The 51,276-nt window shown below is 57.0% G+C and carries 49 protein-coding genes (1 of these 49 only partly in view); 26 read left to right on the forward strand and 23 right to left on the reverse strand.

What is annotated here, in order from left to right:
* Positions 1–145, forward strand: partial view of a YdgH/BhsA/McbA-like domain containing protein gene (locus INF68_RS19085; RefSeq protein ID WP_023309499.1) — the 3' portion only. It extends 125 nt beyond the left edge of the window; 145 of the gene's 270 nt are visible here — the last part of the coding sequence; the start codon falls outside the window, past its left edge; it ends in the stop codon at positions 143–145.
* Positions 146–178: 33 nt separating this feature from the next.
* Here INF68_RS19085 and feoC read toward each other — a convergent pair whose 3' ends face one another.
* From feoC to greB, 5 genes are all read right to left on the reverse strand, one after another.
* On the reverse strand, positions 179–415 hold the full coding sequence (feoC, locus tag INF68_RS19090; RefSeq protein ID WP_024907906.1) for a [Fe-S]-dependent transcriptional repressor FeoC: 237 nt from the start codon (positions 413–415) through the stop codon (positions 179–181).
* Positions 416–425: 10 nt separating this feature from the next.
* Positions 426–2,744 (reverse strand): Fe(2+) transporter permease subunit FeoB, encoded by a 2,319-nt coding sequence (gene feoB, locus INF68_RS19095; RefSeq protein WP_109846157.1) that lies wholly within the window; start codon positions 2,742–2,744, stop codon positions 426–428.
* Between the two features lie 30 nt (positions 2,745–2,774).
* Positions 2,775–3,002: a ferrous iron transporter A gene (feoA, locus tag INF68_RS19100; protein WP_008503050.1), complete on the reverse strand. Its 228-nt coding sequence runs from the start codon at positions 3,000–3,002 to the stop codon at positions 2,775–2,777.
* 349 nt (positions 3,003–3,351) lie between these two features.
* Positions 3,352–5,682 (reverse strand): Tex family protein, encoded by a 2,331-nt coding sequence (locus INF68_RS19105; RefSeq protein WP_126786788.1) that lies wholly within the window; start codon positions 5,680–5,682, stop codon positions 3,352–3,354.
* Positions 5,683–5,770: 88 nt separating this feature from the next.
* A complete protein-coding gene (greB, locus tag INF68_RS19110; protein ID WP_023309495.1) occupies positions 5,771–6,244 on the reverse strand; it encodes a transcription elongation factor GreB in 474 nt (157 codons plus the stop codon).
* 232 nt (positions 6,245–6,476) lie between these two features.
* On the opposite strand from greB, the gene ompR reads away from it, so the two are divergent.
* Entirely contained in the window at positions 6,477–7,196 is a 720-nt protein-coding gene (gene ompR, locus INF68_RS19115; protein ID WP_001157751.1) for a two-component system response regulator OmpR, read from the forward strand.
* Positions 7,193–8,539, forward strand: a complete 1,347-nt coding sequence (envZ, locus tag INF68_RS19120) for a two-component system sensor histidine kinase EnvZ (protein ID WP_023309494.1) — start codon at positions 7,193–7,195, stop codon at positions 8,537–8,539. Before ompR ends, envZ begins: the two co-directional genes overlap by 4 nt.
* Positions 8,540–8,703: 164 nt before the next feature.
* Here envZ and pckA read toward each other — a convergent pair whose 3' ends face one another.
* The 5 genes from pckA to INF68_RS19145 all read right to left on the reverse strand — a co-directional run bounded on the left by pckA (position 8,704) and on the right by INF68_RS19145 (position 14,867).
* Positions 8,704–10,323 carry a phosphoenolpyruvate carboxykinase (ATP) gene (gene pckA, locus INF68_RS19125; protein ID WP_023309493.1) on the reverse strand — a complete coding sequence of 540 codons (1,620 nt, stop codon included), beginning with the start codon at positions 10,321–10,323 and terminating at the stop codon, positions 8,704–8,706.
* A 357-nt stretch (positions 10,324–10,680) separates the two neighbouring features.
* Entirely contained in the window at positions 10,681–11,565 is an 885-nt protein-coding gene (gene hslO, locus INF68_RS19130; protein ID WP_161495995.1) for an Hsp33 family molecular chaperone HslO, read from the reverse strand.
* 17 nt (positions 11,566–11,582) lie between these two features.
* The gene (gene hslR / locus INF68_RS19135) at positions 11,583–11,984 is read right to left on the reverse strand and encodes a ribosome-associated heat shock protein Hsp15 (protein ID WP_126786789.1); all 402 of its coding nucleotides are present in this window, start codon (positions 11,982–11,984) and stop codon (positions 11,583–11,585) included.
* A complete protein-coding gene (gene yrfG / locus INF68_RS19140; RefSeq protein ID WP_126786790.1) occupies positions 11,981–12,664 on the reverse strand; it encodes a GMP/IMP nucleotidase in 684 nt (227 codons plus the stop codon). Before yrfG ends, hslR begins: the two co-directional genes overlap by 4 nt.
* Positions 12,665–12,731: 67 nt before the next feature.
* Positions 12,732–14,867 carry an intracellular growth attenuator family protein gene (locus INF68_RS19145; protein WP_109846153.1) on the reverse strand — a complete coding sequence of 712 codons (2,136 nt, stop codon included), beginning with the start codon at positions 14,865–14,867 and terminating at the stop codon, positions 12,732–12,734.
* A gap of 324 nt (positions 14,868–15,191) precedes the next feature.
* On the opposite strand from INF68_RS19145, the gene nudE reads away from it, so the two are divergent.
* Positions 15,192–15,752 carry an ADP compounds hydrolase NudE gene (gene nudE / locus INF68_RS19150; protein WP_008503041.1) on the forward strand — a complete coding sequence of 187 codons (561 nt, stop codon included), beginning with the start codon at positions 15,192–15,194 and terminating at the stop codon, positions 15,750–15,752.
* An 88-nt stretch (positions 15,753–15,840) separates the two neighbouring features.
* On the opposite strand, the gene mrcA is transcribed toward nudE, so the two are convergent.
* A complete protein-coding gene (gene mrcA / locus INF68_RS19155; protein WP_109846152.1) occupies positions 15,841–18,393 on the reverse strand; it encodes a peptidoglycan glycosyltransferase/peptidoglycan DD-transpeptidase MrcA in 2,553 nt (850 codons plus the stop codon).
* A 120-nt stretch (positions 18,394–18,513) separates the two neighbouring features.
* On the opposite strand from mrcA, the gene INF68_RS19160 reads away from it, so the two are divergent.
* The 12 genes from INF68_RS19160 (at position 18,514) to trpS (ending at position 28,467) form a co-directional block, all read left to right on the forward strand.
* Positions 18,514–19,290: a DNA utilization protein HofM gene (locus INF68_RS19160; protein WP_126786792.1), complete on the forward strand. Its 777-nt coding sequence runs from the start codon at positions 18,514–18,516 to the stop codon at positions 19,288–19,290.
* Positions 19,287–19,781 (forward strand): PilN domain-containing protein, encoded by a 495-nt coding sequence (locus tag INF68_RS19165; protein WP_126786793.1) that lies wholly within the window; start codon positions 19,287–19,289, stop codon positions 19,779–19,781. The genes INF68_RS19160 and INF68_RS19165 overlap by 4 nt, the downstream gene beginning before the upstream one ends.
* A gap of 3 nt (positions 19,782–19,784) precedes the next feature.
* Positions 19,785–20,240: a HofO gene (locus INF68_RS19170; RefSeq protein WP_126786794.1), complete on the forward strand. Its 456-nt coding sequence runs from the start codon at positions 19,785–19,787 to the stop codon at positions 20,238–20,240.
* Complete coding sequence (locus INF68_RS19175) at positions 20,230–20,634, forward strand: HofP DNA utilization family protein (protein WP_109846148.1); 405 nt, start codon at positions 20,230–20,232, stop codon at positions 20,632–20,634. Before INF68_RS19170 ends, INF68_RS19175 begins: the two co-directional genes overlap by 11 nt.
* Positions 20,561–21,784, forward strand: coding sequence for a DNA uptake porin HofQ (hofQ, locus tag INF68_RS19180; RefSeq protein ID WP_227412914.1), 1,224 nt, complete (start codon positions 20,561–20,563; stop codon positions 21,782–21,784). The genes INF68_RS19175 and hofQ overlap by 74 nt, the downstream gene beginning before the upstream one ends.
* Before the next feature lie 286 nt (positions 21,785–22,070).
* A complete protein-coding gene (gene aroK / locus INF68_RS19185; RefSeq protein ID WP_003861630.1) occupies positions 22,071–22,592 on the forward strand; it encodes a shikimate kinase AroK in 522 nt (173 codons plus the stop codon).
* A 57-nt stretch (positions 22,593–22,649) separates the two neighbouring features.
* Positions 22,650–23,738, forward strand: a complete 1,089-nt coding sequence (gene aroB, locus INF68_RS19190) for a 3-dehydroquinate synthase (RefSeq protein ID WP_023309482.1) — start codon at positions 22,650–22,652, stop codon at positions 23,736–23,738.
* Positions 23,739–23,830: 92 nt separating this feature from the next.
* Positions 23,831–25,117 (forward strand): cell division protein DamX, encoded by a 1,287-nt coding sequence (gene damX / locus INF68_RS19195; RefSeq protein WP_126786795.1) that lies wholly within the window; start codon positions 23,831–23,833, stop codon positions 25,115–25,117.
* Between the two features lie 67 nt (positions 25,118–25,184).
* Positions 25,185–25,997 (forward strand): adenine-specific DNA-methyltransferase, encoded by an 813-nt coding sequence (gene dam / locus INF68_RS19200; RefSeq protein WP_126786796.1) that lies wholly within the window; start codon positions 25,185–25,187, stop codon positions 25,995–25,997.
* 41 nt (positions 25,998–26,038) lie between these two features.
* Entirely contained in the window at positions 26,039–26,716 is a 678-nt protein-coding gene (gene rpe, locus INF68_RS19205) for a ribulose-phosphate 3-epimerase (RefSeq protein WP_024907923.1), read from the forward strand.
* Positions 26,709–27,470 (forward strand): phosphoglycolate phosphatase, encoded by a 762-nt coding sequence (gph, locus tag INF68_RS19210; protein WP_109846144.1) that lies wholly within the window; start codon positions 26,709–26,711, stop codon positions 27,468–27,470. The genes rpe and gph overlap by 8 nt, the downstream gene beginning before the upstream one ends.
* On the forward strand, positions 27,463–28,467 hold the full coding sequence (gene trpS, locus INF68_RS19215) for a tryptophan--tRNA ligase (protein WP_023309477.1): 1,005 nt from the start codon (positions 27,463–27,465) through the stop codon (positions 28,465–28,467). Before gph ends, trpS begins: the two co-directional genes overlap by 8 nt.
* A 144-nt stretch (positions 28,468–28,611) precedes the next feature.
* Here trpS and INF68_RS19220 read toward each other — a convergent pair whose 3' ends face one another.
* The 4 genes from INF68_RS19220 to nirB form a co-directional block, all read right to left on the reverse strand.
* The gene (locus INF68_RS19220) at positions 28,612–28,782 is read right to left on the reverse strand and encodes a YhfL family protein (protein WP_047646835.1); all 171 of its coding nucleotides are present in this window, start codon (positions 28,780–28,782) and stop codon (positions 28,612–28,614) included.
* Between the two features lie 143 nt (positions 28,783–28,925).
* Positions 28,926–30,299, reverse strand: a complete 1,374-nt coding sequence (cysG, locus tag INF68_RS19225) for a siroheme synthase CysG (protein WP_126786797.1) — start codon at positions 30,297–30,299, stop codon at positions 28,926–28,928.
* Between the two features lie 135 nt (positions 30,300–30,434).
* Positions 30,435–30,761 (reverse strand): nitrite reductase small subunit NirD, encoded by a 327-nt coding sequence (nirD, locus tag INF68_RS19230; protein WP_023309475.1) that lies wholly within the window; start codon positions 30,759–30,761, stop codon positions 30,435–30,437.
* Positions 30,758–33,301 (reverse strand): nitrite reductase large subunit NirB, encoded by a 2,544-nt coding sequence (gene nirB / locus INF68_RS19235; protein ID WP_126786798.1) that lies wholly within the window; start codon positions 33,299–33,301, stop codon positions 30,758–30,760. The genes nirD and nirB overlap by 4 nt, the downstream gene beginning before the upstream one ends.
* A 239-nt stretch (positions 33,302–33,540) precedes the next feature.
* Here nirB and INF68_RS19240 point away from each other — a divergent pair, with 239 nt between their 5' ends.
* Positions 33,541–34,857: a cytosine deaminase gene (locus tag INF68_RS19240; protein WP_109846139.1), complete on the forward strand. Its 1,317-nt coding sequence runs from the start codon at positions 33,541–33,543 to the stop codon at positions 34,855–34,857.
* A gap of 3 nt (positions 34,858–34,860) precedes the next feature.
* Here the strand turns inward: INF68_RS19240 and tsgA are convergent, their stop codons facing one another.
* Complete coding sequence (gene tsgA / locus INF68_RS19245; protein WP_039263090.1) at positions 34,861–36,045, reverse strand: MFS transporter TsgA; 1,185 nt, start codon at positions 36,043–36,045, stop codon at positions 34,861–34,863.
* Positions 36,046–36,323: 278 nt separating this feature from the next.
* On the opposite strand from tsgA, the gene ppiA reads away from it, so the two are divergent.
* The 4 genes from ppiA (at position 36,324) to INF68_RS19265 (ending at position 39,489) form a co-directional block, all read left to right on the forward strand.
* Positions 36,324–36,896 carry a peptidylprolyl isomerase A gene (gene ppiA / locus INF68_RS19250; protein ID WP_014885514.1) on the forward strand — a complete coding sequence of 191 codons (573 nt, stop codon included), beginning with the start codon at positions 36,324–36,326 and terminating at the stop codon, positions 36,894–36,896.
* Positions 36,897–37,002: 106 nt separating this feature from the next.
* Positions 37,003–37,587 (forward strand): putative adenosine monophosphate-protein transferase Fic, encoded by a 585-nt coding sequence (locus INF68_RS19255; protein ID WP_126786799.1) that lies wholly within the window; start codon positions 37,003–37,005, stop codon positions 37,585–37,587.
* Between the two features lie 30 nt (positions 37,588–37,617).
* Positions 37,618–38,181, forward strand: a complete 564-nt coding sequence (pabA, locus tag INF68_RS19260; RefSeq protein ID WP_126786800.1) for an aminodeoxychorismate synthase component 2 — start codon at positions 37,618–37,620, stop codon at positions 38,179–38,181.
* Positions 38,182–38,268: 87 nt separating this feature from the next.
* Positions 38,269–39,489, forward strand: coding sequence for an aspartate aminotransferase family protein (locus INF68_RS19265; protein ID WP_185874194.1), 1,221 nt, complete (start codon positions 38,269–38,271; stop codon positions 39,487–39,489).
* Here INF68_RS19265 and INF68_RS19270 read toward each other — a convergent pair.
* Both INF68_RS19270 and crp read right to left on the reverse strand, forming a co-directional pair.
* A complete protein-coding gene (locus tag INF68_RS19270; RefSeq protein WP_109846134.1) occupies positions 39,486–41,573 on the reverse strand; it encodes a YccS/YhfK family putative transporter in 2,088 nt (695 codons plus the stop codon). The genes INF68_RS19265 and INF68_RS19270 overlap by 4 nt on opposite strands.
* Positions 41,574–41,630: 57 nt before the next feature.
* Positions 41,631–42,263 (reverse strand): cAMP-activated global transcriptional regulator CRP, encoded by a 633-nt coding sequence (gene crp / locus INF68_RS19275; protein ID WP_000242758.1) that lies wholly within the window; start codon positions 42,261–42,263, stop codon positions 41,631–41,633.
* A gap of 311 nt (positions 42,264–42,574) precedes the next feature.
* Here crp and INF68_RS19280 point away from each other — a divergent pair, with 311 nt between their 5' ends.
* Entirely contained in the window at positions 42,575–42,979 is a 405-nt protein-coding gene (locus INF68_RS19280; RefSeq protein ID WP_008503018.1) for an OsmC family protein, read from the forward strand.
* A gap of 66 nt (positions 42,980–43,045) precedes the next feature.
* Here the strand turns inward: INF68_RS19280 and INF68_RS19285 are convergent, their stop codons facing one another.
* The 4 genes from INF68_RS19285 to INF68_RS19300 form a co-directional block, all read right to left on the reverse strand.
* Positions 43,046–43,915, reverse strand: a complete 870-nt coding sequence (locus INF68_RS19285; protein WP_023309465.1) for a phosphoribulokinase — start codon at positions 43,913–43,915, stop codon at positions 43,046–43,048.
* A gap of 30 nt (positions 43,916–43,945) precedes the next feature.
* On the reverse strand, positions 43,946–44,164 hold the full coding sequence (locus INF68_RS19290; RefSeq protein WP_008503016.1) for a YheU family protein: 219 nt from the start codon (positions 44,162–44,164) through the stop codon (positions 43,946–43,948).
* The gene (locus INF68_RS19295; RefSeq protein ID WP_109846133.1) at positions 44,161–45,183 is read right to left on the reverse strand and encodes a hydrolase; all 1,023 of its coding nucleotides are present in this window, start codon (positions 45,181–45,183) and stop codon (positions 44,161–44,163) included. Before INF68_RS19295 ends, INF68_RS19290 begins: the two co-directional genes overlap by 4 nt.
* Before the next feature lie 112 nt (positions 45,184–45,295).
* Positions 45,296–47,200, reverse strand: coding sequence for an ABC transporter ATP-binding protein (locus INF68_RS19300; protein ID WP_126786802.1), 1,905 nt, complete (start codon positions 47,198–47,200; stop codon positions 45,296–45,298).
* Positions 47,201–47,335: 135 nt separating this feature from the next.
* Here INF68_RS19300 and kefG point away from each other — a divergent pair, with 135 nt between their 5' ends.
* The 4 genes from kefG to slyD all read left to right on the forward strand — a co-directional run bounded on the left by kefG (position 47,336) and on the right by slyD (position 50,594).
* A complete protein-coding gene (kefG, locus tag INF68_RS19305; RefSeq protein ID WP_021242220.1) occupies positions 47,336–47,890 on the forward strand; it encodes a glutathione-regulated potassium-efflux system ancillary protein KefG in 555 nt (184 codons plus the stop codon).
* Positions 47,890–49,695 carry a glutathione-regulated potassium-efflux system protein KefB gene (gene kefB / locus INF68_RS19310; RefSeq protein ID WP_126786803.1) on the forward strand — a complete coding sequence of 602 codons (1,806 nt, stop codon included), beginning with the start codon at positions 47,890–47,892 and terminating at the stop codon, positions 49,693–49,695. The genes kefG and kefB overlap by 1 nt, the downstream gene beginning before the upstream one ends.
* 13 nt (positions 49,696–49,708) lie before the next feature.
* A complete protein-coding gene (locus tag INF68_RS19315; RefSeq protein WP_033146793.1) occupies positions 49,709–49,909 on the forward strand; it encodes a YheV family putative zinc ribbon protein in 201 nt (66 codons plus the stop codon).
* A gap of 94 nt (positions 49,910–50,003) precedes the next feature.
* Entirely contained in the window at positions 50,004–50,594 is a 591-nt protein-coding gene (gene slyD / locus INF68_RS19320; RefSeq protein ID WP_014885491.1) for a peptidylprolyl isomerase, read from the forward strand.
* A 197-nt stretch (positions 50,595–50,791) separates the two neighbouring features.
* On the opposite strand, the gene INF68_RS19325 is transcribed toward slyD, so the two are convergent.
* Entirely contained in the window at positions 50,792–51,010 is a 219-nt protein-coding gene (locus tag INF68_RS19325) for a protein SlyX (protein ID WP_023309461.1), read from the reverse strand.
* Positions 51,011–51,276 lie beyond the last annotated feature (266 nt).

Genomic DNA, 51,276 nt, shown 5'->3' on the forward strand with positions numbered 1-51,276 from the left:
TTCTACGTCTGACACCACCGCGCCGATGGACGCGAGAAAAGAGCTGTCGAAGAAAGCGGATGAGCTGGGCGGAACGTACTACGTCGTCACCAGCGCTGAAAAGCAGACCAAAAACGTACGCGCAACGGCGGACGTCTACAAGTAATACGATAAAGCCGGGCATCGCTGCCCGGCTTTGTTAACGCAGCGCCCACCACTCCCTGAGGCAGGCCTTTCCTTCCGGACAGCTTTTACAGCTGCCGGAGAGACAGCCGTCCGCGTCTTCCTGAATCCGCACGGCTTTCCCCATGGCTTCCAGTCTTTCCAGCATGGCATCGATCATCGGCTGCGGCGTATGCAGGCTGAGGCTCAGCTGTTTCGCCTCCATTCGCCCTTGCAGTGCCAGCAGGTCACGAACCTGAATCAACGATGCCATGGTTTGCTCCTTAGTGACAGTCGCCCGCCGGGCTGCTGCAGCAGGTCGCGGCGGTTTTACGGTTTGCCAGCAGGTCGATGTCGACGCGGCTGCGCGCACGCCGCAGCAGGCCGAGCACTATCACGTTAAACAGTACAACCGCGAGAATGCAGACCAGGCTGTAGCGCGGATGCTGGCTGAAGTTAACGGTTTGATAAAAGAGCGTCGACAGCGAGTACGCAATGTTTAACCCCCACAGGATGGAGAAGCCCATCCAGCCGCGGCTGGACTCGCGGGCAATCGCCCCCATCACGGAGATGCACGGAATGTAGAGCAGAACAAAGATTAGGTAGCTGTAGGCCGCGGACGCGCTGCCAAATTTCTCGCCCATCACGCCCATTGCACCCGTCGCCATTTCGCCGTCACCTTTGCTGGCCTCAATAGGGTTCGCCAGCACGCTCAGGCTGAAGGTGTCTTTCAGGCTCTGCCAGGTCTCCTCAACGGCACCCAGCAGTTCATGACCGAGATGAAACTCTGCCGGATTAAATTCCTGCTCCTGAATGTTCTCGGCGGTGTAGAGCGTATTCAGGGTACCGACAACCACCTCTTTTGCCATCGCGCCGGTGAACAGGCCGACGGTTGCCTGCCAGTTATCCTCATGCACGCCAATCGGTTTGAAGACCGGCGTGATGACGCGGCTGACGGAGGCGAGGGCAGAGTCGTTGATATTATCCGCCGCCTGCCCGCTGAGGGTGAAGCTGTTCAGCGCGCTCAGGAAAATGCTGACGATGACAATCACCTTACCGGCGCGCAGCACAAAGCCCTTCAGGCGCTGCCATGTCTGGATCGCCAGACTTTTCAGATGCGGCACGTGATACACCGGCAGCTCCATCACAAACGGCGACGCTTCACCGCGCATGATGGTGTGCTTGAGCATTAAACCGGTGAGGATCGCCATCACGATGCCCAGCACATACAGCGAGAAGACCGCCAGCGCGCCCTGCTGGCCAAAGAAGGCTGCCGCAAAGACCGCAAAGATCGCCAGTCTGGCACCGCAGGACATAAACGGCGCCATCATAATGGTCATCAGACGTTCACGCGGCGCATCCAGGGTGCGTGCGCCCATCACCGAAGGCACGTTACAGCCGAAGCCGACAATCAGCGGGACGAAGGATTTACCCGGCAGGCCCAGCGCCTGCATCAGACGATCCATCACGAACGCGGCGCGGGCCATGTAGCCGGAATCTTCCAGGAACGAGAGAAACAGATACATCATGCCGATCTGCGGCACCAGAGGCAGAACGGTATTGATACCGCCGCCGATCCCTTGTGCGAGGAAGATGGTTAACCATTCGGGGAAGTGGAGGGTGTAACCTACCCACTGAATTCCGTGGACGAAGACCGCGACGGAACCGGCGTCGAAAATGGGCTGGAGGGCGCCGCCGATGTTAATGGCGAGCAGGAACATCACGTACATCACCAGCAGGAAGATGGGCAAACCGAGGAAGCGGTTAAGCACAACCCTATCCACCGCCGCCGTAAAGCGGCTGGGCTCTGCCGTCAGAGCGTTGCTGACAACGTCGCAAATCGAGGCGATGGCCTGGTAACGCGCATCGGCGATGTGCAGCGCCGGGTCGTCCAGCTCGTCGCTAAGACGGGCCACCGTCGCGTCCAGCTTATCGGCCGCATGCCCGGCGTAAGCGCGGCTGTAGATATCCCCTTCCAGCATCTGCAGGCCGAGCCACAGGCGCTGTTTTGCAGGCATGCTTTTGTCCATCTCCTGCGCCAGCACGTTGGCTTCGCGCAGGAGAGGCTTCGCGTAATGCACCAGCTCAATATCATGATTTCCCTGGTGACGGTCGATGGCCAGCTTCAGCGCATCAATACCGCGAGCGCGCGTCGAGACCAGCGGAACGACCGGGCATCCCAGGCGCGCGGAGAGGGCATCGACGTCGATACGCAGCTTTTGTTTCTCCGCAATGTCGAGCATGTTGAGCGCCACAATGCAGGGGATCCCCAGCTCCAGCAGCTGCAGCGTCAGATAAAGGTTACGCTCGAGATTGGAGGCGTCGACCACGTTGATCAGCAGGTCCGCGTCGCCGCCAAGAATATAGTGGCAGGCAATCTGCTCATCGAGCGAAGTTTGCGACGATATGGTGGTTAACGAATAGGTGCCGGGAAGGTCAACCAGCGTCACCTGGTTGTCCGTTGTCGTGAACTGGCCCTCTTTACGCTCAACCGTCACGCCCGCCCAGTTGCCCACGCGCTGGCGGGCTCCGGTCAGCTGGTTAAAAAGCGTAGTCTTGCCGGAATTAGGATTGCCAATTAAGCCAATAGTTAACTTTTTCATTTTTTTAGACTCACTGAAACCGCTGGCTTGTTATCGGGATAAGGCTTCGACTTCTATTAACGCGAGGTCTTTCTTACGCAGCACCAGATTCACGCGGCGGGTTTCGATGTGAACCGGATCGCCCAGCGGCGCCACGCGCACGACCTGGAATGACGAGCCGGGAAGCATGCCCAGCGACAGCAGCTTTTGCCGATAGGCTGGGCTAATTTCGCGGGTAAAACCGGTAATCTTCCATGCACTGTCTGGAGTGAATTGCATAACGCCTGATTCCACGAAAGGTTAAATTATCTACTATGGGATGATAATGAGAATAGTTTTTATCAGCAATATTAAAACTGTGACGGAATGTTGTTTACGGTATTAATTTACGGCCTGTTTGACCTGGCTCAATATTTGCTGAATTGCCTGGAAAACGAAAAGAGGAGTATTTGTTAACGGGGTGATAATTCGTGGTTTAAATATGGCTATGCAATCGGTTTCATATATTACGGTATAATTTGTCCCCTCATCCCGACCCTCTCCCCATGGGGGCGAGGGAGAAAAGACGGCACCGTGCGATCCCCTCTCCCCTTTGGGGAGAGGGTTAGGGTGAGGGGCATTGACAGCCTTAGCGTTTCTTACCCATCGCTGCCGCCAGCGCATCCATCATCGCGCTGTTGCCTGCAGGCTGAGCATCACGTCCGCGCGGTTTTGCCGCTTTCGCGGCCGGGCGCTGCTGCTCGCGGCCACCGCCATTGCCGCCGCGGCGCGCGCTGGTGTCGCCCGGCTGCTCGTCCAGACGCATGGTCAGCGCGATACGCTTGCGCTGCAGATCCACTTCCAGCACTTTGACCTTCACGATGTCACCCGCTTTAACCACGGTGTGCGGGTCTTCAACGAACTTGTCGGCGAGGGAAGAGATATGCACCAGACCGTCCTGATGCACGCCGATATCCACAAACGCGCCAAAGTTGGTGACGTTGGTCACCGCGCCTTCCAGCACCATGCCGGGCAGCAGGTCGTTCATGGTTTCCACGCCGTCAGCAAAGGTCGCCGTTTTGAACTCAGGGCGCGGATCGCGGCCCGGCTTTTCCAGCTCTTTGATGATGTCGGTGACGGTAGGAACACCAAATTTGTCGTCGGTGAAATCAACGGCTTTCAGGTTGCGCAGGGCGCTGCTGTCACCCATGAGATCTTTCAGCGCCTGCTGGGTGGCGGCCAGAATGCGTTCCACCACAGGGTACGCTTCAGGGTGAACGGTAGAGGCATCCAGCGGGTTATCGCCGTGGTTGATGCGCAGGAAGCCCGCACACTGCTCAAAGGCTTTTGGCCCCAGACGGCTCACCTTCAGCAGCTGCTGACGGTTCTGGAACTGGCCGTTCTCATCACGCCAGGCGACAATGTTCTGCGCCATCATGCGGGTTAAGCCCGCCACGCGGGTCAGCAGGGGAACGGAGGCGGTGTTCAGGTCAACGCCGACGGCGTTTACGCAGTCTTCCACCACCGCATCCAGCTTACGCGCCAGCTGAGTCTGGCTCACGTCGTGCTGATACTGGCCCACGCCGATGGATTTCGGGTCGATCTTCACCAGCTCCGCCAGCGGATCCTGCAGGCGGCGAGCGATAGAGACCGCACCGCGCAGGGAAACGTCCAGGTCCGGGAACTCCTGGGCCGCCAGCTCGGACGCGGAATAGACGGATGCCCCCGCTTCGCTGACGATCACTTTCTGTGCCGTCACTTTCGGGAACTGCTTCTGCACGTCGAGGTAGAAACGCTCGGTTTCGCGTGAGGCCGTACCGTTGCCGATGGCAACCAGCTCCACGTTGTATTTTTCGCACAGCGCCGCTACCACGACGGCCGCTTTCGCTGCCTGGCCGGTGTGCGGATAGATGGTATCGGTCGCCACCAGCTTGCCGGTGCCGTCAACCACAGCGACCTTCACACCGGTACGCAGGCCCGGATCGAGACCCATGGTCGCGCGCAGGCCGGCAGGGGCGGCCATCAGCAGGTCGTGCAGGTTACGGGCGAAGACGTTAATCGCTTCATCTTCGGCGCGTTCGCGCACGGTGCCCATCAGCTCGGTTTCGAGGTGCATCAGCACCTTGATGCGCCAGGTCCAGCTTACTACGCCTTTACGCCAGCTGTCCGCCGGGGCGTTGTTCAGACGCAGGCCGAGATGGTCGATAATGATCTGCTCGCAGTGGCTCTCTTTCGGCGGCTCGTCAAACTGCGGGTCGGCGTTCAGGGAGAGCTGGAGCACGCCTTCGTTGCGGCCGCGGAACATCGCCAGCGCGCGGTGTGAAGGGGCGGTAGAGATCGGTTCGTGGTGATCGAAGTAGTCGCGGAATTTCGCGCCTTCTTCCTCTTTACCCGCGACGACGGTAGAGACGATGTGGGCATTCTTCCACAGATAATCACGCACTTTAGCGAGCAGCGCGGCGTCTTCGGCGAAGCGCTCCATCAGAATGTAGCGTGCGCCGTCGAGGGCGGCCTTGGTGTCCGCCACGCCTTTGTCAGCGTCGATAAATTTCGCCGCTTCGGTTTCCGGATCGTGGGACGGCTCGTTCCACAGCAGGTCGGCCAGCGGCTCAAGGCCCGCTTCAATCGCAATCTGCCCGCGCGTGCGGCGCTTCGGTTTGTACGGCAGATAGAGATCTTCTAATTCGGTTTTGCTCAGGGTGCCGTTAATGGCGCTTTCCAGATCGCTGGTCAGTTTGCCCTGTTCGCCGATGGATTTGAGGATCGCCTGACGACGTTCTTCCAGTTCGCGCAGATAGCCCAGACGGGTCTCCAGGTTACGCAGCTGCGTGTCATCCAGACCGCCGGTGACTTCCTTACGATAGCGTGCAATAAACGGCACGGTGTTCCCTTCATCAAGCAGGCGAACGGCAGCTTCTACCTGTTCGGCTCTGGCCTGAATATCACCCGCAATAATGCGGCAGAGCGAATCATTCATCATGGCTTTATCATCTGTTGAGTCGAAAAAATCAGGGGATAGTTATACGGGCTGACACGGCAAAATGCCAGCCGGGGAGGGCGCTCTCGGACTATTTTACGTAGACGATCTCATTGACGTACCAGCTGGCTTCACCACCAGGGGTCTGAACGACGGCCAGATCGCCCACTTCCTTTTTCAGCAGCGCGCGGGCCATCGGGGAGTCGATGGAGATGTAATCCTTACGACCAAAAATTTCATCGTAGCCGACAATGCGAAAGCGCAGGGTGTCGCCATCGTCGTTTTCAATCTCCACCCACGCGCCGAAGAACACTTTGCCCTCCTGCTGCGGGGAGTAATCGACAATTTTGAGATTCTCGAGGCACTTCGTCAGATAGCGAACCCGGCGGTCAATTTCGCGCAGCCGCTTTTTGTTGTACTGGTAGTCAGCGTTTTCGCTGCGATCGCCCAGGCTTGCCGCCCAGGTCACCTTTTTGGTTACTTCAGGACGCTCTTCGCGCCAGAGGTAATCCATCTCTTTTTTGAGCTTTTCGTACCCTTCGCGGGTGATCAGGGGCGTTTTCATGGTAAAGCCTTTGCTGCCTGCCGGTTAACTGTCTTGCGCACAATACGTACCACACAGTGTAACAGACAGGATTAATAATGATTTATGTGATGAAATGAGCAGATAAGCTGCTGTTAAATATGCTTTGTAACAATTTCGACTAGAATTTATACCAGAATTAACTGGTCGAATACGTGCACTTTTTTAGAATACGCTGTTACAAAGACTATCCGAACCTTTGGGAGTACACACAATGCAAGAGAACTACAAAATTCTGGTCGTGGATGACGACATGCGCCTGCGCGCGCTGCTGGAACGTTATCTGACCGAGCAGGGCTTCCAGGTTCGTAGCGTCGCGAACGCTGAGCAGATGGACCGTCTGCTGACCCGTGAATCTTTCCACCTGATGGTTCTCGACCTGATGCTGCCTGGCGAAGACGGGCTTTCTATCTGCCGCCGTCTGCGCAGCCAGAGCAACCCGATGCCGATCATCATGGTGACGGCGAAGGGTGAAGAAGTTGACCGTATCGTGGGCCTCGAAATCGGCGCGGACGACTATATTCCAAAACCGTTTAACCCGCGTGAACTGCTGGCGCGTATTCGCGCTGTTCTCCGCCGTCAGGCGAACGAACTGCCTGGTGCACCGTCGCAGGAAGAAGCCGTCATCGCCTTCGGCAAGTTCAAGCTGAACCTCGGCACGCGCGAGATGTTCCGTGAAGACGAGCCGATGCCGCTCACCAGCGGCGAGTTTGCGGTACTAAAAGCGCTGGTCAGCCACCCGCGTGAACCGCTTTCCCGTGACAAGCTGATGAACCTGGCGCGCGGTCGCGAATACTCCGCAATGGAACGCTCTATTGACGTGCAGATCTCCCGCCTGCGCCGCATGGTGGAAGAAGATCCTGCTCATCCTCGTTATATTCAGACCGTATGGGGTCTGGGCTACGTGTTCGTCCCGGACGGCTCTAAAGCATGAGGCGAATGCGCTTCTCGCCGCGTAGCTCGTTTGCCCGCACCCTGTTACTGATCGTCACCCTGCTGTTCGTCAGCCTGGTGACGACCTATCTGGTGGTGCTGAACTTTGCGATCCTGCCGAGCCTCCAGCAGTTTAATAAGGTCCTGGCCTACGAAGTCCGTATGCTGATGACCGATAAACTGCAGCTGGAGGACGGCACGCAGCTCGTCGTTCCCCCGGCGTTTCGCCGTGAAATCTACCGTGAGCTGGGCATTTCGCTCTACTCCAACGAAGCGGCGGAAGACGCTGGCCTGCGCTGGGCGCAGCACTACGAATTTCTCAGCCAGCAGATGGCGCAGCAGCTGGGCGGCCCAACGGAAGTGCGCGTTGAGGTCAACAAAAGCTCGCCCGTCGTCTGGCTGAAAACCTGGCTGTCACCCAATATCTGGGTGCGCGTTCCGCTGACCGAAATCCATCAGGGCGACTTCTCGCCGCTGTTCCGCTACACCCTGGCGATTATGCTGCTGGCGATAGGCGGCGCGTGGCTATTTATCCGTATACAGAACCGACCGCTGGTCGACCTGGAGCACGCGGCGCTGCAGGTCGGTAAAGGGATTATTCCACCTCCTCTGCGCGAGTATGGCGCCTCGGAGGTCCGTTCGGTGACGCGCGCGTTTAACCATATGGCGGCAGGCGTGAAGCAGCTGGCGGACGATCGTACGCTGCTGATGGCGGGCGTAAGCCATGACCTGCGCACGCCGCTGACGCGTATTCGTCTGGCGACGGAGATGATGGGGGAAGAGGACGGTTATCTCGCAGAGTCCATCAACAAAGACATCGAAGAGTGTAACGCCATCATCGAGCAGTTCATCGACTACCTGCGCACCGGGCAGGAGATGCCGATGGAGATGGCGGATCTGAACGCGGTGCTGGGCGAGGTGGTGGCTGCGGAAAGCGGCTACGAGCGGGAGATTGATACCGACCTGCAGGCGGGTGAGATTCAGGTACGCATGCACCCGCTCTCCATTAAGCGCGCGGTGGCGAACATGGTGGTCAACGCGGCGCGCTACGGCAATGGCTGGATTAAAGTCAGCAGCGGGTCTGAACTCAACCGCGCCTGGTTCCAGGTGGAAGACGACGGTCCGGGCATCAAGCCCGAGCAGCGTAAGCATCTGTTTCAGCCGTTTGTGCGCGGCGACAGCGCGCGCAGCACCAGCGGCACGGGCTTAGGTCTGGCGATTGTTCAGCGTATCATCGATAACCACAACGGACTGCTGGAGATTGGCACCAGCGAGCGGGGTGGGCTGAGCATTCGCGCCTGGCTGCCGGTACCGGTGACGCGGGGGCAGGTGAAAGAGAGTTAAAAAAAGGGTGGCAATTGCCACCCTTTTTTATAGGTCGGGTAAAGTGAAGCCGCCACCCGACAAAATGCGGTCTCTGCGGTCTGATGCCCTCACCCCGCCCCTCTCCCACGGGGAGAGGGAGAAAACATTAAAAAAGGCAACTTTCGTTGCCTTTTTGCTTTTACCTACAGCTTCGGACCCGCGCTCACCAGCGCAGCACCCGCCGGGGTATCGGTATACTTCTCGAAGTTCTCGATAAACAGCTTCGCCAGCGATTCCGCTTTCTCGCGCCACTGCTCCGGAGAACCGTACGTGTTGCGTGGGTCGAGGATATGCGTATCCACACCCGGCAGCGACGTTGGGATCGCCAGGTCAAACATCGGCAGCGTAAAGGTTTCGGCGTCGTCCAGAGAACCATCCAGAATGGCGTCGATAATCGCGCGGGTATCTTTGATAGAGATACGTTTGCCGGTACCGTTCCAGCCGGTGTTCACCAGGTAGGCCTGCGCGCCGGATGCCTGCATGCGTTTCACCAGCACTTCAGCGTACTGCGTCGGGTGCAACGACAGGAAAGCCGCGCCGAAGCAGGCGGAGAAGGTTGGGGTTGGCTCCGTCACGCCGCGCTCGGTACCCGCCAGCTTGGCGGTGAAGCCGGAGAGGAAGTGGTACTGCGTCTGGCTGGCCGTCAGGCGAGACACCGGAGGCAGCACGCCGAACGCATCCGCGGTCAGGAAAATGACCTTCGTGGCATGACCCGCTTTTGACACCGGCTTCACGATATTGTCGATGTGGTAGATCGGGTAAGAGACGCGGGTGTTTTCCGTTTTCGACGCATCGTCGAAGTCGATGGAGCCGTCGGCACGCACGGTGACGTTTTCCAGCAGCGCATCGCGACGGATCGCGTGGAAGATATCCGGCTCGGCCTCTTCAGACAGGCGAATGGTCTTCGCGTAGCAGCCGCCTTCAAAGTTGAATACGCCGTCGTCATCCCAGCCGTGTTCGTCATCGCCAATCAGGCGACGTTTTGGATCGGTGGACAGGGTGGTTTTCCCGGTGCCGGACAGGCCGAAGAATACCGCCACGTCGCCTTTTTCACCGACGTTAGCCGAGCAGTGCATGGAGGCGATACCGCGCAGCGGCAGCAGGTAGTTCATGACCGAGAACATCCCTTTCTTCATTTCGCCGCCGTACCAGGTACCGCCGATCAGCTGGATACGCTCGGTCAGGTTGAAGGCCACAAAGTTTTCGGAGTTCAGACCCTGCTCTTTCCACTGTGGGTTAGTGCATTTCGCACCGTTCATCACGATGAAATCCGGGGTGAAATCCTGCAGCTCTTCGTCGGTTGGACGAATAAACATGTTTTTCACGAAATGCGCCTGCCAGGCCACTTCAGTGATAAAACGCACGGAGAGACGGGTATCGGCGTTAGCGCCGCAGAAAGCGTCGACAATAAACAGACGCTTGCCGGAAAGTTGATGGGTGACGAGCCCTTTCAGGTGCTGCCAGGTTTCCGGGGAGAGCGGTTTGTTGTCGTTCTTCCCTTTGCCCTTGTCAGCCCACCACAGCGTATCGCGGGTGGTTTCGTCTCGGACGATATACTTATCTTTCGGCGAACGACCGGTAAAGATACCGGTATCGACGGCGATAGCACCAAGATTCGTCAACACACCACGCTCGTATCCTTCCAGTGCTGGATTGAGCTCTTCCTGATACAGCGTATCGTAGTCGGGGTTGTAGACGATTTCCTGGACGTCGTGAATACCATAAGCCTTGAGATCTTGCGGGGTTAAACCAGTAACACGCATATCACTGCTCCTTAGCCAATATGTACTGCCTGAAATTGTAGGGTTTTTCTGAGGTTGTTAACCGCGACGGGGCTCATAGATTTACGCATCTGGACAAAACCCTTACTAACGGAAAACGCTGCGACTCCAGTCACAGCGCAGGCGGATTATCGCAGGAATCGCTTTTTGGTTGGGGAAAATGTTCCGAAAAGGTTAAAGAGTGGTGATTTTATCGGAAAGAATGTGAATGTAATCGCATACACGTAAGAAAATTACGTAAGAGTTACATAAGGAAAACGATTCAGCTTAAGCGGGGGTTTTTGCCCCTCACACCAGCCTCTCCCAAAGGGGAGAGGGTTAGGGTGAGGGGAAAGGGGTTTAGTGAACCTGCGGATCCGCCGGGGAGGCGTTATTGCGGATCTCAGCGATATCCATCGAATTGAACACGTAGTGCGTACCGCAGTAGTCACAGTGCATATCAATTTCGCCGTCTTCCGCCATGATGCTGTCGATCTCTTCATCCGGCAGGGTTTTCAGCGCGCCAGCACAGCGCTCGCGTGAGCAGGTGCACTTAAATTCCACGGACTGCGGATCGTAAACCGTCACTTCTTCTTCGTGGTACAGACGCCACAGCACGTCGGTCGCCGACAGGTTGAACAGCTCTTCCGCTTTGATGGTTTCGGTCAGCGTCGCCAGGTGCTCAAAGTCATTGGTCTGTGCGTCCTGCGCAGGCAGAACCTGCAGCAGCATACCGCCGGCAGCAGGCTGACCGTCCACTTCACCGGTGCGGATGAAGAGACGCGTCGGCAGCTGTTCAGAACGCATGAAGTAATCTTCCAGGCAGGCTGCCAGGGTATCGCCTTCCAGACCCACCACGCCCTGATAGCGCTCGCCTTCCTCAGGGGAGATGGTGATCACCAGGTAGCCATTACCCACCAGCGTTTTGAGGTCTGCATTTTCAGGCACGTCGCCCTGAACGCGCGCCACGCCGCGCATCTGCTGCTGGTTATTGCCGTTGATCACCGCCAGCGTCATCGGGCCGTCACCCTGCAGCTGCACGGTGATATCACCGGCAAACTTCAGCGTCGCCGTCAGCAGGCTGGTGGCAACCAGCAGTTCGCCCAACAGGGTCTTCACCGGCAGCGGGTAGTTGTGGTTTTCCAGAATCTGTTTCCAGGTTTCGGATACGGTGACCAGCTCGCCGCGCACGGCGAATTGTTCAAACAGATAGCGGTGTAATTGGTCGTGTTGGGCCATTTTCATCTCTCGTGCGGGTGAGGTTAATCAGTCTCACCGTGTTTAAATTTCATCAGATCGCGGCGCTCTTTTTTATCCGGTCGCCGGTCCGGGTGGGGCATCGTCAGCGCGTTCATTTTGCGCGCCAGCGCGGTCTTCTCGCGCTTTTCAATGCTCTCCGCTGTCTCTTCATAAAGCAGTACGGCTTCCGCTGCAGGTCGACGCTGTTCGGTTATGGCTTTAATCACCACAGTACGTTCATCGTTGCCCTGACGCAGCGTTAAGGTGGCATTCAGTTCAACCAGCTTGCTCGGTTTGCTGCGCTGGCCGTTATAATGCACTTTTCCGCCGTCAACCATCTCGCGGGCAAGGGCGCGTGTTTTATAAAAACGCGCTGCCCACAGCCATTTATCCAGTCTTACCTCGTCAGAGGGTTTTTCTTTCATGGCGTCTCCTTCACGGTCAGTGAGGGGATCATCTGGCGATAATCGTTTAGTCCAGGATGGCGCAGATAGCTTTTTTCAGCCAGGCCAGAGTCAGGATTGGTCACGCCCAGACAGTAGCGAATGCCAAATCTTGCCGCGGAATCCAGAATGGGCTCGCTGTCATCAATGAACAACGTACTTTCTGGCTGCAAACCCGTCTCTTCCCTCACCGCATGCCACAACCGCTGATCCTCTTTCGGATAACCAAATGTGTGGGTGGAAAGTAATAAATCAAGGTGCGACGCCAGGCCGGTATGCTCCAGCTTCACCGCCAGATTATGTGGATGCGCGTTGGTCAGCAAAATACGGCGCTTGCCGCTTGCTTTCAGCGCATCCAGAAAGGGCACGGTGTCCTCGCGCAGAACGGCGCGCGGGCCCTGGGCGGTGGTCATGGCACAAATATCCAAACCGAGGCGCTCGCTCCAGTAGTCAAGACAGTACCAGTTTAGCGTATGTTGCACCGCGCTATATTGCGAACGAATGAATGCCTGTGCTTCCGCCGGGGAGATCCCCTGCTGCTCGCCATAGGTTTCTGGAACCAGCGTTTGCCAGAAATAGTTATCAAAGGCGAGATCGAGCAGCGTGCCGTCCATATCCAGCAGAACGGTATCTACCTCCTGCCAGGCGATATCAAGATGCATAAGGGGGAACTCCAGCCAGAAGAAACGTGCGCGACAGGGTAGCACATCTTGCCGCGCAACGACGTTATCAGATCAGGCTCTCAGACGAGGGGATCAGCTTAGGATTGAGGCAGTTTTCATAATACTGCTGGATGTCGGCAAGCCGGGTGCGCGAGCGCTGGTAGCGGCGCAGGGCCATAAAGCCGTTCCAGAAAATGGCGATCAGCATCGCGGTCATCAGCAGAGAGGTGCCGATGTAACGCCATAAGCCTGCGCTATCCGGCATCCGGTGCAGGCCGATATGGCGAGTGCCGTTGGCGTCGGTATAAATACTCGTGACAATCCCTTCGGCGCTGAACGGCGTTTGCATCAGCATCTGCGCCAGGCGCTGGAACTGGCTCCACTGCTCCTGAGCCGGGTAGTCATAAAGCGCAACCTGCGGGTAGGGCTGATCGACCAGGTCGCTGCCTTCATCGCTTGCTATTACAAAGCCGCCCGGCGCCGGGCTGTTCAGCGCCTGAGCCGCGCGGGTGGTCTCGCGCATCATGAACGGCGACGTCGAGGTGGCGACCAGGTTATCCAGCGATTCAGCGCTCACCGGACGCAGCAGGACATTAACGCCATCCAGTCGTCCCGCTTCGGCGCGTTTCACCAGCGAGTCCCAGTCTTTGCTGTTCCCCAGGTTTACCAGGGCGTTTTTAAGGCGTATGCACTCATCCTGAGAGGAGCATAAATCCTGCGTTTTCAGGACGATGTCACCAAAATCATCCAGCAGAACCATGCCTGATTTCTGAATGGCCGAGCGCAGCGCGGGGCTGACGCGCGAATCATCGTCCGGTTTCGGGTGCAGCTGGCGGTTAACCGTCTGGGTGAGAGCCGTGGCCTTGTTCACCACTTCGGATTCCGGCAGCGGCAGCGGCGGCGCGTCGTTCCAGATAATTTGCGAGCAGTCGAACGGCATGAACGGCGAGCTCTGACGCGTGTTCCAGGCACCCGGGGTGTGAATATTACACATCCCGGTCCCCTTCAGGCGCAGCGTGTCCCCCACGCGTACACCGGCTTCATCCAGTTTGTTGACGCTGGTCGCTTCAATGGTTTGCGCCCCTTTGATCCACGACAGGGTGAATTTAATGGGCATATCCAGCGGCACGAAAAGCAGCAGCATGGCTAAGACCAGCGCGGCGCCGCCGGCAATGACCGTACTGCGTAGCCAGTGCTGAAGCGGGAAATTTTTCACTTCATCATGCAGGGATAAGAAGCGCCCCTGGCGCACAACGTGGCGGTCAAGGTAGATATCAATATCGGTTTTCTGCCCTAAGTCCTGTGCGATCCACGGCTGCCAGTGGCGCGGGTAGATCAGGTCGATAATACCGAGCGAGATATTATTGAGATGCTCCTGATCGTTTTCACCGAACAGGCCCCAGCGCTTTGGCGTCCCGCGCAGGCAGTGGATCTCGCGCAACGAGGTTTTGGCCGGGGGGGCAAAGAGACCCCAAAGCCCGCCGGCCAGCAGCAGCACCGCGCCGCCAGCCAGCCAGGGAACAAACACATCCGGCGTCAGCAGGCAGATAAAAAAGAGCAGGAAGGCAGCAACGATCAGAATGGCTTCACGGATGCCGTCCGGGCGGCTCAGGGCGTACTCTTCATGCGTCTCCTGGCGAATGTTCAGCAGTTCGATCTGCTCTGTCTCTTCGCCACGAATGGACGCCTGCGTTGAACTCGCGCGTTCCAGCGCAAAACGCGGGGCTTCCTGAAGGTATTCATTCAGCGTATGGCCGTTAAGCGTGATAACCAGAGGCAATGAATCGGTGTGAATCAGCTCAACGCTGTTTTCGTCATTTATGTACTGCTCCCAGGACGGGGGCAGATGCACTTCGACGGAATCAAGGTAATAGCGCCATTTGTTGGGGTCATCAGTGGTGATGCCATAGCGCGTGATGGAGCGCGTCACGCAGAGCACGGTATCACTTTGCGCATTAAGCTTGAGCGCGACGGGCGCAGCGGTGGCTCCCGTTGGCCCAGGCGTTAACTGAGTACGGTTCAGGATTTCGAGATAGTTTTCAACCGCATCGCGCTCGTCTTGAGTGAGTTTACGCGTGCTCGCACCCGCAAATGCATTTAAAAACGGCAGACGATAACGGCGCTGTACGCGGCGCCTGTACAACCATCCTGCAACAAACGCACCGGCCAGCATAGCAGCGAGAACAATCAAAATGGTGCTCATGCTTTCCCCATCTTACATATCTTCTTACAGGTGTAGTCAGTAGCACCTTTACATTGAATGAGAGTCTGTGGCTGGCTATCGGCAAGTATGGAGTCGAACTTGAGCATTCTGAAGCGCATCCCAGTGACCGGTGATGATAGCAAAGCCTGTTATGGCGCGATATCAGCAAATTCCTGGAAACATTTCAACCTCTTGACATTTGTTTTGAATTGAGGATTGATCCCAGTTACGTTGCATAAATGTAAATAAAGAACGATTGACATTGCCGAAACCGTGCGGCATATCGCACAATAACGCCAGTTCTCACTGCTAAGACCCATCAAGATGAGCAAACCACTACAAAAACCCACCATTCTGAATGTAGAAACTGTCGCCAAATCGCGCCTGTTTAATGTCGAAAGTGTGGACCTGGAGTTCAGCAACGGTGTGCGTCGCGTTTATGAACGTATGCGCCCCTCTTCGCGCGAAGCGGTGATGATTGTTCCCATTGTCGACGATCATCTGATTTTGATCCGCGAATACGCTGTGGGAACGGAATCTTACGAGCTTGGGTTCTCGAAAGGGCTTATCGACCCGGGTGAAACCGTCTTTGAAGCTGCAAACCGCGAGCTTAAAGAAGAGGTGGGCTTTGGTGCGAATGAGCTTTCATTCCTGAAAAAGCTGAGCATGGCGCCGTCCTATTTTTCAAGCAAAATGAATATCGTGGTGGCTGAAGACCTCTATCCTGAATCGCTGGAAGGGGATGAGCCGGAGCCGCTGCCGCAGGTTCGCTGGCCGCTAGCGCATCTGATGGATCTGCTGGAAGACCCTGACTTTAATGAGGCTCGCAACGTGAGCGCGCTGTTCCTGGTACGGGAATGGTTGAAGGGGCAGGGGCGACTGTAGTGGCCTGATGCCCTCACCTCAACCCTCTCCCACGGGAGAGGGAGCAAACACAAAAACGGCAACCAGAGGTTGCCGTTTTGCTTTGTTGTCAGAACAGCTCGTGCGTCTCGCCGTTATCAATAATCTCTGTCCCCACCTCGTGCACCGCCTGCGTGGTTGGCTGCGTGCCCTCGATGAAATACTCTTCGCGACTATTACCGCCGTTGGCGAGCTGACCGGTGCTGCGGTCGATATTAACCGTCACTACGCCTGGCGGTGGCGTTAACGGCTGCTCCGGCACGCCTTCAAGAACGGACTTCATGTAGGCGTCCCAGGCCGGCTGCGCGCTCTTCGCACCGCCTTCGTAGCCGGAGATCTGATCCTTAATCGCGCCGGAAGCCGTTGTACGACCTAAGTCACGGCGGTGATCGTCGAAGCCGATCCAGACCGACGTCACCACGCCCGGGCCGTAGCCGGAGAACCACGCGTCTTTCGAGCTGTTGGTTGTCCCCGTTTTACCGCCGATATCATGGCGCTGCAAATCGCGCCCTGCGCGCCAGCCTGTGCCCTGCCAGCCCGGTTCACCGAAGATGTTGGTGTTCAGCGCGCTTTTGATCAGGAAGGACAGCGGCGTGTTGATCACGTGCGGGGCATACTCCGGCGCGCCGGTCTGTGCCACCAGAGACTGGTTAGCCTGCTCGAGCTGCGGCTGCGGCACGACGCCGTTCTGCTGCTCCTGAGATACGGCAGGGTCTTCCATGTCCTTGTTTTCAAGCACGTCGGATTTCGGCGTATTGCCATAAATGACCGGAATATCGCAGTCAGGGCAGGCAATCTTCGGCTTCGCTTCGAACAGCACGCCGCCCTGATCATTTTCAATCTTGCTGATGAAGTACGGGTCAATCAGGAAGCCGCCGTTGGCCATCACCGAGTACCCGCGTGCGACCTGAAGCGGCGTAAACGAGGCGGAGCCTAACGCCAGCGACTCGGTGCGAACGATGTTCTGCGCCGGGAAACCGAAGCGCTGCAGATACTCTGCGGCATAGTCGACGCCCATCGCGCGCATGGCGCGCACCATCACTACGTTTTTCGACTGTCCCAAGCCCTGACGGAGACGAATTGGGCCGGCATACTCCGCAGGGGAGTTCTTCGGCTGCCAGTCGGAACCGGCACCGGCATCCCAGCGGGAGATTGGCACGTCGTTAAGGATGCTGGCGAGGGTCAAGCCTTTATCCATCGCTGCCGTGTAGAGGAACGGTTTGATATTGGAACCGACCTGACGCAGCGCCTGGGTGGCGCGGTTAAATTTGCTCTGGTTGAAATCAAACCCGCCGACCAGGGCCAGGATGGCACCGTTCTGTGGGTTAATAGAGACCAGGGCCGAGTTGACGTCCGGCACCTGTGCCAGCCACCAGGCTTCGCCTACCTTGCGCACCCAGATTTGCTGCCCGGTCTGCACGGCATCGGTCACTTTACGCGGCGTTGCGCCCTGCAGCGTATCCGAGCGGTAAGGACGCGCCCAGCGGATACCGTCCATGCGCAGCGAGACGGAAGTACCGTCCGCGAGCGTCGCAACGGCTTCCTGAGGATCGGCCTGCGTCACCACGGCAGGAAGGAGCGGACCATAGGTTGGCAGCGCCTTCAGCGTACTGGTGATTTTTTTACTGTCCCACGCGCTTTCGCCCACTTTCCAGAGCACGTTTGACGGGCCGCGATAGCCGTGACGCATATCGTAGTCCATCACGTTGTTCCGCACCGCTTCCTGAGCCGCCTGCTGGACCTTACGGGTGACGGTGGTGTACACGCGATAGCCATCTTCGTAGGCCTTGTCACCATAGCGATTCACCATCTCCTGGCGAACCATTTCGGTCAGGTAAGGAGATGCGAAGGCGATTTCAGGGGCGTGGTAGTTAGCGTCAATAACATCGTTACGCGCCTGGTCGTACTCGCTCTGGCTGATGTAGCCTTCGCTCAGCATACGTGACAGGACGACGTTACGGCGCGCGGTGGCGCGATCGAGCGAGTAGAGCGGGTTAAACGTGGACGGCGCTTTCGGCAGACCGGCGATGGTTGCCATTTCGCTTAAGGTGAGCTGCTCAACGGGCTTACCGAAGTACACCTGTGCGGCAGCCCCCACGCCATAGGCGCGGTAGCCCAGGTAGATTTTGTTGAGGTACAGCTCAAGGATTTCGTCTTTGCTCAGCAGCTGCTCAATACGGATCGCGAGGAACACCTCTTTGATCTTACGTATCAGCGTCTTTTCAGGGCTGAGGAAGAAGTTACGCGCCAGCTGCTGCGTAATGGTACTCGCCCCCTGAGAGGCGTGACCAGAGAACAACGCAATGCTCGCGGCACGGAAAATCCCCACAGGATCGACACCGTGGTGCTCGTAAAAACGGCTGTCCTCCGTGGCGATAAAGGCTTTCACCATCACGGGGGGGATTTGGTTTAAGGTCAGCGGAATACGACGCTTCTCGCCATACTGCGCCATCAGCTCGCCATCGGCGCTATAGACTTGCATCGGGATCTGGAGGCGCACATCGCGAAGCGTGGCGACATCAGGTAGCTGTGGCTCAATATATTTGTATAAACCGTAAATCGAGCCTGCTCCCAGCAGAATGCAACAGACTGCAAGGATGAATAAATACTTTACGAACTTCACCGGAGATTTCCCATTTGGTTTCACTTGGGCAGTTTCTAAACAATCGCGCGGTAGTATAAAGGCAAGCCTGATTCATTGATATAGCCGTCAACCCGACGGGCGATAAGGAGATCGTGAAGCATGGCTTTCAAAATATGGCAAACGGGCGTTCATATTCAACAGGATAGGGTGCTGATCGTCGCCCTGGCCCGGGAGAAGTTGGGCTGGTGCATGCGCCGCTGGTGGGCGATTCCTCTGGACGAGGGCATCATTCGTGACGGCAAAATTTGTCAGCCAGAACAGCTGGTTGATGCGTTACGCGACTGGCGCAAAACGCTGCCGCACTACCATCGGGTATTCCTCTCTTTCCCGGCAGCACGCACTCTGCAACGGGCGCTCCCCCGCCCGACCGTTGCGCTGCGCGACAGCGAGCAGCTCTCATGGCTTGGTGCGGCGCTCGCGCGCGAACTGGAGATGTCTGCTGATACGCTCTGTTTCGATTACGCGCAGGATACCTTCAGCAATACCTTTCAGGTGACCGCCGCGCAAAACAACGAGATCGACACCCTACTGGCGCTGGCGAAAACGCTGCGTTTGCGGCTGGTGGCCATTACGCCGGATGCCAGCGCGCTGGCGAATCTTCTTCCCGCGGTGGCGCCAGCGACGTGCGTCGCCTGGCGGGACGATCGGCAGTGGCTGTGGGCGATGCGCCACCAGTGGGGACGCCGCATTACCACAGAAGCCGAAAACGTGTCTGAGCTTTCAGCGCTGCTGGGGCTTGGTTCGGATGACATCGCGCTGTTTGATACCCGACGTGATCCGTGGGAAATCCTGGAACGCTGCCATGCCCCGCTACCGGACTGCGGCGCTGATTATACCGTTGCGCTGGCGTTGGCCATGAGCGAGGTGCCCGGATGAGCATCATGAACTTTCTGCCCTGGCGACAGCAGCGGCGCGCGCGATGCCTGCGCTTCTGGGGCGTAATGTGTGTCGGCACCGTGCTGTTAATGTTCGCGATCATTTTCTGCCTGCGGATAAACCCTCTTATGAGGCTGCACGCGCTGCAAACGGAGCTGACGGGAACGCAGACCGTGCAGCACGCGCTTGCCTCCCGGCAGAAACTCGCCTCACAGGCGCAGAAGCCAGCGCAGACCCTTCAACGACGCGCATGGCAACCGGTGCTGGAGTCCCTTTCCCGCGTCACTCCTTCACAGGTCTGGCTGACAGAGCTTCGCTATCAGCCTCCTGCTCTGACGTTGACCGGGTATGCCATAACCCTGCCAGCCCTGTCAGCTCTGCGCGATGCGCTGGGCCAAATAGCGGGTTTTACGCCCGGAACGGCGGGAGAGCTTCGGCAGGACAGCCAGGGGCGGTGGATGTTCACCCTCCATCTTAAAAGCGAGGGGTAACGCATGGATACCCTGTTAGAACGCTGGTGCGAAAGCCGTCCCTGGTATCGGGTGCTTTTTTGGTGTCTGGGGAGCCTCCTGGCAGGACTGGCCGCGTGGGGCACCTTGCTCAGACCGCTAGACAGGCAGTGTGCTGAACGACAGCGACAGATGATTCAGGACGCAAGGACGAACGCGGCGTTATGGCCTGCCGTCAGAAAGGGGCCGTTTCGTCCGGAAACAACGGACACACTGGCGCTGACGGCGTTTTCCCCGCTCGATTTTCAGGGCGATAACGCGACGCTGGTTCACTGGAAGCCGCTGCAGAACGGAGGGGAACTGATGCTGGAGGTGGAGTGGCAGGCTCTCCCGGCGCTTTTTTCCCGGCTGGCGCAGCGGGATGTGCAGATCGCCGCTTTCGCGATTGCACCACAAGGTACAGCGTTGCGCCTGCGGCTGGAGCTGGAACATGCGAAATAGCGCGCGATATTTGCTGGTTTGCTCAGCGCTGCTTTTGACCGGCATGCGCGATCCGTTTCGCCCGCCGGACGATCCCTGCGCCATAGGCGAGCTGGCGCAGTGGCGCTACCGCGGCATGGTGGTAGGACAGCAGGCTATCGGCATTTTACAGGATGGGCAAAAGCGCTGGTACCGGCTGAAAACACATGAACGCTTCCCTGCGGGCTGGACGATAACAGCCGTCAATGAAACGGAACTGGTTGTTGATGTGGGTGACACATGTGAACCAGGAAAATGGACGTGGCAACGAGAAGGAACGAATAAGAATGAATTTACGGATAATGCTGTGGCTGCTGACGTTCAGCCATCCGCTGTGGGCCGCCGTGCCAAAACCGGTCACGCTGGTGGTGGATGACGTGCCTGTAGTCCAGGTGCTGCAGAGCCTGGTTGCACAGGAGAACCGAAATCTGGTGATATCGCCTGACGTCGGCGGCACGCTTTCGCTCAACCTGACGCGCGTCCCCTGGCGTCAAGCGTTACAGACGGTTGTCACCAGCGCTGGCCTTGTTTTGCGAGAGGAGGGCGGCATTTTTTATGTTCATACCGCGGCCTGGCAGCGTGAACAGCAGGAGCGCTCAGAACAGGAGCGAACGCGTCGACAGCTTGAGGCGCCGCTGGTGTCTCACAGCATCGCTTTTTCCTATGCCGATGCCGGAGAGCTGCAAAAAGACGCGGAAAAGCTCCTGAGCCCCAAGGGAAGTTTGTCTCTCGACAAACGCACCAACCGGCTGCTGATTCGGGATAACCAGACGGTGGTGGAGACGCTGCAGCGCTGGGCCGCTCAGATGGATATTCCCGTCGAACAGGTCGAGCTGGCGGCGCATATTGTGACCATTAATGAAAAAAGCCTGCGTGAGCTGGGGGTGAAGTGGAATCTCGCCGACGCCGCCGACGCGGGCAAGGTTGGTCAGCTCACCACGCTTGGCAGCGATCTTTCCGTCGCCAGTGCCACCAGTCATGTGGGTTTTAACATCGGACGGATCAATGGTCGGCTGCTGGATCTGGAGCTCTCTGCGCTGGAGCAAAAACAGCAGGTCGATATCATCGCCAGCCCGCGACTGCTGGCCTCGCATATGCAGCCGGCCAGCATCAAGCAGGGGAGTGAAATCCCGTATCAGGTCTCAAGCGGTGAAAGCGGGGCAACCTCCGTTGAGTTTAAAGAGGCGGTATTAGGAATGGAGGTCACACCGGTGGTCTTACCGGGTGGGCGCGTGCGCCTGAAATTGCACATCAGCGAAAATATGCCGGGACAGATTCTGCAGCAGGCTGACGGCGAAACGCTGGCGATCGACAAACAGGAGATAGAAACCCAGGTGGAGGTAAAAAGTGGAGAAACGCTGGCGTTGGGCGGAATTTTTTCGCAGAAGAACAAAACCGGCAGCGACAGCGTGCCGGGGCTGGGGAAAATCCCCTGGCTTGGACAGCTTTTTCGCCACGATGGTAAGGATAATGAACGGCGCGAGCTAGTGGTGTTTATTACACCACGTCTGGTCGGTATTCGCTGACGGGTAACGATCCCCGCAATGATTTTGCAGTCAGTTTGTTGCAGATGTTTGACGTGGGGCATGAATTAGCATACAAGGAGTACCGATTTGAGTTGGACTTACGTCTTATTACCTTATGCGCCCGACGCGGTGATTTAATCAGTTGCCAAACAAGCCGGAGTATTGAGATAATTTTTAGTCTGACTCTCGCTCTATTGCATATGAGGTTTCAGTTCATGTCCTGCTACGCTGGGTGTCTGCGAAGCGGGGATTACCATTAACGAATAGTCTTAGTAGTACCGATAAAATGGCAGAGAAACGCAATATCTTTCTGGTTGGGCCTATGGGTGCCGGCAAAAGCACTATTGGGCGTCAGTTAGCTCAACAACTCAATATGGAATTTTACGATTCTGATCAAGAGATTGAGAAACGAACCGGAGCTGATGTGGGCTGGGTTTTCGATGTAGAAGGCGAAGAAGGTTTCCGTGACCGAGAAGAAAAAGTGATCAACGAACTCACGGAAAAACAGGGCATCGTTCTGGCAACAGGCGGCGGTTCTGTGAAATCTCGCGAAACCCGTAACCGTCTCTCCGCCCGTGGCGTAGTGGTCTATCTTGAGACGACCATCGAGAAACAGCTGGCACGTACGCAGCGCGATAAAAAGCGCCCGCTGCTGCAGGTTGAAACGCCACCACGCGAAGTTCTGGAAGCGTTGGCCGATGAACGCAATCCGCTGTATGAAGAGATTGCCGACGTGACCATTCGTACTGACGACCAGAGCGCTAAAGTGGTTGCAAACCAGATTATTCATATGCTGGAAAGCAACTGATTCTGGCTTTATATACACTCGCCTGCGGGTAAAAGCATTAAAGGTGGATGTCGCGTCATGGAGAGGATTACAGTTACTCTCGGGGAACGTAGTTACCCTATCACCATCGCGGCTGGTTTGTTTAACGACCCAGCTTCCTTTTTACCACTGAAAGCGGGTGATCAGGCGATGCTGGTCACCAATGAGACGCTGGCTCCGCTTTATCTCGACCGCGTACGCCACCTGCTTGAGCAGGCGGGCGTAAAAGTCGACAGTGTGATTCTCCCCGATGGCGAGCAGTATAAAAGCCTGACGGTACTGGATACCGTCTTTACCGCATTGCTGCAAAAACCGCACGGTCGCGATACAACACTGCTTGCCCTGGGCGGCGGTGTTGTGGGCGATCTGACCGGCTTTGCGGCCGCAAGCTATCAACGTGGCGTCCGTTTTATTCAAATCCCGACCACGTTGCTGTCCCAGGTCGACTCCTCTGTGGGTGGCAAAACGGCAGTCAACCATCCGCTCGGCAAAAACATGATTGGCGCGTTCTACCAGCCCGCATCGGTGGTGGTGGATCTCGACTGTCTGAAAACGCTGCCGAAGCGCGAACTGGCTTCTGGTCTGGCGGAAGTGATCAAATACGGCATTATTCTTGATGGCGAGTTCTTTAGCTGGCTTGAAGAGAATATGGATGCGCTGCTGTGCCTGGATGAGGCTAAACTGGCATACTGCATTCGTCGTTGTTGTGAACTGAAAGCAGAAGTTGTTGCAGCAGACGAGCGTGAAACGGGCTTACGTGCTTTACTGAATCTTGGGCATACGTTTGGTCACGCGATTGAAGCCGAGATGGGTTACGGCAACTGGCTGCACGGTGAGGCCGTCGCGGCCGGAATGGTCATGGCAGCCCGCACCTCTGAACGTCTGGGGCAGTTTAAACCTGAAGAGACGGCGCGCATCATTGCGCTGCTTGAACGTGCAGGTTTGCCGGTAACCGGGCCGCAGGAGATGTCGGCGCAGGCGTATTTACCCCACATGATGCGCGATAAAAAAGTATTGGCAGGTGAGATGCGTCTTGTACTCCCGCTTGCAATAGGGAAGAGTGAAGTGCGCGGCGGAGTGCCGCACGATGTCGTTCTTGGCGCTATCGCTGATTGTCAGCAGGCGTAACAACTAGAAAGGTCAGGCCACTGTCGCATGTGGTCGTTTAGCTTCAGGTGAAATGCAAAGTCGTTGGCATAAGCCTTTGAGTGGGGTGTTAAATGGATGAATTCAAACCAGAAGACGAGCTGAAACCCGATCCCAGCGATCGTCGTACTGGTCGTTCTCGTCAATCTTCAGAACGTGATAACGAGCCGCAGATCAACTTTGACGATGTTGATCTGGATGCAGACGATCGTCGCCCTTCGCGCAGCCGCAACGCGCACGAAGAGCGAGCAGAAGAGGATTATGAGTCCGAAGAAGATTCAATGGACGAACAGCCTGTAGAGCGTCGCCCACGTAAACGTAAAAAAGCCGCTGCGCCGAAACCGGCTTCCCGCCAGTACATTATGATGGGCCTTGGCGTTCTGGTGCTTGTGCTGTTGATTGTCGGCATTGGCTCCGCGCTTAAAGCACCGTCAACGAACTCAACCGAGCAAACTGCTTCCGCTGAGAAGAGCATCAACCTTTCCGGTAACGATGCGTCCAATCAGGCGAATGGCGCACAGCCAGCGCCGGGAGCGACTTCCGCAGAGCAGACCGCAGGTAACACCACAGCGCCACAGGATGTTTCTCTACCGCCCGTTTCTTCAACCCCTGCTCAGGGTCAGGCACCTGCTACGCCTGAAGGCCAGCAGCGCGTAGAAGTTCAGGGAGATCTGAACAATGCGCTGACGCAGCCGCAGAACCAGCAGCAGGTTGATAACGTCGTGGTTAACTCTACGCTGCCAACTGAGCCGGCAACCGTTGCCCCGATTCGCGGTGGTAACGCTCAGCCACAAACGGCTGCGACGGAAACCAAACCGCGCCAGACGCAAACTGCGACGCGTCCTGAACGTAAGCAGGCGGTCATTGAGCCTAAGCGTGAAACCAAACCTCAGGCAGTCGTCAAAGCGCCTGAAGTGAAAGCCGTACCGGCACAGCCGAAACACACCGAAACGGCTGCGGTGAGCGAGCCTGCTAAAGCGTCAGTCACTCAGACCGCGCCGAAAGCAACGGCGACCACAGCGGCACCTGCAGCAACAGCTCCAGCAGCCTCCAGCGCCGCAGCAGGCAAAACGGCAGGTAACGTGGGCTCGCTGAAGTCTGCGCCATCCAGCAACTACACGCTGCAGCTGAGCAGTTCGTCTAACTATGACAACCTCAACGGTTGGGCGAAGAAATCAAATCTGAAAAACTACGTTGTTTATCAGACGACCCGCAACGGTCAACCGTGGTATGTGCTGGTCAGCGGCGTTTATTCGTCCAAAGATGAAGCGAAACGTGCCGTAGCGGCACTGCCAGCTGATGTTCAGGCAAAAAATCCCTGGGCGAAGCCGATTCATCAGGTTCAGGCCGATCTGAAGTAATGTTTAAAGCGCAGGATGCTGTCGGAGCTTTCTCCACAGCCGGAGAAGGTGTAATCAGTTAGTCAGCATGAAAAAAAATCGCGCTTTTCTGAAATGGGCTGGGGGGAAATACCCCCTGCTCGATGATATTAAAAAGCACCTGCCAAAAGGCGAGTGTCTAATCGAGCCTTTCGTGGGTGCGGGATCGGTGTTCCTCAACACCGATTTTTCTCGTTATATCCTGGCGGATATCAACAACGACCTTATCAGCCTCTATAACATTGTTAAGCTGCGTACCGAAGAGTATGTCGCAGAGGCGCGCAAACTGTTTACGCCGGAGAATAATCACCCGGACGTTTACTACCAGTTCCGCACTGAGTTTAATCAGAGCCAGGATCCGTTCCGCAGAGCGCTGCTGTTCCTCTATCTCAACCGTCATGGTTACAACGGCCTGTGCCGCTATAACCTGCGCGGGGAATTTAACGTGCCGTTTGGTCGCTATAAGCGCCCGTATTTCCCGCAGGACGAGCTGTATCACTTTGCCGAAAAAGCGCAGAACGCAGAGTTTCATTGCCTCTCCTATGAAGAATGTATGGAACTGGCAGTCGTAAACTCGGTGGTTTACTGTGACCCGCCTTACGCACCACTGTCTGCAACGGCGAATTTCACCGCTTATCACACCAACAGCTTCAGCCCGGCCGAACAGGCTCGTCTGGCGGAGATGGCGGAAAAGCTGGTCAGCAAAAGAATTCCGGTGTTAATTTCGAATCACGACACGCCTGATACGCGCGAATGGTATAAAGCCGCGAAGCATTTTCAGGTCAAAGTGCGGCGTAGCATTAGCAGCAACGGCGGCACACGTAAAAAGGTGGACGAACTTCTGGCTCTTTATCGCCCCTGAGCCGTTTTGCCCGCCGGTAAACACATTTCAAGGAGAAGCGGATGAAACAGTTTTTGATTGCTCCCTCAATTCTGTCGGCCGATTTTGCCCGCCTGGGTGAAGACACCGCCAAAGCTCTCGCGGCTGGCGCAGATGTTGTCCATTTCGACGTTATGGACAACCACTACGTCCCTAACCTGACCATTGGCCCAATGGTGCTCAAGGCATTACGCAACTATGGCATTACCGCGCCGATCGACGTTCACCTGATGGTGAAGCCTGTTGATCGCATCGTGCCTGATTTCGCCGCAGCGGGTGCCAGCATCATCACTTTCCATCCGGAAGCCTCTGAACACGTGGACCGCACGCTGCAGCTGATCAAAGAGAACGGCTGTAAAGCGGGCCTGGTGTTTAACCCGGCCACGCCGCTGAGCTATCTCGACTATGTCATGGACAAGCTGGACGTGATTCTGCTGATGTCCGTTAACCCGGGTTTCGGCGGTCAGTCATTCATTCCCCACACGCTGGATAAGCTGCGTGAAGTGCGCCGTCGCATTGATGAGTCAGGTTACGATATTCGCCTGGAAGTGGACGGCGGGGTGAAAGTGAATAACATTGGTGAAATTGCGGCAGCGGGCGCGGATATGTTCGTTGCAGGTTCGGCAATTTTCGACCAACCGGATTACAAAAAAGTCATTGATGAAATGCGCCGTGAGCTGGCGAAGGTAAGTCATGGATAAATTGCAGGCAATTCGGGGTGTGGCATTCGACCTCGACGGCACGCTGGTCGACAGCGCGCCGGGCTTAACGAGCGCCGTAGACCAGGCGCTGTATGCACTTGAACTCCCCGTTGCGGGTGAAGAGCGCGTAGTAACCTGGATTGGCAACGGCGCCGATGTTCTGATGGAGCGCGCGTTGACGTGGGCTCGCCAGGAGCGCGCGTCGCAGCGTTCCGCGCAGGGTAAACCGAGCGTTGACCACGCTGACATCCCTAAGGATGAGCAGCTGCGGATTCTGCGCAAACTGTTCGATCGTTTCTATGAAGAGACCGTCGAGGAGGGCAGTTTCCTGTTCCCGGACGTTCAGGAAACGCTGAGCGCGCTGCACGCGAAGGGCATTCCGCTGGGGCTGGTGACCAACAAACCGACGCCGTTTGTTGCGCCTCTGCTGGAAGCGCTCGATATCGCTAAATATTTCTCCGTGATTGTGGGCGGCGACGACGTGCAGAACAAAAAGCCGCATCCGGAACCGCTGTTGCTGGTGGCAGGAAAATTATCCTTAACCCCTGCGGAGCTGCTCTTTGTTGGGGATTCGCGCAATGATATTCTGGCTGCCCGAGCGGCAGGGAGTCCTTCCGTCGGATTAACCTATGGCTACAACTACGGTGAAGCCATCACGCTAAGTGAGCCGGATGTGGTCTTCGACCACTTCAAAGATTTGTTGCCCGCACTCGGGCTTTCGCACAGTGAACATCAGGAATTAAATAATGACTAAGCCCATCGTTTTTAGTGGCGCACAGCCTTCAGGTGAATTGACCATTGGTAACTACATGGGTGCGTTACGTCAGTGGGTCAGCATGCAGGATGAGTACCATTGCATTTACTGCATCGTCGATCTCCATGCGATTACCGCGCGTCAGGATCCTGAGAAGCTGCGTAAAGCCACCCTGGACACCCTGGCGCTGTACCTGGCCTGCGGCATCGATCCTGAGAAGAGTACCATTTTCGTTCAGTCTCACGTGCCTGAGCACGCGCAGCTGGGCTGGGCGCTGAACTGCTACACCTATTTCGGCGAGCTGAGCCGCATGACCCAGTTCAAGGATAAATCCGCGCGCTACTCTGAGAACATCAACGCCGGCCTGTTCGACTATCCGGTGCTGATGGCGGCAGACATCCTGCTGTATCAAACCAACCAGGTGCCGGTAGGTGAAGACCAGAAGCAACATCTGGAGCTGAGCCGCGATATCGCCCAGCGCTTTAACGCGATTTACGGCGATGTTTTCAAAGTGCCAGAGCCGTTTATTCCGAAGTCCGGCGCGCGCGTGATGTCGCTGCTGGAGCCGACCAAGAAGATGTCCAAGTCTGACGATAACCGCAACAACGTTATCGGCCTGCTGGAAGATCCGAAATCCGTCGTCAAAAAGCTCAAGCGCGCGGTCACCGACTCCGACGAGCCGCCTGTGGTGCGCTACGACGTGCAGAACAAAGCGGGCGTTTCCAACCTGCTGGATATCCTCTCCGGCGTGACTGGCCAAAGCATCCCTGAACTGGAAAAACACTTCGAAGGCAAGATGTACGGCCACCTGAAAGGTGAAGTGGCAGACGCCGTTTCCGGCATGCTGACTGAGCTGCAGGAGCGTTATCACCGCTACCGTAACGACGAAGCTTTCCTGCAGAAGGTGATGAAAGACGGCGCGGAAAAAGCCAGCGCGCGCGCGTCCGAAACCCTGAAAGCGGTGTACGAAGCGATTGGGTTTGTGGGTAAACCGTAGGTAAAAGCAAAACGGTAACCACGTTACCGTTTTTAGGGTTTGTTCCCTCTCCCTGTGGGAGAGGGGCAGGGTGAGGGCATCAGGCCGCACTTCCCTAAACAAAAAAACCGGGATATCCCGGTTTTTTTTACGCCTGAAATACGCTTACTGCTCCGCCGCCGGGCCGCAGCCACCGATGATCTTCGAAATGGAGATCGCCGGATGCAGCAGGTAATCGTAGCTGCAGTTATTTTTGGTGTTCTGTACATGACCGGTACAGGCAGTCAGAGTCGATAACAGGCCAACCAGAACGGCGGCTTTTGCCAGTTTGAACATACGCATTCCTTGTCTTAAAAACGAAAGTTGGATGTAAATCAAGGGAATAAAGGGAGGAATTCCACTTCGGGGCGGTATGTTATCGACAGCGGTAAGAGGGGAGTAGTCCGCATAAGGACTACTCCGCAAAGGAAGAATATGCGTTAGTGATTTGAGAACCAGTTCAGCTTATCGCGCAACTCAACCACGCGACCCACCACAATCAGCGCCGGGCTTTCGACCTGCTGCGCCAGCTCGCCGAGCTGCGTCAGTACACCATTCACCACGCGTTGCTTGATGGACGTACCGTTTTCCACCAGCGCAACCGGCATATCAGCCTCCATGCCGTGCTCCAGCAGCTTCGCCTGAATCGTCGCGGCCTGGTTCAGCCCCATGTAGAAGACCAGCGTCTGCTTTTCCGCGGCCAGGTTATGCCAGTCCAGCTCGCAGCCGGTTTTCAGATGGCCCGTCACAAGACGCACGCTCTGGGCATAGTCGCGGTGGGTCAGCGGAATGCCAGAGTAAGCTGAGCAGCCGGATGCCGCAGTAATGCCCGGCACCACGGAGAACGGAATGCCCGCGTCACACAGGGTTTCCAGCTCCTCGCCGCCGCGACCAAAGATAAAAGGATCGCCACCCTTAAGGCGCACCACGCGCTTACCTTTCTGCGCCTCGCGCAGCAGGATCTGGTTAATCTCCTCCTGCGGCACGCAGTGATAGCCCGCCCGTTTGCCCACGAAGACGCGGTCGGCATCGCGGCGGACCAGGTTCATGATGTCATCGGAGACCAGGCGATCGTAAACCACGGTATCGGCCTGCTGGATCTGCTGTAGCCCTTTCAGCGTCAGCAAGCCTGCATCGCCGGGGCCTGCGCCCACCAGCACCACTTCGCCGCGATGGTCCAGCGGCTCGCTCAGCAGCTGTTCGGTCGTCTCTTCAACGGCTTTGGTGTCCTGATTCGCCAGCGACTGCGCCAGCCTGTCGTTCACAAAGAATTTTTCCCAGAAGCGACGGCGCTCGCCAACGGTCGAGAAGGTTTGCTTCACGCGGGAGCGGAGCTGCCCGGCGTAATGGGCAATCTGACCAAGGTGCTGCGGCAGCACGGCCTCCAGCTTTTCCCGCAGCAGGCGGGCGAGAACCGGCGAGCGTCCGCCGGACGATACCGCAATCATCAACGGCGAGCGGTCGATAATCGACGGCATGATAAAGCTGGCCTCTTTCGGCGCATCCACCACGTTGCAGAAGATTCGGCGCACTTCGCAGGCGTCGCTGACGCGCAGGTTCACTTCATCATCATCCGTCGCGGCAATCGTCAGCCAGCAGGTATCGAGCAGAGATTCATTAAACTCACCCTGTTCCAGCGTGAGCATCCCTTCCTGGGCCCAGACCTCAAACTGTGGGGCGAAGGTGAGGGCGTTGACGGTGAGCCGGGCGCCAGCCTCTAACAGCAGGCGGGCTTTGCGTTCAGCCACGTCGCCGCCGCCCACGAGCAGGCAGTCGCGGTTGCGTAATTGACAGAAAATCGGCAGGTGATCCACGACGTTACCTCGCAGCTTTCATGGAGGGGGTAAGAATTGACGTCAGGATAACAGCAGGAATCGTACAAAACATACGGTTTTTCCTGCCGTTACCCATAAGGGGTCATAAGCTTTTCGTATTGAAAAGGCGGAGGATTAGCCTTTCAGCTGCACCTTGCCGTCCTTCACGCGGACATCATAGTGCTTCACTGAATGACTCTCATCTTCCATGCAGTATCCGTCGCTTAAGCGGAAACGCTGCTTTTTCAGCGGGCTGGCGACCCACAGTTCGCCCTGATGCTCGGCAATCAGTCCGCGGGAGAGCACGCTGGCCTCGAAGAACGGGTCGATATTGCTGATGGCAAAAACCTGTTCATCGTGGCGAGGGCGGAAAATCGCAACCTGCTCGCTTCCCAGCAACGCGCATACGCCGGTTGCCGGGATGATGTCGTTAATATCGCAAATGTTTATCCACTGGCTCATGCGTTTTCCTCCACCAGCGTGACCGGAATTCGTTCATACGGTGTCGCCGGACGATGCTGTTCACGCTCCGGCACAACCTGTACGTTCGGGTCGCGCTGGGCGCTGTTGATGAAGTGTTTGAAGCGCGTCTGCGCCGCCGGGGTGTGGACGGTTTCCGTCCATTCGCAGATCACCGCCTCGCGCAGGCGCGCCATCTCCGCTTCCAGGTGCTCGTTCAGGCCCAGCTTGTCGTCGATGATCACCGATTTCAGGTAATCGATGCCGCCTTCCAGGTTATCGAGCCAGGAGGCGGTACGGGTCAGCTTATCGGCGGTGCGGATATAGAACATCATGAAGCGGTCGAGATACTGAATCAGCGTGTCGCGATCGAGATCTGCCGCCAGCAGGTCCGCGTGGCGTGGCTTCATCCCGCCGTTACCGCAGACGTAGAGGTTCCAGCCCTTCTCGGTGGCGATGAGCCCCACGTCTTTACCCTGCGCTTCCGCACATTCGCGGGTACAGCCGGAGACGCCAAACTTCATTTTGTGCGGGGTGCGGATGCCTTTGTAGCGGTTTTCCAGCTCCACGCCGAAGCCCACGCTGTCGCCGACGCCGTAGCGGCACCAGGTGCTGCCCACACAGGTTTTCGCCATGCGCAGCGCTTTGGCGTACGCGTGGCCGGTTTCGAAGCCGGCTTCAATGAGCTGACGCCAGATTTCCGGCAGATCGTCTTTCTGCGCGCCAAACAGGCCGATACGCTGGGAGCCGGTGATTTTGGTGTACAGGTTAAATTCACGGGCAATACGGCCCACGGCCACCAGCCCTTCCGGCGTAATTTCGCCCCCAGCGGAACGTGGAATAACGGAGTAGGTGCCGTCTTTCTGGATGTTGGCCAGGAAGTTATCGTTGGTGTCCTGCAGCGGCGTATGCTCGGGCTTGAGCACGTACTCGTTCCAGCAGGAGGCCAGCAGGGAGCCGACGGTCGGTTTACAGACTTCGCAGCCGTAGCCCTGGCCGTGCTTCGCCAGCAGTTCGTCGAAGGACTTAATGCCCTCCACGCGGATCAGGTGGTACAACTCCTGGCGAGAATACGCGAAGTGCTCGCACAGGTTGTTGTTCACTTCGATGCCCTGTTTCGCCAGCTCGGCGTTCAGCACCTGAGTGACCAGCGGAATACAGCCGCCGCAGCCGGTACCGGCTTTGGTTTCGGCTTTCAGTGCCGCCACGGTGTGGCAGCCTTTGTTGATGGCGGAGATCAGCATGCCTTTGGTGACGTCGAAGCAGGAGCAAATCTGCGCGCTGTCCGGCAGTTTATCCACGCCGATAGACGGCTTGCCGCTGGACGCGTGCGCCGGGAGGATCAGCGCGTCCGGGTTTTCCGGCAGTTCGATGGCGTTCAGCACCAGCTGGAGCAGGTTGCCGAAGTCGCTGGTATCGCCCACCAGCACCGCACCGAGCAGGGTTTTGTTGTCCTGGCTGACAATGAGGCGTTTGTAGACTTCTTTGCTTTCGTCGAGATAGACATAGCTGCGAGCGCCGGGCGTGCGGCCATGCGCATCGCCAATACCGCCCACGTCCACGCCCAGCAGCTTCAGCTTGGCGCTCATGTCTGCACCGGTAAACGCGTTTTCGCTGCCGAGGATATGGTCCACGGCGACCTGCGCCATTTTGTAGCCCGGCGCCACCAGACCGTAGACGCGGTTATTCCAGCTGGCGCATTCGCCAATCGCGTAGATATCCGGATCGGAGGTCTGGCAGGCGTCGTTGATCATGATCCCGCCGCGCTGCGCCACGGCCAGACCGCACTGGGTCGCCAGCTTGTCGCGCGGACGAATACCGGTGGAGAAGACGATGAAGTCCACTTCCAGCTCGCTGCCGTCGGCAAAGCGCATGGTTTTGCGCGCTTCAGTCCCTTCCTGAACGATCTCTTTGGTGTTCTTGCTGGTGTGAACCTTCACGCCCATGCTTTCGATTTTACGACGCAGCTGGTCACCGCCCATATGGTCCAGCTGTTCGGCCATCAGCATCGGGGCAAATTCGATGACGTGGGTTTCAACGCCGAGGTTTTTCAGCGCGCCTGCCGCTTCCAGGCCCAGCAGACCGCCGCCGACGACCGCGCCGCGACGGCTGCGACGGGCGCAGGATTCGATGGCGTTGAGGTCTTCAATGGTACGGTAGACGAAGCAATCCTGAGTTTCCGAGCCTTTGATCGGCGGGACCCACGGATAGGAGCCCGTCGCCATGATCAGCTTGTCGTAAAAAACCGTACGCCCCGCGCTGGAGTGGATCACTTTTTCCTGACGATTGATGGTGATAGCGCGTTCGCCCACCAGCACTTTTACGCCATGCTTCTCGTAGAAACCTTCGCGCACCAGAGAGAGCTCTTCGGCGGTATGATGGGAGAAGTAGGAAGACAGGTGCACACGGTCGTACGCCTTGCGGGGTTCTTCACAGAACACGGTAATATCGAACTGCTCAGCATCGGCCTTATCGAGAAGATCCTCAATAAAGCGGTGGCCGACCATGCCGTTACCGATGATAGCGAGTCTGACTTTGCTCATTATTGCCTCGATTTCTTTTCTATTATTGCCTACCTTAACGATTCAGCAGGGGCGCTTATTGATGCAAATCAAATACGTCTTCGCCTACTCCTTAGGTGGTATATGGCTGATTTGTCAGGATTTTTATAAGTGGCGGAAATCGCAGGTTTTTCGCGCTCGTTGAATTTGTGTACAAATCAGGGGCGGTTTTGCCAAAATCGATACGCCTGAATATCAGCGGCGTTTTTTAGGGGAAGGGTATGTCTACAACACCGTTATGGCTTGTTCAGAATGTTCGTTTACCGGGTCGGGAAGGGCTGTGGCAGCTCGCCATTGAGAACGGGCGATTTGGTGACATCACCCCGATGGATGACACCCACGCCGAAAGTTATGAAGTATTGAACGCGCGCGGCGGGCTTGCTATTCCGCCGTTCATTGAGCCGCATATTCATCTTGATACGACCCAGACCGCGGGTGAGCCGAACTGGAACCAGTCCGGCACGCTGTTCGAAGGCATTGAGCGCTGGGCGGAGCGCAAGGCGTTGCTCAGCCATGAGGATGTTAAAGCGCGCGCCTGGAAAACGCTGAAGTGGCAAATTGCCAACGGCATCCAGTTTGTCCGTACTCATGTGGATGTCTCCGACCCGACGCTCACCGCCCTGAAGGCGATGCTGGAGGTGAAGCAGGAGGTTGCCCCGTGGGTGACGCTGCAAATCGTCGCTTTCCCGCAGGAAGGTATTCTTTCTTACCCGAACGGCGCGGCGCTGCTGGAAGAGGCGTTAAAGCTGGGGGCCGACGTGGTGGGGGCGATCCCGCACTTCGAGTTCACCCGCGAGTATGGCGTACAGTCGCTGCATATCGCTTTTGAACTGGCGAAGAAGTATGACCGTCCGCTGGATATCCACTGCGATGAAATCGACGACGAGCAGTCGCGGTTTGTCGAGACGGTGGCAGCGCTGGCGTATGAGGCCGGCATCGGCCCGCGCGTGACGGCCAGCCACACCACCGCCATGCACTCCTACAACGGCGCGTACACCTCGCGGCTGTTCCGTCTGCTGAAAATGTCGGGAATTAACTTCGTCGCTAATCCGCTGGTCAATATCCACCTGCAGGGGCGCTTTGATGACTATCCGAAGCGCCGCGGCATCACCCGGGTGAAAGAGCTGCAGGAAGCGGGCATTAACGTCTGCTTCGGTCATGACGACGTCTTCGACCCGTGGTACCCGCTCGGCACCGGCAACATGCTGCAGGTGCTGCATATGGGGCTGCACGTCTGTCAGATGATGGGCTATCCGCAAATCGACAGCGGCCTGAATCTCATCACCCATAACAGCGCCCGTACCTTCGGCCTGAGCGATTACGGCATTAAGACAGGTAACCCGGCGAACCTGATTATTCTGCCTGCCGAGAGCGGGTTTGAAGCGGTGCGCTGTCAGGTGCCGGTGCGCTGGTCGATTCGTCAGGGACGGGTGATCGCCACGACGCAGCTGGCGCAGACGTGGATCCAGATGGATATCGGAGGAGAAGAGGTAAGTTTTGCCAGAAACAGCCCCTCTGCCGAGCGCAAAGGGGCGTAGGGGTTAGTGAGACGCTGCTGCCGCGTTGTGCTGGCGGTGGCGGGTCACGAAGCCCAGAACGAAGCACATGATAAATACCACGGCATACAGGCCGTTCGCGGTGTGCAGCGCCGCCAGCGGACCGCTGTGGGCCACGATCGGGCCAGTGACCACGAAGGTCAGCATGGTGCCGATGGTGCCGCAGGTCAGGACGAAGTTAACCAGCTTCGGCGAGGCCACTTTGGTCTGCAGAGAGCCCAGGGTGATGATCGAGGTATAAATGGCGCTGGAGAAGAAGCCCAGGGTCAGAATGAACCACGGCATATGCTCCGGTGAACCGTTGATGAACAGGTACATCAGCACGGTCGCCAGCCCGGCCAGCACGGTCAGAATGCGCTGCAGGTCGAAGAAGCGCAGGATGAAGCTAAACGCCCACATGCCGAACATGTAAGACATCCAGAAATCGCTCACCAGTTTACCCGCATCGTTCAGGCTCATGCCCAGACCTTTAGCGTACTCCGGTACCCAGGAGATAAAGCCCAGCTGGCCCAGGATGTAACACAGCGCGGCGATGGAGAGGAACAGCACGCCGATGCCCCACTTTTCTTTCGCAACAGGCTCTGCGGTGGTTTGCGCTTTCTTGCCCAGCACCGGGAACTCACAGCCGAAGGTCAGAATAAAGATCGCCACGTAGACCAGGCCGATGCAGGCATAGACCCAGTACCACTCAATGCTGCGCGCCAGCAGAACGGCCGCGACCATCGGGAAAATCATTCCGGCCATGCTGAAGAAGGAGTCGGTAAACAGCAGGCGCGCGCCGCGCTGGCGGCCTTCATACATATGGGTAATCAGGAACGTACCGATCGACATGGTGATCCCGCTGACCAGACCCAGCACGAACATGGCGGCGGAGAACAGGGCGATGCTGTGGCTCAGCATCAGGCCCGCCACGGCGGCAACCATCAGCACAAAGCCAAAGCGCAGCTGGGTTTTCAGCGGGACGATTTCCATCAGCCAGGCATTCAGGAAGATAGAGATCAGGATCCCCGCGTTGAGGAAGGTAAAGGTGTTACTCATGCTGGAAACGGGCAGCTGGAAGTAGTCTGCGATATTCCCCATCACCATCCCGGTGACGATCACCAACGCGCCGGTCAGGGCGTAGGAGAAGAAGCTGATCCATGTGAGCTTGATGCGATTGCTGTTAGTCATGTCTGGCCTGTTCAGAAAAAGAAAAGCGCCCGGGGGGCGCTGAGAGCGGGCAGATTTTAGACATTAAAGTGATCTATTCATATCTTTTAAGAGAAATTAGAACTTCATTGCATGTTTTTGTGTGATCTCGATCACACAAAATGGCGCTAAAGCCAACCGTTTGCGCGGTTACAACTGTTTCAATTTCGTAAAATTAGGTAAAAGGCTGGTCTCCGTTCATACTGCTCTTTAGAATCAAGCCATTCGCTTTTTATACTGCGCTTTGTTAAGGAATTCTCATGCTCAAATCAACACTGGCGGCTGTCGCAGCTGTGTTTGCTCTTTCTGCCGTTTCCCCTGCTGCGCTGGCAGCAAAAGGGGACCCTCACGTTCTGCTGACCACCTCCGCCGGGAATATTGAGCTGGAACTGAATAGCCAGAAAGCTCCGGTTTCTGTGAAAAACTTCCTCGACTATGTGAACAGCGGTTTCTATAACAACACCACTTTCCACCGCGTGATCCCGGGCTTCATGATTCAGGGCGGCGGCTTCAACGAGCAGATGCAGCAGAAACAGCCGAACCCGCCAATCAAAAACGAAGCGGATAACGGCCTGCTGAACAAGCGCGGCACGATCTCTATGGCGCGTACCGCGGACAAAGACAGCGCGACCAGCCAGTTCTTCCTCAACGTGGCGGATAATGCCTTCCTCGACCACGGTCAGCGCGACTTCGGCTATGCCGTTTTCGGTAAAATTGTGAAAGGGATGGACGTCGCCGACAAGATTTCTCAGGTGCCTACTCACGACGTCGGTCCGTATCAGAATGTGCCGTCAAAACCGGTGGTTATCCTCTCCGCAAAAGTTCTGCCGTAATTCTTCTGAACGCGGGCTTCTCCTGCCCGCATTCTGTAACCCTCCCTGCGAAAGCGCGTTTTGCTGCTTATACTTGTGGCAAACGGACTATTCAGGGAGGCGTTAAGTGAAAAAGCTCACCGACAAGCAAAAATCCCGTCTCTGGGAACAGCAGCGTAACGTCAATTTACAGGCCAGTTGTCTCCTTGAAAAAGGTAATGGTCCCTCAGAGCCCCATATTGAGACGCTGGAGCTTGGGCCTTCCGCGCCCGGGTTGCCCCATCTGTGCCTTATTCATCGTCATTTGTACCGCAGCGAGATGAAGCGGGCAGGCGAGTTACGCACTGACGATATTTTTAAGGGTGACATTCCTTTCTGCCATTTCGAATACATCGAGAAGATGGGTAACGAGCTGATGGCGGCGCTGGAAGGCGAAAAGTATCTCGTGGGTCTTGAGAAAGCGGCGTTTGTTGACCGGGTTAGCCACTATTACTGCGAAATCAACATGCTGCATCCGTTTATGCGCGGCAACGGTATTGCCCAACGCGTTTTCTTCGAGCAGCTGGCGCTCCACGCGGGCTACTCGCTGGACTGGCGCGATATCGATCCCGACCAGTGGGTGGCGGCTAACCGAAGCGGCGAAACGGGAGATTTAACCGCGCTAAACGCTATCTTTGCCAAAGTAGTGAGCGAAGCGCGGGAATCTGAGTAGAATAGGGCGGCATTTTTTTCGGGAGCCGCCATGATTCTGCTGATTGATAACTACGATTCCTTCACCTGGAACCTTTACCAGTATTTTTGTGAACTGGGCGCAGAGGTGGTTGTCCGCCGTAACGACGAGATCGGACTGGACGATATCGGGATGCTGGCTCCGCAGAAAATCGTGATTTCTCCTGGGCCGTGTACGCCGTCGGAATCGGGTATTTCTTTGGATGTTATTCAGCACTATGCAGGCAAGCTGCCGATCCTGGGCGTCTGTCTGGGCCATCAGGCGATTGCCCAGGCGTTTGGTGCCACCATCGTGCGCGCTGCCAAAGTGATGCATGGTAAAACCTCTCCGGTCACCCACGCCGGCACCGGGGTATTCACGGGGCTCAATAACCCGTTAACCGTGACGCGCTACCATTCCCTGGTGATTGACCCGTCGACCCTGCCCGACTGCTTTGAGGTGACCGCCTGGAGCGATACGCAGGAGATCATGGGGATTCGCCACCGCGAATGGGACCTCGAAGGCGTGCAGTTCCACCCGGAAAGCATCCTCAGCGAGCAGGGGCACGCGCTGCTGGCAAATTTCCTCAATCGCTGAATATCTGTTGCCTTGTTGTGATTTTTTATGCATATTTTGTGATTATATTTTCACAATAACTGTGACATAAAAATGGATGGTCATGACATGGCAACTGAACAACCAGCAATAACCCGCGCGACATTCGATGAAGTGATCCTGCCGATTTATGCACCGGCTGAGTTTATCCCGGTGAAGGGAAAGGGCAGCCGCGTCTGGGATCAGCAGGGGAAAGAGTATGTGGATTTCGCGGGCGGTATTGCGGTCACGGCGCTGGGCCATTGCCATCCCGCGCTGGTTGAGGCGCTGAAAACCCAGGGCGAAACCCTGTGGCACACCAGCAACGTGTTCACCAACGAACCGGCGCTGCGCCTGGGCCGCAAAATCATTGATGCGACCTTTGCCGAGCGCGTGCTGTTTATGAACTCCGGCACCGAAGCCAACGAAACGGCCTTTAAGCTGGCGCGCTACTACGCGACAACGCGCTACAGCCCGTACAAAACCAAAATCATCGCCTTCCATAATGCCTTCCACGGACGCTCCTTCTTTACCGTCTCCGTTGGCGGCCAGCCGAAGTATTCCGACGGGTTTGGCCCTAAACCGGCCGACATCGTCCACGTACCGTTTAACGATCTACACGCGGTGAAAGCGGTCATGGACGACCACACCTGCGCGGTAGTCGTTGAGCCGATCCAGGGGGAAGGCGGCGTGACGGCGGCAACTCCGGAATTCCTGAAAGGGCTGCGCGAGCTGTGCGACGAACATCAGGCGCTGCTGGTCTTTGATGAAGTGCAGTGCGGGATGGGGCGTACCGGCGATCTGTTCGCTTATATGCACTACGGCGTGACGCCGGACATCCTGACCAGCGCCAAAGCGCTCGGCGGTGGTTTCCCGGTGAGTGCGGTACTGACGACGCAGGAGATCGCCTCCGCGTTCCACGTCGGCTCTCACGGCTCTACCTACGGCGGTAACCCGCTGGCGACCGCCGTGGCGGGCGCCGCATTCGACATTATCAACACGCCGGAGGTGTTGAACGCCGTGAGCGCGAAGCGCGAGCTGTTCGTAAAACACCTGCAAAAGATTGATGAACAGTACGACGTGTTCAGCGAAATCCGTGGGATGGGGCTGTTGATTGGCGCCGAGCTGAAGCCGCAGTACAAAGGTCGCGCGCGCGACTTCCTGCACGCCGCCGCGCACGAAGGGGTGATGGTACTCAATGCCGGGCCGGACGTGATGCGCTTTGCGCCGTCGCTGGTGGTAGAAGATAAAGACATCGAAGAGGGGTTAACCCGCTTTGCCTCGGCGGTCGCGAAGATCGTTAAAGGCTAATACTCGGTTCGCTTTAACCGGCGCGTTAACCAAATGCCGTGATGCGGACGCTGACGCCATGCCACCGACGAAATGGTGTGCATGGTGTTCAGATGCCCCAGAACGCGCTGCAAATGCTGCTCCAGCGTGCTCATTGGCCCGTGGGTTAACGTCTCCGGCGCTTCCAGAATATTTGAGTCGCCCGACTCGCCCGGCGCGTCATACTCCAGACGCTGCTGACACCTCTGCAACGCAATTTCACACGACTGCAAATAGCGCTGCGCCAGATCCGGCGTCAGCATCGTGTGCTCGCGCGCCAGCGTGGTCATAGCGTTAATGTGCTCGACGATAAACTGGCTGTGCGTCACCCAGAGCTTCATATCTGCCAGATAGTGCGAGTTAAAGCCCGGCTCCTGCATCGCCTGGTTGAGCGAGTTAAACAGGGCGTTGTGCGCCTGGTTGACCTTCATCCGCTGCCAGGCCAGCGGCGTCGGTTGAGGATTGTCGCTGAGGATTAGCCTGATGGCCTCCTGATCCGCTTCCAGCGCGTCGTGGGCGTTCTGCCTCAGCAGCCCGCTCTGCCACTGCGGCCACAGCCAGACCATGCCGCCGAAGGCAATCAGGCAGCCGATCAGGGTATCAATCAGCCTGGCGACAATAAACTGTTCGCCATTGAGCGTGAGCAGCTGCAGGGTATATACCGCCGTCACCGTAAAGCCCACCATCGCCCAGCCGTAGTTTTTGCGGATAATCAGATAACTCACCAGCGTAATCGCCAGCATCCCTGCCAGGGTATAGCCTTCCGGCACGTGGAAGTGCAGCGTTACGCCCGCAATGATCAGCCCGGCCATCGTTCCGCCAGCCCGATGCAGAATACGCACCCGCGTGGCGCCGTAGCCGTTCTGGGTGACAAACAGCACGGTCATTAAGATCCAGTACGGTTTCGGCAGGTGCAGTGCCATGCCCATCAGGCTGGCGGTACTGAGCATCACGCTGATCCTTGCGGCGTTGCGCAGGGCGGACGATTTAAGAGAAAGATAGCTTTTGAGCGCGGGCAATAACGGCAGCCGTTTCTGCTTATCCGCCATCAGGTCGCGGGAATAAAGCGGGCGCTGCGTGCGCAACACGCGGGCAATGCGGCTGAAGTGCCAGGCGGCAAACTGGCCGACCGGGTTATCGGGATGCTGACGGGCGATTTTCTCCAGCGCGCCCAGCTGCTTGTCCATGTTAAAGCGCGTCGGGTAGCGGTGGTAGAGAATATCATCGGCCAGCACGCGCAGACGTGCGGACACAGTTTGTGCGTTCCAGCGGATCACCGCTTCGGCGTGGCTGCGCTCGACCAGCTTTTGCACCTCCTGCGGGTGGTGAAGGCTTACGGAGATGTGCTCCTGCAGATCCAGCCCGACCTGGAAGGTGCGCAGCAGCCGTTTGTATTCGTGGTTCTTGTTGGCGGCGAGCATATGCAGCTGCTGATAGCACTGGCTTATGAGATCCACCACCTTCTGCTGGCGCGTCAGCAGCGGCGGTAAGGATTTTTCCGGGTCGGTATGCTGGGTGAGCAGGGTATATTTGGCCTCGCAGTAATCCGCAAGCTGCACATAGAGCAGGCTCAGGGATTCACGCAGAGGCTGCTCCCGCCACAGCCAGAACCAAAACCAGTTAAACAGCCCGTACCATAATGTCCCCAGAGCGTAGATCAGCAGCGGCTCCCACACCGGCATGTTCCCGGCGAGGCTCAGCGTGAAAATGGCCGCAATCAGCGAGGCGGGAAGCAGGCGGGCGTGCAGCGAACTGATTTCCGCCGTGACGCCGAGGGTCATCGCCAGCACGGTCAGGATCAGCGGCAGCGGGATATCACGAGCCAGTAACAGCTGTACGGCGAGGCTACAGCCGGCAAACAGGCAGCCACCAACGATCAGGCGTTTGAAAAAGCGCTTATGCGGCGTGTCCAGACCGGCGATGTTGCAGCAGGCGGGCACGAGGGAAAACAGCAGGCCTTGCTGAAGATGTCCGAGGATCAGGCCTATGGCCACAGGAAGACACAACACCAGCGTTTGCCGCAGTGCGTAGTTAACTTCCGGGTGATAGATCAGCCTGCGCCACATGGGGAATAGAGACAAAAACGGCGTGACACCTTGCGATGGCACGCCGTTTAAGCGGAATTAACGCGTTCCGTAGACCACGATGGTTTTACCGTGGGCGGAGATCAGGTTTTGATCTTCCAGCATTTTCAGGATGCGGCCCACTGTTTCACGGGAGCAACCGACGATCTGACCAATTTCCTGACGGGTAATTTTAATTTGCATGCCGTCCGGGTGGGTCATGGCGTCTGGCTGTTTCGCCAGGTTCAGCAGGGTTTGTGCGATACGGCCGGTAACGTCCAGGAAGGCGAGGTTACCCACTTTCTCTGACGTGACCTGCAGACGGCGCGCCATCTGGGAAGAAAGACGCATCAGGATGTCAGGGTTAACCTGAATCAGCTGACGGAACTTCTTGTAAGAAATTTCAGCCACTTCACATGCTGTCTTTGCACGAACCCAGGCGCTACGTTCCTGGCCCTCTTCAAACAGGCCCAGTTCACCGATGAAATCGCCCTGGTTCAGATAAGAAAGGATCATCTCTTTCCCTTCTTCATCTTTGATCAGCACTGCCACCGAGCCTTTAACGATGTAATACAACGTTTCCGCTTTTTCACCCTGGTGAATCAGCGTGCTCTTTGATGGGTACTTATGAATGTGGCAATGAGACAAGAACCATTCGAGAGTCGGGTCTGTTTGCGGTTTGCCAAGCACCATGCGCTGTTATCCTCTGTTATAAGCTGTCACCAGAGTCATCAGATGCATCCGGACTCTGGGGTTGCAATCGAATTCTTACCCATACCCTGGGAAGTCGGCTACCGTAACGTTTCGCAGCCAGTAAAGTTTGATGTCCTCTGCATACATGTGTAACGTCAATGTATTACTGTAGCATCCAGAGTGTTTTAGCATAGCTTTCGCCGCGTGTCTCCTGGTGTCTCGCTTCAGCATGATGCAGGTCGCCTTCCATTGCGAGAAATGTAACGCACGCGTAATCTGTCACCAAAAATGCAACGTTGGAGTTTAAGAATATGCAAGCGCGCGTGAAATGGGTTGAAGGTTTAACGTTCCTGGGCGAGTCCGCGTCAGGGCACCAGATTTTGATGGACGGTAACTCCGGCGATAAAGCACCCAGCCCAATGGAAATGGTGCTGATGGCGGCAGGCGGATGCAGCGCAATTGACGTGGTGTCTATTCTACAAAAAGGGCGTCATGACGTGACGGATTGTGAGGTTAAACTCACGTCAGAACGTCGCGAAGAGGCGCCACGCCTGTTCACCCATATTAACCTGCACTTTGTGGTCACCGGTAAAGAGCTGAAAGACGCGGCGGTCTCACGTGCGGTGGACCTGTCTGCGGAGAAGTACTGCTCAGTGGCGTTAATGCTGGAGAAAGCGGTAAAAATCACGCATTCGTATGAAGTGATCGAGGCGTGATTGTTGGGGCATCGTGCGTGTTGATGCCCTCACCCTAACCCTCTCCCACAGGGAGAGGGAACATGCTCACGCGATCTGCTTCCCTTCCATCAGTCGCTCCACCAGCGGCGTCATGATGAGCTCCATCGCCAGCCCCATTTTTCCGCCCGGCACGACTAACGTATTCATGTGCGAAATAAACGAGCCCTGCAGCATTGCCAGCAGCCACGGGTAATCAATGCCTTCGAGATTGCGGAAATGGATCACCACAAAGCTCTCATCCAGCGACGGGATGCTTTTGGCCGCGAACGGGTTGGAGGTGTCCACCGTCGGCACGCGCTGAAAGTTGATATGGGTGCGGGAGAACTGCGGCGTCAGGAAGTTAATGTAATCCTCCATGGAGCGCACCACGGAGTCCATCACCGCCTCTCGCGAATGGCCGCGCTCGCTCATGTCGCGCGTCAGCTTCTGGATCCACTCCAGGTTAACGATAGGGACCACGCCGACCAGCAGATCCACGTGGCGCGCCACGTCGTGTTGAGGGGTGACCACGCCACCGTGCAATCCTTCGTAAAACAGGACGTCGGTGGGTTCCGGCAGCGGCTGCCATGGGGTAAAGGTTCCCGGCACCTGATTCCAGGGTACGGCTTCATCATAGGTGTGCAGATACTTACGGGACTGCCCTTTGCCGCTCTTACCGTACTCTATAAAGGTTTGTTCCAGCAGGCCGAAGTCATTGGCTTCCGGGCCGAAGTAGCTGATGTGTTTACCCGAATCGCGCGCCTTACGAATGGCCATGTCCATCTCCGGACGCGTGTAGCGGTGAAAGCTGTCGCCTTCGACCTCCGCCGCACGGAGATTCAGCTGGGCGAAAATCTTGCGAAATGCGAGGCTGGTGGTGGTGGTTCCCGCACCACTCGACCCCGTAACGGCAATAACCGGATGTCTGGCAGACATAGCAACTCCCTGACTGAAAAGGGTGGAAGATCAGCCGTGAAACGCGTTGCGGGGCATGATATTGACCGTCTCATGCAGTTCTGACCACACCAGCACCACGTCGCCGCTTTTCAGCTGGCGCTTAACATCGTTGACCTTTTGCTCAAGCGAGCGTTCCTGTTCACCATAATCGGTGCCTTCGCGTAATACAAAGCTTTCAATCAGATTATCGAGCGTTTCGGGAGCCAGATCCTGCCAGGGAATAATCATTTTGCACCGTCCAGATAAGGGGTCAGCCAGTCAGGAATACGCGCCTCAAGCCACATTTTCGGGCGGCGCAGCGTGCCGCCGATAAACCCGACGTGGCCGCCGTGCTCGGTCAACTGATAGTGAACGTTGTCGGGCAGGAATTCCTGAGCGGGAATCGAGTGATGATCCATAAACGGGTCATCTTTGGCATGAATAATCAGCGTCGGCTGCGTGATCTTGCTGAGCAGCGGCATGGCGCTGCACTGACGATAATAGTCAATCGCATCGGCGAAGCCGTGGATTTTCGCGGTGATCAGGTCGTCGAATTCGCGAATGCGGCGCACCTTTTTCAGCTGGCGCAGGCTGACCGGCAGGGTATCCGGGTAGGCCTTCAGCTTACGCGCCGCGTTGGCCTTCAAAAGGTTGAGCAGGTAGCGCTGATAGACGCGGGAAAAGCCCTTATCCATGTGGTAGCTGCACTGCTCGAGCATAAACGGCGCGGAGACAATGACGGCGGCATCCAGCGGGACGCTTTCGCCCTCTTTGGCCAGCAGACAGGCCAGCATGTTGCCGCCCAGCGAGTAGCCCACGGCGGCCGTTGGCACGGTGCCATAATTTTCCCGCAGCCAGTGTAAAAACCACGTCCCGTCTTCGGTTTCACCCGAGTGATAAATGCGTTTCTGACGATTCGGTTCGCCGCTGCAGCCGCGAAAATGCATCACCACGCCGAGCCAGCCGCGCGCTTTTGCCGCCTCAATTAACCCATGCGCATACGGGCTGTGCAGGCTGCCTTCCAGACCGTGGAAAACCACCAGACGCGGCTTATGGCGAGCCTGTTCAGGCGCTTCGCTCCAGGCGAGATCCAGAAAATCACCGTCCGGCAGGTCAAGCCGCTGCCAGTGCGGGGTGAACTGAACCTTGCGGCGGATCAGTCGCGGCAGCATGGTCTGCAAATGGCGATTGGCGACGCCGCGCATGGGCACGAACTCAGTGCTGTCTTCGGCTGCAATCTCGAAGTCTGATGGAATGATTTGGGTCATAAGCGCGGTGCTGATTCTTGTCGGAAATTTACGATACTTTCCGAATTGTACCCCGTTTAAGCTGGTTTTCCGAACCCGGTACGGATTCTGTTCTTCAAACGGGGTAAACAGGTCAGTCAGCCTGCAGCATCGCTTCCAGCTGTTCCTGCGCGTCGAGCCACGCCATCTCGCACTCTTCGAGACTGGATTTGGTCTTCGCCTGGGTTTGCAGGCAGTCGGTCAGCTCAGCCTTGCGGCTCTGGTCATACAGGCCGCTATCGCCAAGCTTCTCTTCAACGACAGCCAGCGTGGCGTTGAGTTTTTCCATCTCTTTTTCCAGACGGGTAATCTCTTTACGCAGCGGCTGCGTCTGGGTGCGAAGCTCCGCTTCACGACGCTTCTGGTCTTTACGCGCCTGCGCGCTGTTGGCGTTGTCTTTCGCTGACTCTTCCGGCTGGTTTTCCTGCTTCTGCACGTCCGTCAGCCACTGCTGGTAGTCTTCCAGATCGCCGTCGAACGGTTCAACTTTGCCGCCGTGCACTAAATACAGATCGTCCGTGGTGGAGCGGATCAGGTGACGGTCGTGCGAAACCACCACCAGCGCGCCTTCGAACTCAATCAGCGCTTCGGTCAGCGCCTGACGCATGTCGAGATCCAGGTGGTTGGTCGGTTCATCGAGCAGCAGCAGGTTCGGGCGCTGCCAGACGATCAGCGCCAGCACCAGGCGGGCCTTTTCGCCGCCGGAGAAGCGCTCGGTGTTTTCAGTCACCTTATCGCCCTGGAAGCCAAAGCCGCCGAGATAGTCGCGCAGCTTCTGCTCCATCTCCTGCGGCGCCAGACGCGCGAGGTGCTGAATCGGTGATTCATCCGCGCGTAAAAATTCCAGCTGATGCTGGGCGAAGTAACCCAGCTTGATGCCCTTCGCGAGGCCGATTTCGCCGCTGACCGGGTTAAGCTCGCCCGCCAGCAGTTTGATCAGCGTCGATTTACCGGCGCCGTTACGCCCCAGCAGGCCAATGCGCGAACCCGGCACCAGGTTGAGCTTGATGGAGTCGAGAATAATGCGGTCGGCATAGCCGGCGCTGACCTTCTCCATCTTCAGCAGCGGGTTCGGCAGACTTTCCGGCTCGCGGAAGCTGAAGTGGAACGGGTTATCCACGTGCGCCGGGGCGATCATCTCCATGCGTTCCAGCATCTTAATGCGGCTCTGGGCCTGCTTGGCTTTTGAGGCTTTGGCCTTAAAGCGATCCACGAAGCTCTGCAGATGTGCCACGCGCTGCTGCTGACTTTCGTACATGGACTGCTGCTGGGCAAGGCGCGTCGCGCGCTGGCGCTCGAAGGAGCTGTAGTTGCCGGTGTACTCGAACATCGTTTGCTGTTCGATATGAATGATTTTATCCACCACCGGGTCGAGGAAGTCTCGGTCGTGGGAGATCAGAATCAGAGTGCCCTGATAGCTCTTGAGCCACTTCTCCAGCCAAATAACCGCATCGAGATCGAGGTGGTTAGTCGGTTCATCGAGCAGCAGCAGGTTAGAGCGGCAGATCAGCGCCTGCGCCAGGTTGAGGCGCATGCGCCAGCCGCCGGAGAAGTCGCTGACCGGGCGTTCCAGCTGTTCATTGCTGAAGCCCAGGCCGTGCAGCAGGCTGGAGGCGCGGGAGCGAATGGTCCACGCGTCGATGGCGTCCAGCTTGCCGTGAACGGTGGCAATGGCGTGGCCGTCGTTGCGCTCGTTAGCGGCGTTAAGTTCCGCCTCGAGCTTACGGTATTCCCGGTCGCCGTCGATAACGTAGTCGAGTGCCGGTTCGCTCAGCGCCGGCGTCTCCTGGTTTACCCAGGCGAGCTGCCAGTTCCCCGGGAAGGTAAAGTTACCGCCATCCGCGCTAATCTCGTTTTTCAGCAGCGCCAGCAGGGTGGATTTACCACAGCCGTTTTTGCCGACCAGGCCCACTTTTTGGCCCGGGTTGATGGTGGCAGTGGCGTTATCCAGCAGGACGCGCACGCCGCGACGAATTTGTAACGAGGAAAAAACAATCATAGAAGCGCCGTATGTTCCGACTATGTTAATTTGTCATTATGATAATGTAAGGTGTGGGCCATTTTCCGCACCGGGCCGCCATGGTAGCCCAAAACAACGACGATACACAAAAACAGAAACAACACCGGGAGGGGAATGATGTCTCAGACAGCAAAAGTGCTGCTGCTGTATGCCCATCCGGAATCTCAGGACTCGGTGGCAAACCGGGTGCTGCTTAAACCGGCCACACAGCTCAGCAACGTGACGGTGCACGATCTCTACGCGCACTATCCTGATTTCTTTATTGATATCCCTTACGAGCAGGAACTGCTGCGTCAGCATGACGTGATTGTGTTCCAGCATCCGCTTTATACCTACAGCTGTCCGGCGCTGCTCAAAGAGTGGCTGGACCGCGTGCTGAGCCGGGGCTTCTCCAGCGGGGTGGGGGGCAACCAGCTGGCGGGAAAGTACTGGCGTAGTGTGATCACCACCGGAGAGCCGGAAAGTGCTTATCGCCACGACGGGCTGAACCGTTATCCGATGAGCGACATCCTGCGGCCATTCGAGCTGACGGCGGCCATGTGCCGTATGCACTGGATGAGCCCGATTATTGTCTACTGGGCGCGGCGTCAGGATCCGAAAGAGCTGGCAAGCCACGCCAGAGCCTATGGTGAATGGCTGGCGTCACCCATTCCGGCAGGAGGTCGTTAATGGAAGGATCGAATTTGCTCCTCGCCGGGGTGCTCTTTTTATTTGCGGCCGTCGTCGCGGTGCCGCTTGCTGCACGGATTGGTATCGGTGCGGTGTTGGGGTATCTGCTGGCGGGGATCGCGATTGGCCCCTGGGGGCTGGGATTCATCAGCGATGTCGATGAGATTCTCCATTTCTCCGAGCTGGGCGTGGTGTTCCTGATGTTCATCATCGGCCTGGAGCTGAATCCTTCGAAATTGTGGCAGCTCCGACGCTCTATCTTTGGCGTGGGCGCCGCGCAGGTGTTGTTCAGCGCCGCGATCCTGGGTGGCCTGTTAATGCTGACCAACTTTTCATGGCAGGCGGCGGTGATTGGCGGGATAGGCCTTGCGATGTCGTCGACGGCGATGGCGCTGCAGCTGATGCGCGATAAAGGGATGAATCGCAACGAAGCCGGCCAGCTGGGCTTTTCGGTGCTGCTGTTCCAGGATTTGGCAGTGATCCCGGCTCTGGCGCTGGTGCCGCTGCTGGCGGGGTCCGGGGACGATCACTTCGACTGGGCTAAAATCGCCATGAAGGTGCTGGCCTTCGCGGGCATGCTGATTGGCGGTCGTTTCCTGTTACGTCCCGTGTTCCGCTTTATTGCCGCGTCGGGCGTTCGCGAGGTGTTTACCGCCGCGACGCTGCTGCTGGTGCTGGGATCGGCGTTGTTTATGGACGCGCTGGGGCTGTCGATGGCGCTCGGGACCTTTATCGCCGGGGTGCTGCTGGCGGAAAGTGAATACCGGCACGAGTTGGAAATTGCCATCGATCCCTTCAAAGGGCTGCTGTTAGGCCTGTTCTTTATTTCCGTGGGGATGGCGCTCAACCTTGGTGTGCTCTATACCCATCTGCTGTGGGTTGTGGTGAGCGTCGCCATCCTGGTGGCGGTGAAAACGCTGGTGCTGTATGTCATGGCGCGCATTTATGGCTTGCGCAGTTCGGAACGCATGCAGTTTGCCAGCGTGTTAAGCCAGGGGGGCGAGTTCGCGTTTGTGCTGTTCTCTACCGCCTCCTCCCAGAAGTTGTTTAAAGACGATCAGATGGCGCTTTTGCTGGTAACGGTCACGCTGTCGATGATGACCACGCCGCTGCTGATGAAGCTGGTGGATAAACTGCTGTCGCGTCGCCTGAACCCGACGGACGATGAAGACGAAGCGCCGTGGGTGGAAGACGACAAGCCGCAGGTGATTGTGGTGGGCTTTGGCCGATTTGGACAGGTTATCGGGCGTTTGCTGATGGCGAACAAAATGCGCATTACGGTACTGGAGCGGGATATCAGCGCGGTTAACCTGATGCGTAAATATGGCTATAAGGTTTACTACGGCGACGCGACCCAGCTTGAGCTGCTTCGCTCGGCGGGGGCGGAAGCGGCAGAGTCCATCGTGATTACCTGTAACGATCCGGAAGATACGATGAAGCTGGTGGAGTTGTGCCAGCAGCATTTCCCGCATCTGCATATACTGGCGCGTGCACGGGGACGTGTTGAAGCTCACGAATTGTTGCAGGCGGGTGTGAAACACTTCTCCCGTGAGACGTTCTCCAGTGCGCTGGAGCTGGGCCGTAAGGCGCTGATCTCGCTCGGCATGCATCCACATCAGGCGCAGCGCGCCCAAATGCACTTCCGCCGGCTGGATATGCGGATGTTGCGCGAGCTGATGCCGGTACATACCGATACGGCGCAGATCTCCCGCGTGCGGGAAGCACGTCGCGAGCTGGAGGAGATCTTCCAGCGAGAGATGCAACAGGAACGACGCCAGCTCGATGGCTGGGATGAATTTGAATAAAGGGTAACGAAAGATGGCTGTACGTAAACGCTTTATTGCGGGTGCAAAATGCCCGACCTGCCAGGCGCAAGATACCCTGGCGATGTGGCGGGAAAATAATGTTGATGTTGTTGAGTGTGTTAAGTGCGGTCACCAGATGCGTGAGGCCGATAAAGAGGCCCGCGATCACGTTCGCAAAGAAGAGCAAGTTATCGGGATTTTTCATCCGGACTAGCGATATGCCCTGAGTTTTTTTAAGCTAAAGGGTACACGGGTGCAGATTTCCGCTACAATCTGCGCCAGCAATTTTCCCACGCTCAGGAGATATCATGAAAGTAGCAAAAGACCTGGTGGTCAGCCTGGCCTATCAGGTACGTACAGAAGACGGTGTGTTGGTTGATGAGTCTCCGGTGAGTGCGCCGCTTGACTACCTGCATGGTCACGGCTCCCTGATTTCTGGCCTGGAAACCGCGCTGGAAGGTCATGAAGTTGGTGACAAATTTGACGTTGCTGTAGGCGCGAACGACGCTTACGGTCAGTATGATGACAATCTGGTTCAGCGCGTTCCTAAAGACGTGTTCATGGGCGTTGACGAACTGCAGGTTGGCATGCGCTTCCTGGCTGAAACTGACCAGGGTCCGGTTCCTGTTGAAATCACCGAAGTGGAAGATGACCACGTCGTGGTTGACGGTAACCACATGCTGGCTGGCCAGAACCTGAAGTTCAACGTAGAAGTTGTTGCTATCCGTGAAGCGACCGAAGAAGAGCTGGCTCATGGCCACGTTCACGGTGCACATGGTCACGACCATGACCACGATCACGGCCACGACGGCTGCTGCGGTGGTCACGGCCACGATCACGACCATGGTCACGACCACGGTAAAGGTGGTTGCGGTAACGGCGGCTGCGGCTGCCACTAATACCCGTCGTCTTTCAAGCCGCAGGTGCGTTGGCTGCGCTTTGAAACCCCTGTCACATAGTTATCTATGCTCCCGGGGATTTTCAAGCTTGCCGCCTTCCTGCGACGCGAAATCCATAGGGTATTTGGTATGTAGGCCCGGTAAGCTTCGCCCCACCGGGCACAAAAAAAGCGGGATAATCCCGCTTTTTTTACGCCTCAATAATGAGGAGGTGGCGTCTCTTCTGACTGAGAGGCAATGTTTGACGGCTGCGTAGCCTTCAGCTTTTCCGTCAGCAGGCGCATATGATCCCGCAGTTTTGCCATTTCGAGCTCATGTGCGGTCACGGTCTGGTTTAGCTCTTCGATGGTGATGTCCTGAAAAGCCAGGCGGCTTTCCAGCTCAGCCATTCTCGCTTCTATTGCTGTATCCTTCATCATTCACCTCGTTTGTTTCAGATTCGCCATAATGGCCCTGCGGCGGCGCAGTTTAACTGAGTTTATCCTTAAGTACAGTCTGCATCCCTTTGGCAGGAAACTTATTTAAACAAAAATAGTCTGAAAAGTGGCGAGAATTGGAAGTGTCTGTCTGTAGATTTCTTCCGCAACGTTTTATAGTACGTAACTCATTTACGTTTAACGCTGGGGTGAGAGTCCCCAGGCCCTGGAGATATGGATGAAATCACTGTTTAAAGTAACGCTGC

Origin of the sequence: Enterobacter cloacae complex sp. P16RS2, from assembly GCF_014982155.1 — a bacterium.
GTDB lineage: Bacteria > Pseudomonadota > Gammaproteobacteria > Enterobacterales > Enterobacteriaceae > Enterobacter > Enterobacter cloacae_M.

Coding starts and splice junctions, on each gene's coding strand:
- ompR (WP_001157751.1), top strand. CDS start 6,477: ATGCAAGAGAACTACAAAATTCTGGTCGTGGATGACGACATGCGCCTG.
- yrfG (WP_126786790.1), bottom strand. CDS start 12,664: ATGCATCTTGATATCGCCTGGCAGGAGGTAGATACCGTTCTGCTGGAT.
- INF68_RS19300 (WP_126786802.1), bottom strand. CDS start 47,200: ATGATTGTTTTTTCCTCGTTACAAATTCGTCGCGGCGTGCGCGTCCTG.
- pabA (WP_126786800.1), top strand. CDS start 37,618: ATGATTCTGCTGATTGATAACTACGATTCCTTCACCTGGAACCTTTAC.
- INF68_RS19290 (WP_008503016.1), bottom strand. CDS start 44,164: ATGATTATTCCCTGGCAGGATCTGGCTCCCGAAACGCTCGATAATCTG.
- INF68_RS19295 (WP_109846133.1), bottom strand. CDS start 45,183: ATGACCCAAATCATTCCATCAGACTTCGAGATTGCAGCCGAAGACAGC.
- feoA (WP_008503050.1), bottom strand. CDS start 3,002: ATGCAATTCACTCCAGACAGTGCATGGAAGATTACCGGTTTTACCCGC.
- INF68_RS19265 (WP_185874194.1), top strand. CDS start 38,269: ATGGCAACTGAACAACCAGCAATAACCCGCGCGACATTCGATGAAGTG.
- nudE (WP_008503041.1), top strand. CDS start 15,192: ATGAGCAAACCACTACAAAAACCCACCATTCTGAATGTAGAAACTGTC.
- damX (WP_126786795.1), top strand. CDS start 23,831: ATGGATGAATTCAAACCAGAAGACGAGCTGAAACCCGATCCCAGCGAT.
- rpe (WP_024907923.1), top strand. CDS start 26,039: ATGAAACAGTTTTTGATTGCTCCCTCAATTCTGTCGGCCGATTTTGCC.
- envZ (WP_023309494.1), top strand. CDS start 7,193: ATGAGGCGAATGCGCTTCTCGCCGCGTAGCTCGTTTGCCCGCACCCTG.
- nirB (WP_126786798.1), bottom strand. CDS start 33,301: ATGAGCAAAGTCAGACTCGCTATCATCGGTAACGGCATGGTCGGCCAC.
- INF68_RS19270 (WP_109846134.1), bottom strand. CDS start 41,573: ATGTGGCGCAGGCTGATCTATCACCCGGAAGTTAACTACGCACTGCGG.
- nirD (WP_023309475.1), bottom strand. CDS start 30,761: ATGAGCCAGTGGATAAACATTTGCGATATTAACGACATCATCCCGGCA.
- aroK (WP_003861630.1), top strand. CDS start 22,071: ATGGCAGAGAAACGCAATATCTTTCTGGTTGGGCCTATGGGTGCCGGC.
- gph (WP_109846144.1), top strand. CDS start 26,709: ATGGATAAATTGCAGGCAATTCGGGGTGTGGCATTCGACCTCGACGGC.
- INF68_RS19240 (WP_109846139.1), top strand. CDS start 33,541: ATGTCTACAACACCGTTATGGCTTGTTCAGAATGTTCGTTTACCGGGT.
- INF68_RS19315 (WP_033146793.1), top strand. CDS start 49,709: ATGGCTGTACGTAAACGCTTTATTGCGGGTGCAAAATGCCCGACCTGC.
- INF68_RS19165 (WP_126786793.1), top strand. CDS start 19,287: ATGAGCATCATGAACTTTCTGCCCTGGCGACAGCAGCGGCGCGCGCGA.
- slyD (WP_014885491.1), top strand. CDS start 50,004: ATGAAAGTAGCAAAAGACCTGGTGGTCAGCCTGGCCTATCAGGTACGT.
- trpS (WP_023309477.1), top strand. CDS start 27,463: ATGACTAAGCCCATCGTTTTTAGTGGCGCACAGCCTTCAGGTGAATTG.
- hslR (WP_126786789.1), bottom strand. CDS start 11,984: ATGAAAGAAAAACCCTCTGACGAGGTAAGACTGGATAAATGGCTGTGG.
- dam (WP_126786796.1), top strand. CDS start 25,185: ATGAAAAAAAATCGCGCTTTTCTGAAATGGGCTGGGGGGAAATACCCC.
- INF68_RS19285 (WP_023309465.1), bottom strand. CDS start 43,915: ATGTCTGCCAGACATCCGGTTATTGCCGTTACGGGGTCGAGTGGTGCG.
- INF68_RS19145 (WP_109846153.1), bottom strand. CDS start 14,867: ATGAGCACCATTTTGATTGTTCTCGCTGCTATGCTGGCCGGTGCGTTT.
- INF68_RS19280 (WP_008503018.1), top strand. CDS start 42,575: ATGCAAGCGCGCGTGAAATGGGTTGAAGGTTTAACGTTCCTGGGCGAG.
- kefG (WP_021242220.1), top strand. CDS start 47,336: ATGATGTCTCAGACAGCAAAAGTGCTGCTGCTGTATGCCCATCCGGAA.
- feoC (WP_024907906.1), bottom strand. CDS start 415: ATGGCATCGTTGATTCAGGTTCGTGACCTGCTGGCACTGCAAGGGCGA.
- INF68_RS19175 (WP_109846148.1), top strand. CDS start 20,230: ATGCGAAATAGCGCGCGATATTTGCTGGTTTGCTCAGCGCTGCTTTTG.
- feoB (WP_109846157.1), bottom strand. CDS start 2,744: ATGAAAAAGTTAACTATTGGCTTAATTGGCAATCCTAATTCCGGCAAG.
- INF68_RS19325 (WP_023309461.1), bottom strand. CDS start 51,010: ATGAAGGATACAGCAATAGAAGCGAGAATGGCTGAGCTGGAAAGCCGC.
- aroB (WP_023309482.1), top strand. CDS start 22,650: ATGGAGAGGATTACAGTTACTCTCGGGGAACGTAGTTACCCTATCACC.
- INF68_RS19160 (WP_126786792.1), top strand. CDS start 18,514: ATGGCTTTCAAAATATGGCAAACGGGCGTTCATATTCAACAGGATAGG.
- greB (WP_023309495.1), bottom strand. CDS start 6,244: ATGAAAACGCCCCTGATCACCCGCGAAGGGTACGAAAAGCTCAAAAAA.
- hslO (WP_161495995.1), bottom strand. CDS start 11,565: ATGAAAATGGCCCAACACGACCAATTACACCGCTATCTGTTTGAACAA.
- tsgA (WP_039263090.1), bottom strand. CDS start 36,045: ATGACTAACAGCAATCGCATCAAGCTCACATGGATCAGCTTCTTCTCC.
- kefB (WP_126786803.1), top strand. CDS start 47,890: ATGGAAGGATCGAATTTGCTCCTCGCCGGGGTGCTCTTTTTATTTGCG.
- ppiA (WP_014885514.1), top strand. CDS start 36,324: ATGCTCAAATCAACACTGGCGGCTGTCGCAGCTGTGTTTGCTCTTTCT.
- pckA (WP_023309493.1), bottom strand. CDS start 10,323: ATGCGTGTTACTGGTTTAACCCCGCAAGATCTCAAGGCTTATGGTATT.
- crp (WP_000242758.1), bottom strand. CDS start 42,263: ATGGTGCTTGGCAAACCGCAAACAGACCCGACTCTCGAATGGTTCTTG.
- hofQ (WP_227412914.1), top strand. CDS start 20,561: ATGCTGTGGCTGCTGACGTTCAGCCATCCGCTGTGGGCCGCCGTGCCA.
- INF68_RS19220 (WP_047646835.1), bottom strand. CDS start 28,782: ATGTTCAAACTGGCAAAAGCCGCCGTTCTGGTTGGCCTGTTATCGACT.
- INF68_RS19105 (WP_126786788.1), bottom strand. CDS start 5,682: ATGATGAATGATTCGCTCTGCCGCATTATTGCGGGTGATATTCAGGCC.
- INF68_RS19170 (WP_126786794.1), top strand. CDS start 19,785: ATGGATACCCTGTTAGAACGCTGGTGCGAAAGCCGTCCCTGGTATCGG.